This window comes from Nocardioides sp. (assembly GCF_047607365.1).
Taxonomy (GTDB): domain Bacteria; phylum Actinomycetota; class Actinomycetes; order Propionibacteriales; family Nocardioidaceae; genus Nocardioides.
The window spans coordinates 1-47,581 of record NZ_JASGDD010000028.1 but is presented as its reverse complement, the minus strand read 5'-3'; the positions used below and the strand labels follow the sequence as shown (position 1 = coordinate 47,581).

At 69.9% G+C, this 47,581-nt stretch carries 47 protein-coding genes and 1 tRNA gene; 39 read left to right on the top strand and 9 right to left on the bottom strand.

The window, feature by feature from the left end:
• The 15 genes from QM572_RS02595 to QM572_RS02525 all read left to right on the top strand — a co-directional run.
• On the top strand, positions 1 to 751 hold a 751-nt coding region (locus QM572_RS02595; RefSeq protein WP_415089719.1), incomplete at its 5' end, for a hypothetical protein.
• A gap of 42 nt (positions 752 to 793) precedes the next feature.
• On the top strand, positions 794 to 985 hold the full coding sequence (locus QM572_RS02590; RefSeq protein WP_415089717.1) for a ferredoxin: 192 nt from the start codon (positions 794 to 796) through the stop codon (positions 983 to 985).
• Positions 986 to 991: 6 nt separating this feature from the next.
• Positions 992 to 2,260 carry an NAD(P)/FAD-dependent oxidoreductase gene (locus tag QM572_RS02585; RefSeq protein WP_415089715.1) on the top strand — a complete coding sequence of 423 codons (1,269 nt, stop codon included), beginning with the start codon at positions 992 to 994 and terminating at the stop codon, positions 2,258 to 2,260.
• Positions 2,260 to 2,991 (top strand): hypothetical protein, encoded by a 732-nt coding sequence (locus tag QM572_RS02580; protein WP_415089713.1) that lies wholly within the window; start codon positions 2,260 to 2,262, stop codon positions 2,989 to 2,991. The genes QM572_RS02585 and QM572_RS02580 overlap by 1 nt, the downstream gene beginning before the upstream one ends.
• Before the next feature lie 10 nt (positions 2,992 to 3,001).
• Positions 3,002 to 3,658, top strand: a complete 657-nt coding sequence (locus tag QM572_RS02575; RefSeq protein WP_415089711.1) for a cytochrome c oxidase subunit 3 — start codon at positions 3,002 to 3,004, stop codon at positions 3,656 to 3,658.
• Positions 3,655 to 3,942, top strand: a complete 288-nt coding sequence (locus QM572_RS02570; protein WP_415089709.1) for a cytochrome C oxidase subunit IV family protein — start codon at positions 3,655 to 3,657, stop codon at positions 3,940 to 3,942. The genes QM572_RS02575 and QM572_RS02570 overlap by 4 nt, the downstream gene beginning before the upstream one ends.
• 117 nt (positions 3,943 to 4,059) lie before the next feature.
• Positions 4,060 to 4,725, top strand: a complete 666-nt coding sequence (locus QM572_RS02565; protein WP_415089706.1) for a PaaI family thioesterase — start codon at positions 4,060 to 4,062, stop codon at positions 4,723 to 4,725.
• A 70-nt stretch (positions 4,726 to 4,795) separates the two neighbouring features.
• Entirely contained in the window at positions 4,796 to 5,902 is a 1,107-nt protein-coding gene (locus QM572_RS02560; protein ID WP_415089704.1) for a phosphotransferase family protein, read from the top strand.
• A complete protein-coding gene (locus QM572_RS02555; protein ID WP_415089702.1) occupies positions 5,899 to 7,428 on the top strand; it encodes an AMP-binding protein in 1,530 nt (509 codons plus the stop codon). Before QM572_RS02560 ends, QM572_RS02555 begins: the two co-directional genes overlap by 4 nt.
• 121 nt (positions 7,429 to 7,549) lie before the next feature.
• Positions 7,550 to 8,761 carry an ABC transporter substrate-binding protein gene (locus QM572_RS02550; RefSeq protein ID WP_415089700.1) on the top strand — a complete coding sequence of 404 codons (1,212 nt, stop codon included), beginning with the start codon at positions 7,550 to 7,552 and terminating at the stop codon, positions 8,759 to 8,761.
• A gap of 10 nt (positions 8,762 to 8,771) precedes the next feature.
• Positions 8,772 to 9,644 carry a branched-chain amino acid ABC transporter permease gene (locus tag QM572_RS02545; RefSeq protein ID WP_415089698.1) on the top strand — a complete coding sequence of 291 codons (873 nt, stop codon included), beginning with the start codon at positions 8,772 to 8,774 and terminating at the stop codon, positions 9,642 to 9,644.
• A 13-nt stretch (positions 9,645 to 9,657) separates the two neighbouring features.
• Positions 9,658 to 10,686 carry a branched-chain amino acid ABC transporter permease gene (locus QM572_RS02540; RefSeq protein ID WP_415089696.1) on the top strand — a complete coding sequence of 343 codons (1,029 nt, stop codon included), beginning with the start codon at positions 9,658 to 9,660 and terminating at the stop codon, positions 10,684 to 10,686.
• Positions 10,683 to 11,471 (top strand): ABC transporter ATP-binding protein, encoded by a 789-nt coding sequence (locus QM572_RS02535; protein WP_415089693.1) that lies wholly within the window; start codon positions 10,683 to 10,685, stop codon positions 11,469 to 11,471. Before QM572_RS02540 ends, QM572_RS02535 begins: the two co-directional genes overlap by 4 nt.
• On the top strand, positions 11,471 to 12,175 hold the full coding sequence (locus QM572_RS02530) for an ABC transporter ATP-binding protein (protein ID WP_415089691.1): 705 nt from the start codon (positions 11,471 to 11,473) through the stop codon (positions 12,173 to 12,175). Before QM572_RS02535 ends, QM572_RS02530 begins: the two co-directional genes overlap by 1 nt.
• A 119-nt stretch (positions 12,176 to 12,294) precedes the next feature.
• The gene (locus QM572_RS02525; protein WP_415089689.1) at positions 12,295 to 13,089 is read left to right on the top strand and encodes an IclR family transcriptional regulator; all 795 of its coding nucleotides are present in this window, start codon (positions 12,295 to 12,297) and stop codon (positions 13,087 to 13,089) included.
• 24 nt (positions 13,090 to 13,113) lie between these two features.
• Here QM572_RS02525 and QM572_RS02520 read toward each other — a convergent pair whose 3' ends face one another.
• On the bottom strand, positions 13,114 to 14,130 hold the full coding sequence (locus tag QM572_RS02520; RefSeq protein WP_415089687.1) for a hypothetical protein: 1,017 nt from the start codon (positions 14,128 to 14,130) through the stop codon (positions 13,114 to 13,116).
• Between the two features lie 395 nt (positions 14,131 to 14,525).
• Here QM572_RS02520 and QM572_RS02515 point away from each other — a divergent pair, with 395 nt between their 5' ends.
• Positions 14,526 to 16,094: a class I adenylate-forming enzyme family protein gene (locus QM572_RS02515; protein ID WP_415089684.1), complete on the top strand. Its 1,569-nt coding sequence runs from the start codon at positions 14,526 to 14,528 to the stop codon at positions 16,092 to 16,094.
• 57 nt (positions 16,095 to 16,151) lie between these two features.
• Here QM572_RS02515 and QM572_RS02510 read toward each other — a convergent pair whose 3' ends face one another.
• Together QM572_RS02510 and QM572_RS02505 are read right to left on the bottom strand one after the other, a co-directional pair.
• Complete coding sequence (locus QM572_RS02510; RefSeq protein WP_415089682.1) at positions 16,152 to 16,793, bottom strand: TetR/AcrR family transcriptional regulator; 642 nt, start codon at positions 16,791 to 16,793, stop codon at positions 16,152 to 16,154.
• A 57-nt stretch (positions 16,794 to 16,850) separates the two neighbouring features.
• Positions 16,851 to 18,002: an acyl-CoA dehydrogenase family protein gene (locus QM572_RS02505; protein WP_415089680.1), complete on the bottom strand. Its 1,152-nt coding sequence runs from the start codon at positions 18,000 to 18,002 to the stop codon at positions 16,851 to 16,853.
• 59 nt (positions 18,003 to 18,061) lie between these two features.
• Between QM572_RS02505 and QM572_RS02500 the strand changes: the two genes are divergently transcribed.
• The 17 genes from QM572_RS02500 (at position 18,062) to QM572_RS02420 (ending at position 32,896) form a co-directional block, all read left to right on the top strand.
• Positions 18,062 to 18,907: an HpcH/HpaI aldolase/citrate lyase family protein gene (locus tag QM572_RS02500; protein ID WP_415089678.1), complete on the top strand. Its 846-nt coding sequence runs from the start codon at positions 18,062 to 18,064 to the stop codon at positions 18,905 to 18,907.
• Positions 18,907 to 19,866 (top strand): MaoC family dehydratase, encoded by a 960-nt coding sequence (locus QM572_RS02495; protein WP_415089676.1) that lies wholly within the window; start codon positions 18,907 to 18,909, stop codon positions 19,864 to 19,866. Before QM572_RS02500 ends, QM572_RS02495 begins: the two co-directional genes overlap by 1 nt.
• 118 nt (positions 19,867 to 19,984) lie before the next feature.
• Positions 19,985 to 20,764 carry an MlaE family ABC transporter permease gene (locus QM572_RS02490; RefSeq protein WP_415089674.1) on the top strand — a complete coding sequence of 260 codons (780 nt, stop codon included), beginning with the start codon at positions 19,985 to 19,987 and terminating at the stop codon, positions 20,762 to 20,764.
• Between the two features lie 7 nt (positions 20,765 to 20,771).
• Positions 20,772 to 21,620, top strand: coding sequence for an MlaE family ABC transporter permease (locus tag QM572_RS02485; RefSeq protein WP_415089672.1), 849 nt, complete (start codon positions 20,772 to 20,774; stop codon positions 21,618 to 21,620).
• A gap of 22 nt (positions 21,621 to 21,642) precedes the next feature.
• Positions 21,643 to 22,704 (top strand): MCE family protein, encoded by a 1,062-nt coding sequence (locus tag QM572_RS02480; RefSeq protein WP_415089670.1) that lies wholly within the window; start codon positions 21,643 to 21,645, stop codon positions 22,702 to 22,704.
• Complete coding sequence (locus tag QM572_RS02475) at positions 22,701 to 23,717, top strand: MCE family protein (protein WP_415089668.1); 1,017 nt, start codon at positions 22,701 to 22,703, stop codon at positions 23,715 to 23,717. The genes QM572_RS02480 and QM572_RS02475 overlap by 4 nt, the downstream gene beginning before the upstream one ends.
• Positions 23,717 to 24,757 carry an MCE family protein gene (locus tag QM572_RS02470; protein WP_415089666.1) on the top strand — a complete coding sequence of 347 codons (1,041 nt, stop codon included), beginning with the start codon at positions 23,717 to 23,719 and terminating at the stop codon, positions 24,755 to 24,757. The genes QM572_RS02475 and QM572_RS02470 overlap by 1 nt, the downstream gene beginning before the upstream one ends.
• Entirely contained in the window at positions 24,757 to 25,926 is a 1,170-nt protein-coding gene (locus QM572_RS02465; protein WP_415089663.1) for an MCE family protein, read from the top strand. The genes QM572_RS02470 and QM572_RS02465 overlap by 1 nt, the downstream gene beginning before the upstream one ends.
• Positions 25,923 to 27,224, top strand: a complete 1,302-nt coding sequence (locus QM572_RS02460; protein ID WP_415089660.1) for an MCE family protein — start codon at positions 25,923 to 25,925, stop codon at positions 27,222 to 27,224. The genes QM572_RS02465 and QM572_RS02460 overlap by 4 nt, the downstream gene beginning before the upstream one ends.
• Positions 27,221 to 28,390 carry an MCE family protein gene (locus QM572_RS02455; RefSeq protein ID WP_415089658.1) on the top strand — a complete coding sequence of 390 codons (1,170 nt, stop codon included), beginning with the start codon at positions 27,221 to 27,223 and terminating at the stop codon, positions 28,388 to 28,390. Before QM572_RS02460 ends, QM572_RS02455 begins: the two co-directional genes overlap by 4 nt.
• 31 nt (positions 28,391 to 28,421) lie before the next feature.
• Complete coding sequence (locus QM572_RS02450) at positions 28,422 to 29,189, top strand: hypothetical protein (RefSeq protein ID WP_415089656.1); 768 nt, start codon at positions 28,422 to 28,424, stop codon at positions 29,187 to 29,189.
• The gene (locus tag QM572_RS02445) at positions 29,186 to 29,761 is read left to right on the top strand and encodes a cytochrome c oxidase subunit 3 (protein WP_415089654.1); all 576 of its coding nucleotides are present in this window, start codon (positions 29,186 to 29,188) and stop codon (positions 29,759 to 29,761) included. Before QM572_RS02450 ends, QM572_RS02445 begins: the two co-directional genes overlap by 4 nt.
• Before the next feature lie 4 nt (positions 29,762 to 29,765).
• The gene (locus tag QM572_RS02440) at positions 29,766 to 30,044 is read left to right on the top strand and encodes a cytochrome C oxidase subunit IV family protein (protein ID WP_415089652.1); all 279 of its coding nucleotides are present in this window, start codon (positions 29,766 to 29,768) and stop codon (positions 30,042 to 30,044) included.
• The gene (locus QM572_RS02435) at positions 30,041 to 30,556 is read left to right on the top strand and encodes a hypothetical protein (protein WP_415089650.1); all 516 of its coding nucleotides are present in this window, start codon (positions 30,041 to 30,043) and stop codon (positions 30,554 to 30,556) included. The genes QM572_RS02440 and QM572_RS02435 overlap by 4 nt, the downstream gene beginning before the upstream one ends.
• Positions 30,526 to 31,044 carry a hypothetical protein gene (locus QM572_RS02430; RefSeq protein WP_415089648.1) on the top strand — a complete coding sequence of 173 codons (519 nt, stop codon included), beginning with the start codon at positions 30,526 to 30,528 and terminating at the stop codon, positions 31,042 to 31,044. The genes QM572_RS02435 and QM572_RS02430 overlap by 31 nt, the downstream gene beginning before the upstream one ends.
• A 55-nt stretch (positions 31,045 to 31,099) precedes the next feature.
• Positions 31,100 to 31,173, top strand: a tRNA-Arg gene (locus QM572_RS02425).
• 973 nt (positions 31,174 to 32,146) lie between these two features.
• Complete coding sequence (locus tag QM572_RS02420; protein ID WP_415089646.1) at positions 32,147 to 32,896, top strand: 2-keto-4-pentenoate hydratase; 750 nt, start codon at positions 32,147 to 32,149, stop codon at positions 32,894 to 32,896.
• Positions 32,897 to 32,971: 75 nt separating this feature from the next.
• Here the strand turns inward: QM572_RS02420 and QM572_RS02415 are convergent, their stop codons facing one another.
• Positions 32,972 to 33,889, bottom strand: coding sequence for an IclR family transcriptional regulator (locus QM572_RS02415; RefSeq protein ID WP_415089644.1), 918 nt, complete (start codon positions 33,887 to 33,889; stop codon positions 32,972 to 32,974).
• Between the two features lie 310 nt (positions 33,890 to 34,199).
• Between QM572_RS02415 and QM572_RS02410 the strand changes: the two genes are divergently transcribed.
• Positions 34,200 to 35,018: an alpha/beta fold hydrolase gene (locus QM572_RS02410; protein ID WP_415089642.1), complete on the top strand. Its 819-nt coding sequence runs from the start codon at positions 34,200 to 34,202 to the stop codon at positions 35,016 to 35,018.
• Between the two features lie 69 nt (positions 35,019 to 35,087).
• On the opposite strand, the gene QM572_RS02405 is transcribed toward QM572_RS02410, so the two are convergent.
• Together QM572_RS02405 and QM572_RS02400 are read right to left on the bottom strand one after the other, a co-directional pair.
• Positions 35,088 to 36,173, bottom strand: coding sequence for a Gfo/Idh/MocA family protein (locus QM572_RS02405; protein WP_415089640.1), 1,086 nt, complete (start codon positions 36,171 to 36,173; stop codon positions 35,088 to 35,090).
• A gap of 123 nt (positions 36,174 to 36,296) precedes the next feature.
• Positions 36,297 to 37,394, bottom strand: a complete 1,098-nt coding sequence (locus QM572_RS02400; protein ID WP_415089638.1) for an ABC transporter substrate-binding protein — start codon at positions 37,392 to 37,394, stop codon at positions 36,297 to 36,299.
• Between QM572_RS02400 and QM572_RS02395 the strand changes: the two genes are divergently transcribed.
• From QM572_RS02395 to QM572_RS02385, 3 genes are all read left to right on the top strand, one after another.
• The gene (locus QM572_RS02395) at positions 37,393 to 37,608 is read left to right on the top strand and encodes a hypothetical protein (protein WP_415089636.1); all 216 of its coding nucleotides are present in this window, start codon (positions 37,393 to 37,395) and stop codon (positions 37,606 to 37,608) included. The two genes, QM572_RS02400 and QM572_RS02395, sit on opposite strands and share 2 nt — an antisense overlap.
• Before the next feature lie 213 nt (positions 37,609 to 37,821).
• Positions 37,822 to 40,572 (top strand): ABC transporter permease subunit, encoded by a 2,751-nt coding sequence (locus QM572_RS02390; protein WP_415089634.1) that lies wholly within the window; start codon positions 37,822 to 37,824, stop codon positions 40,570 to 40,572.
• Positions 40,573 to 40,576: 4 nt separating this feature from the next.
• The gene (locus QM572_RS02385) at positions 40,577 to 41,290 is read left to right on the top strand and encodes an ABC transporter ATP-binding protein (RefSeq protein WP_415089632.1); all 714 of its coding nucleotides are present in this window, start codon (positions 40,577 to 40,579) and stop codon (positions 41,288 to 41,290) included.
• An 82-nt stretch (positions 41,291 to 41,372) separates the two neighbouring features.
• On the opposite strand, the gene QM572_RS02380 is transcribed toward QM572_RS02385, so the two are convergent.
• The 3 genes from QM572_RS02380 to QM572_RS02370 all read right to left on the bottom strand — a co-directional run bounded on the left by QM572_RS02380 (position 41,373) and on the right by QM572_RS02370 (position 44,674).
• Positions 41,373 to 42,800: an MFS transporter gene (locus QM572_RS02380; protein WP_415089630.1), complete on the bottom strand. Its 1,428-nt coding sequence runs from the start codon at positions 42,798 to 42,800 to the stop codon at positions 41,373 to 41,375.
• A 115-nt stretch (positions 42,801 to 42,915) separates the two neighbouring features.
• The gene (locus tag QM572_RS02375; protein WP_415089628.1) at positions 42,916 to 44,355 is read right to left on the bottom strand and encodes an aromatic ring-hydroxylating oxygenase subunit alpha; all 1,440 of its coding nucleotides are present in this window, start codon (positions 44,353 to 44,355) and stop codon (positions 42,916 to 42,918) included.
• A 40-nt stretch (positions 44,356 to 44,395) separates the two neighbouring features.
• Positions 44,396 to 44,674, bottom strand: coding sequence for a ferredoxin (locus QM572_RS02370; protein WP_415089626.1), 279 nt, complete (start codon positions 44,672 to 44,674; stop codon positions 44,396 to 44,398).
• Between the two features lie 199 nt (positions 44,675 to 44,873).
• Here QM572_RS02370 and QM572_RS02365 point away from each other — a divergent pair, with 199 nt between their 5' ends.
• On the top strand, positions 44,874 to 46,538 hold the full coding sequence (locus QM572_RS02365; RefSeq protein ID WP_415089624.1) for an FAD-dependent oxidoreductase: 1,665 nt from the start codon (positions 44,874 to 44,876) through the stop codon (positions 46,536 to 46,538).
• Between the two features lie 8 nt (positions 46,539 to 46,546).
• Complete coding sequence (locus QM572_RS02360) at positions 46,547 to 47,542, top strand: NAD(P)/FAD-dependent oxidoreductase (protein WP_415089622.1); 996 nt, start codon at positions 46,547 to 46,549, stop codon at positions 47,540 to 47,542.
• Positions 47,543 to 47,581 lie beyond the last annotated feature (39 nt).

The window sequence follows — 47,581 nt, the reverse complement described above, 5'->3', positions numbered from 1 at the left end:
GCGCGACCCGGTAACGCCGGTGACCGTGTCGCGGTCGACGGCGATGCCGGTGACCGGCGTCGAGAGCCACAGCGTGCCGCCGTGGCTCTCGACGCCGGTCACCGGCATCGCCGTCGACCGCGACACGGTCACCGGCGTGACCGTGTCGCGCGACGGCGAGGAGGTCACGCTCACCGCCCCGGTGGTGGTCAGCGACGTCGGCCCCTTCGCCACGCTGGACCTCGTCGGGCGGGACAACCTCCCCGCGGACTACGTCGAGCTGATCACCGAGCGGAACCGGCCCTGCTCGATGATCACCGTCAACTTCGCCAGCCGGGAGCGGCTGATCGAGGCGCCCGGCATGCTCAGCTTCGCCAAGTCGCGCCGGCTCGCCTACATCGCCAACTTCACCGACATCTGCCCGGAGATGGCGCCCGAGGGCTGGCACCTCTACGTCGGCACGGCGGTCCCCGAGCCCGCGATCGGCGACTTCGACGAGAAGGCCGAGACCGAGATCCTGCTGGAGGACCTGCGCGAGCAGGTGCCCGGCTTCGACGAGAAGGCGCGGATCCTCTCCACCACGATCACCCGCGACGGATGGCCGCCGCAGCGTGCCGTCGCCGGCTTCGACCTCCCGCACACCACCCCGCTCCTGGGCCTGTGGAACGTCGGCGACGCCGTCAAGGAGTACGCCAACGGCGGTACGACGGCCTGCGCCGAGACCGCCGAGATCGTCGTCGAGGAGATCGCCAGGGCGTACCCCCTGGCCTGAGCCACGTCTGCACCGCTGAACCACACAGAGAGAGGCAACACCATGAAGGTCACCGTCGACTTCGCCAAGTGCACCGGCCTGGGCATCTGCGAGTCCCTCGCGCCCGACTTCTTCGAGGTCAACGACGCCGGCGAGCTCGTCCTCCTCAAGGAGGACATCACCGACGAGGAGCTCCAGGCCGTCGAGGAGGCCGTCGCCGGCTGCCCCACCGAGGCGCTGCGGATCGAGCGCTGATCCCTCATGTCGTCCCCGATGCCGGACGCCTCGGCTCCCTCCGTCGAGCGTCTCGTGGTCGTCGGCGCCTCGCTCGCCGGCCTGCGCGCCGCCGAGGCGGCTCGCAAGACCGGCTTCACCGGCTCGGTCACCCTCGTCGGCGCCGAGTCGCATCTGCCCTATGACCGGCCGCCCCTGTCGAAGGCGTTCCTGGAGCCCGGCGACGAGGACCCGGCGCTGCCGTTCTTCCGCGACGAGTCCTTCTTCCGCGACGAGCTCGGCATCGAGCTCGTCCTCGGCGAGCCGGCCTCGGCCCTCGACACCGAGCGTCGCGTGGTGCGCGTCGGCGAGCGGGAGATCCCGTACGACGGCCTCGTGATCGCGACAGGATCCACCCCGCGGCAGCTCCCCGGGTCGGAGGGGCTCTCGGGGGTCTACTCGCTCCGCACGCTCGACGATGCCCTCGCGGTGCGCTCGGCGTTGGAGAAGGGCGCCCGGACGGTCGTCATCGGCGCGGGCTTCATCGGCTCCGAGGTCGCCTCGGGGGCCAAGAAGCGCGGCGTCGAGGTCACCGTCCTCGAGGCGCTGCCCACGCCGCTGGTCCGCGCGACCGGCGAGGCGATGGGCCAGGCGATCGCCTCGCTGCACGACCGCAACGGCACGACGCTGCGCTGCGGCGTCGGGGTGAGCCGGCTCGAGGGCGAGGGCAAGGTCGAGCGGGTCGTCCTGGACGACGGCTCGACCATCGACGCCGATCTCGTCGTCGTCGGGATCGGCATCGTGCCCGCCACCGCGTGGCTGGCTGGCTCCGGTGTGCCGTGCGAGAACGGGGTCGTCTGCGACGAGACCCTCTGGACCGGCGTCCCCGGCGTCTATGCCGCCGGCGACGTCGCCAGCTGGCTCAACCCGACGATGGGGGAGCGACAGCGGATGGAGAACTGGACCGCGGCCGCCGAGCAGGGAGCCGCGGCGGCGCGCAACGCGATCGACCCCGCGAACGCCAAGCCCTACGGCACCGTGCCCTACTTCTGGTCGGACTGGTACGACTCCCGGATCCAGTTCGTCGGCTCGCCGGACGCCGAGGAGGTCCTGGTCGTCGAGGGCACCCCCGGGGAGAGCGCCCGGTGGGTCGCGCTCTACCGCCGCGGCGATCGGCTCGTCGGCGCCCTCACGCTCAACGGGCAGACCGAGATCATGAAGTACCGCGTCTTCATCTCGAAGAGGACGCCCTGGGCCGAGGCCGTCGAGTTCGGCCGGAAGCGCGCGGCGGCCCGGCTCGAGGGGGCGAGCGCCTGATGTCGCCGGACACCAGGCTCCGGCTGCTCAACCTCTGCTCCCTGGGCGGGTTCGTCGCGCTCGGCAGCACCCTCGCCGGCTGGCTGATCGCGGGGCTGCTCCCCCTGCCGCTCGGACCGTCGGACTCGCAGCCGGAGGTCTTCGACTTCTACACCAGCGACTCGACCCGGCGCATGATCGGCTTCGTCCTCGCCACGGTGGGGATCTGCTTCATCTTCCCGCTCGTCGGGGTCATCTCGATGCACATGATGCGGATGGAGGGACGGCTGCCACTGCTCAGCTTCCTCCAGCTCGGCGCCGGGTCGGTCACGATGTTCATCAACCTGCTGCCGTCGATGCTGTTCGCCGTGCTGTGCTTCCGGCCCGAGACCAGGTCGGCCGAGACGATCAGCCTGCTGAACGACGTGACGTGGCTGATCTTCTTCACACCGATCATGCCGTTCATCTTCCAGAACGTCGCGATCGGCGTGGCGATCCTCTCCGACCGGCGGGAGACCTTCCCGCGCTGGGTCGGCTACGTGAACCTGCTGGTCGCGTTCGCCTTCGTCCCGGACGTGCTGGCCTACTTCTTCCTCTCCGGGCCCTTCGGGTGGAACGGGGTCTTCGTCTTCTGGCTCGCCCTGACGGCGTACTCCGTCTTCCTGGTGGTGATGGGCGTCGTCACGCGTCGCGCGAACGCCGAGCTCGTCGAGGCCTCGACGGCGCAGCCGCCGGTCCCGGCGGCCGCCTGACGCCGGCGCCATGCCCGATCTCGAGCTGCCGGACTTCCTCTGGGCGCCGAGCACCGAGCGGGAGGCGCGCGCCGCCGTCGCCGGTGCGGCCACACCGCCACCGAACCCCGGCCGGGGACGCGTGCCCGGCGAACCGGGGGTCTGGATCTTCCTGCTCGGCGACATGAGCCTCTTCGGCGCCTTCTTCGTCGTGTTCACCTGGGAGAACAGGCAGGACCGTGAGCTCTTCGCGGCGGCGACGCAGGCGCTCCACCAGCCGATCGGCGCGGTCAACACCTTCGTCCTCCTCCTCAGCTCCTACCTCGTCGTCCGCGCGCTCGCGGCCACCCGGGCGGGACGGCCCGCTCCCGCTCGTCGGCTCCTGGCCGGCGCGATCGGATGCGGGCTCGTCTTCGGCGCGCTCAAGGCGGTGGAGTACGCCCTCGAGATCGGCGGCGGGCACACCCCGGCCACGAGCGCCTTCTTCACCTTCTACTTCGTGCTGACCGGCGTGCACCTGCTCCACGTGGTGATCGGGATGTCCCTGCTGGCGCTGTGGTGGCGCCGGCTCGGCACGGCCGACGGGGCAGGAGAGCTGCTGAGCGCCTCCGCCGGCGCCTACTGGCACATGGTGGACCTGCTCTGGGTCCTGATCTTCACCCTGCTCTACCTGGTGTGCGTCGTATGAGCGCCCCCGCCGATGCCGGTGGCGTCCCGCACCGGACCACCATCGTCTGGGTGGGCCTGATGCTCGCCACCGTCGTCACGGTCTGGCTCGGCACCGACCATCCGCTCGCCGACCTCGGCGTGCGCGTGGCCGGCGCCCTGGCCTTCTGGATCGCGCTGGTGAAGGTCTACGTCATCGGGCAGGACTTCATGGAGCTCCGCCACGCCCCGCCCGCGCTGCGGATCGTCTTCGCCGCCTGGCTGCTCGTGGTCGGGACAGCCGTCTCGGTGCTCTACGTGCCGTGAGCGCGGGCCGCGAGAGCGCCGCCGTCGTCGCGCACGCGACCGGGAGCCGGTCGCTCGCGTGCGGGCATGTCGAACAGCGGTTGCCGTGCCGACGGCGGCGACGATCCGATGACCGTGATGTCAGGTGAATCCCACGACTCCGCAGGGCTCGATCCGGCAGCGGCCGCGATCGACGTTGCGGGACGGGCGCGCGAGCTGGTGGCGCTGCTCGTCGTGGCTGACGCGGACGCCGAGGTGCTCGCCGAGGTCGGCCTGCTGCTCGATGCGGCGATCGACCGCCTTCGGTCCCATCGCCGGCCACCCGGCGGGATCTCGCCGCTCGACGTCGGTCGCGCGGGCGGCCGGCTCTTCGGCCCCGTGGTGGGCGTCGGCAACCCGCTGGCGCCGCCGATGGTGCTGGAACGCCATGCCGACCGGGTCGAGGGACGGTGCTCGATGTCCCGGGCGTACGAGGGCCCGCGTGGCTACGTCCATGGCGGCGTCAGCGCGCTGCTGCTCGACGAGGTGAGCGCCAAGGTCCCCGAGCTGACCGGCGTCGAGCGGGTGACGAGCACGCTATCGCTGCGCTTCCGGCGACCGGTGCCGCTCGAGGCCCCGCTGCTGCTGACCGCCCGGAGGCGGCCAGGCGAGCGAGACGTGGTGGATGCCGCCATCGCCGTCGAGTCCGACCCGTCCACTCCGTTGGTCGTGGCCGAGGTGCTCTTCCACCGACTGCGCCCGGAGCAGGTCCGGCGCTTCCGTGCCGGGTCTGGGGCGAACGAGGCGACCGGCGCGACGACCTGAGTGACGCCGGCGGTTCGGGAGTGTCGCACGGCGGTTGAGCAGCGCCCGTCAGGTGCCGAACCTTGGCTGCATGGACAGTTCTGTGGGCACCAGGGCAGGCGCTCTCGTCGACGTCGTGACGACCGAGGCCGAGGCGGCCGGGCTGGCGGTGCCCCCGCTGCTGGTCCGGGCTGCGGTCGAGGGCTTCCTCGACGAGCGCGGCCTCGGGAGCGGCCCGCTGCGTGAGACCCTCGTCGGCGGTGGCCACTCCAACGTCACCTTCCTGCTCGATCGCGATGACTGGCGCGGGGTGCTGCGCCGGTCACCGCGGCCGCCCTACCAGCCCAAGGCGCACGACATGGGCCGCGAGGCGGTCGTGCAGCAGGCGCTCGCCGACAGCGACGTCCCCGTCCCGCGGATCGACGCGGTCGAGACCACCGGCGCGGTGCTCGGCGTGCCGTTCTACGTCATGGACTGGCTCGACGGCGACGTCGTCACCGACGCCGTACCTCCCCTGCTCGCCTCTCCGGCCGGGCACCGCGGGCTGGGCGAGGCCTTCGTCGACACCCTCGCGCTGCTGCACGCCCAGGACTACGCGCAGCTCGGCCTCGGTGGCCTCGGTCGCCCCGACGGCATGGCCGAACGCCAGCTCAGCGTCTTCTCGCGACTCTGGGAGAGTCACCGCACCCGCGACATCCCCGCGGTGGACGCCGCCGAGCGCTGGCTGCGCGAGCACCTGCCACCGCCGAGCGGCCCGGCCGCGCTGGTGCACGGCGACTTCAGGCTCGGCAACCTGATGTGGGCTCGGACGGACCAGGCCCGGGTGCGCGCCCTGCTCGACTGGGAGCTCGCCACCATCGGCGAGCCGCTCTCCGATCTCGGCTACCTGCTCTCCACCTACCCGGAGCGCCCGGAGGAGCGGGGGGCCCTGCTGTCGCTGGCGACCGCCGTCGTCGCCCCGGGATTCCCGAGCCGCGCCGACCTGATCGGGAGGTACGCCGAGGCGACCGGTCGCGACCTCACCGGGTTGCGTTGGTGGCTGGTGCTCGCCTTCTGGCGCACCGCGGTGGGACTCGAGAGCTTCTACCGTCGCGGCCTCGCCGGCACCACCGACGATCCGTTCATTCTCGAGCTCGAGAGCGGCGTGCCGGAACTTGCCGACCAGGCACTGCTGGCGATCGAGGGAGGATGGGCATGAGCCTGTTCGGGCTGGCCGACATCGTGCTCCGGCCACGCACCGCCTGGGGTCGCGACCCGAGCGCGCCCGCCATCGCGTTCGGCGACCGGGTGATCGACTACGGCGAGCTGGCCGACGGCGTGCGACGCGTGGCTGCCGGCTTGAGCAGGCTCGGCCTGCGCCGCGGCGACGTGGTGGCGGTGCTGCTGAAGAACCGGCCGGAGTATCTGGAGGCGGTCTTCGCCGTCGCCCACCTCGGTGGCGTCGTGGTCCCGCTCAACTACCTCCTGCACCCCCATGAGGTCGAGTTCATCGTCGCCGACTCCGGCGCGAGCTGGATCATCACCGAACCAGACCTGCTCGCCGGTGCTGGCGGGTGCCCGCCCCCACCCGTCGGACCGACCAGGATCGTGGTCGGCGACGAGGTCCCGACCGGCGCGACGGCGTACGCCTCACTGCTCGCGAGCGACCCCGTCGGCTGCCCACCGGAATCGGTGAGTGCCGACGAGCGGCTCCTGCTGCAGTACACCTCGGGCACGACCGGCTTCCCGAAGGGAGCCATCCACACCCATGCCACGGTGCTGTTCAACGCGCTGGGTCAGATCGTCGACTTCGGCGTCTCCGCCGCCGACGTCCACTTCGTGGTGCCCTCGCTGAGCTGGGCGGCCGGGCTGCACTGCCTCACGCTGAGCACGTTGTGGCGCGGTGGAACGGTCGTGCTGAAGGAGACCGGCGGATTCGATCCGCACGACTTCTGCGCCACCATCGAGCGCCACCGCGTGACGACCGGGATGTTCGCCCCCTCCGTGCTGCGCATGGTGCTCGGATCCGGCGCGCTGGACGCCCACGACCTCACCTCGCTGCGGCTGGTCCTCTCGGGCGGCGAGCCGGTCAGCGCCGCCGAGATCAAGGAGGTGCAGGCTCGCGTCCCCGGGCTCGAGCTCAACCAGGGCTACGGCGTCTCGGAGTTCCCCTCCACGATGCTCTACCTGAGTGCCGACGACGTGGCCGAGCACGGCGGCGCCGCCGGCCTCAGCTCGATCACCGCCAACGTGCGCGTCGTCGATGACGCAGGCCGGGTCCTGCCCGCCGGCGAGCACGGCGAGATCGCCGTCCGCTCGCCGCAGTCGTCGTCGGGCTACCACAGCCGAACCGGCGGGGAGACGACGGCGGTGGTGGACGGCTGGCTGCGCACCGGCGATCGCGGCTACGTCGACGAGGGCGGCTTCGTCCACGTCGCGGGACGGGTCAAGGAGATGATCGTCAGCGGCGGCCTCAACGTCTATCCGGCCGAGGTCGAGCGGGTCATCGCCACGCATCCGGCGGTCCGGGAGGCCGCGGTCGTCGGGGTGCCCGACGACAGATACGGCGAAGTGGGCCACGCCTTCGTGGTCCTGAACTCGGGCACCGCCACATCGCAGGACGAGTTGACGGCCTTCGTGCGAGCAGAGCTCGCCGGCTTCAAGGTCCCGAAGCACTGGACCTTCCGTGACGAGGACCTGCCGCGGACCGTCACCGGCAAGGTGCGGCGCTTCGAGCTGCGCTGAGCCTGTCCGGCGATTCCGCACAGCGCTTTCAGGCCGAGCCGGGCCTCTGTGACGCTCGGCACACGCGTGCGGAGGCACGCATCGACGCAATGGAGAGAGACAGATGAACGTTCGCAGTGGTGTGTTTCGCAGGGTCGCGGGCTCGGCCGCACTCGTGCTGGCCGCCTCGGCCGCCCTCGCGGCCTGTGGTGGCTCCGAGAGCTCCGGAGAGTCCGACGGCGGTGCGTCGGCATCCACAGATCCGATCGTGATCGGCGCCTATGGCCCGCTCACGGGTCCCGCAGCGTCCCTGAAGGTCCTCTACGACGCCATCGGCGCCTACTACGACGACCTCAACGCCAAGGGCGGCATCGACGGGCACCCGGTCACGTTCGTGACCGAGGACGACCAGCTCAACCCGGCCCAGACCCCGGCAGCGGCACGCACGCTGGTCGAGCGCGACAAGGTCTCGATGATCTGCGGCCCGGCCGGCTCGCCGACCACCGTCGCGGTCAAGCCCTACCTCGAGGCGCACGACATCGGCATCGTGCCCGCCGCCGGCTCCGACGAGCTGATCGGCAAGACGTCGTTCCTCCAGGTGCCGACGTACACCCCGCTCGCGGCAGACCTGGTGAAGTACGCCGTCGAGGACCTCCACGCCACGAAGATCGCCATCGCCTACACCGACGACTCGGTCGGTCAGCCCACGCTCGCCGGTGCCACCGGGGAGCTCGAGGAGCTCGGCTTGGAGCCGGTGGCGACGGTGAGCTTCAACGGCACGGCCCCCGACCAGTCGGCGCTGGTGGCCAAGCTCAAGCAGTCCGGCGCTGACTTCGTGGTCGTCAACAACACCGCCCCGGTCATCTCCCAGGTCTTCAAGGCCGCCGCCAAGATCGGCTACGAGCCGACCTGGGGCGCCGCCTGGCCGGCGCTCACCAAGACCCTCTTCGACCTCAGCGGCGGGGCGCTCGACAGCGGCAACATCGTCTTCTCCTCGCCCTTCCTGCTCGGCGACGCCCCCGAGGCCAAGGACTTCCAGGACGTGCTGACGAAGTACGCCCCCGACGTGGACCAGACCGACACGATCGCCATGCTCGGCTGGACCAGCGCCAGCGTCTGCACCGAGGTGCTCCGCCGCGCGGTCGAGGCCGCCGACGGCGGGGTGCCGACCAGCAAGGAGATCGTGGCAGCGATGCCCGGCACCACGGTCGACAACGGCTACGTCAACGGCCTGTCCTGGAGCGCGGATCAGCACAGCGGCCAGCGACAGGCCCGCATCATCGGCGTCAAGGACGGGCAGTTCGTCGCCCTGACCGACCTGCGCGAGCTGCCCGACGTCGCAGCCGGGAAGTGAGCGGCCGGCGATGTTCCTCCTCGAGTCCAGCCTGATCTCGGGCGTGATCAGCGGCTTCATCTACGCCCTCGCCGGCATCGCGCTGATCGTCATCTATCGAGTCTCCGGCTACGTCAGCTTCGCCCAGGGGGACATTGCCGCGCTCGCGCTCTACGCCGGCTACTGGCTGCACAGCGGCGGGCTGCCCTATCTGCTGGTCGCCCTCGGCGTCGTCGTCGCCGGCGCGGTCATCGGCGGTGTGGTCGGCTCGCTGGTCGTCGTGCCGCTGGAGCGGTTCGGCATCCTGGTCGCCGCCATCTCGACCATCGGCGTGAGCGTGATGATCCAAGGTGGCGAGAACCTGCTGTTCGGCGCCGATGCCCGGTCGTTCCCCTCGGCGGGTCAGGCGACGGCGTTCTCCATCGGGCCGGTCGGGGTCTCGCGTGCGGACGCGCTGTCGCTGGTCGTGTGCGTTGCGGTCGTCGCGGCGCTCTCGGTCGCCTTCCGTCGTACCCGTGCAGGGGTGGCGATGCGCGCGGTGCACGGCAATGCGGACGCGGCGATGGTCCTGGGCCTCGACGCCAAGCGGCTCAAGCGGGTCAGCTGGATGGTCGCCGGCGGGCTGGCCGGTCTCTGCGGCCTCTTCATCGCGCCGATCTATGCGCTGACCCCGACCAGCGTCAACAGCATCCTGGTGTTCGGCTTCGCGGCGTTGGTCATCGGCGGGTTCGACAGTCTCTACGGCGCGGTGATCTCGGGGGTCCTCATCGGCTTCATCACGAACCTGACCGCGGCCTACATCAGTCCCAACCTGGTGACGGCTCTGCTCTTCGTGGCTCTGGTCGTCATCCTGATCCTGAGGCCGCACGGCTTGTTCGGGCGAGCCCCGGTCGTACGGGTCTGACGACGTGATGGAGATGACGGACAAGGCGACTCCGCCACCCGCGCGCGTGCGCCCGAGCCTGCGGGCATCCCTCGAATCGGGCCGCGGCCGACTGCTGCCGGTGCGCGTCGCCGCCGTCGCGGCCGTGGCGCTGCTGGTCCTGCTCGCCGGTGCGGTCGGCGACTCCGCGCTGCGCTACTCGCTGGTGATCGGCACGATCTACGCCGTCGCGGTGCTCGGCAACAACGCCATCAACGGCACGCTGGGGGAGATCAACCTGGCCGCAGGTGCCTCGATGGCGGTCGGCGCCTATGCGATGGCCTGGGGCCTCAACCACGACCTCGGCCTGATCGGCTCGCTGCTCCTGGTCCTGCTCGCCAGTACGGCGATCGGGGTGCTGCTGGCCATCCCCACCGTGCGACTGCAGGGGATCTTCACCGCGCTGGCGACCTTCGCGCTCGCCTATGCGATCCCCGACGTGGCCATCGCGCTCTCCGAGGTGACCGGCGGGGACGCCGGCACGGCGGTGCCGCCGGTGCAGGTCGGCTCGGTCCTCCTCGACGGATCGTCGATGACGATGCTCGTCGTGGTCAGCGCGGTCTTCGTGATCGCCGGCGGGCTGACACTGGCCGGCCTGGCCGGACCGGTCGGCCGGCTCCTGTTCGTGGTCGGTGAGTCGCCTGCAGCGGCCCGTGTCTTCGGCGTTCGGGTCACCATCGTCAAGGTGGCGGTCTGGACCTGGGCGACCGTCCTCGGCGCTGTCGCCGGGGCGATGTACGCGATCACCGTCGGCTACCTGAACCCGACCATCTTCGTGCTGTTCCTCTCCATCTCCCTCTTCGTGGCGGGCCTGGTCGGCGGTGCCCGCAACGTCGCGGGAGCCTGGATCGGCGGCCTGCTGGTGGGCACCCTGCCGCCCAACATCCAGAGCTTCCTGCCCGCCTCCTCCTCGGGCGTGGTCTTCGGAGGGGTGCTCCTGGTCGCGCTCCTGGTCGGATCGGGCGGCCTGGGGGGCCTGCCTGACCGGCTCGTCACCGCGGTCGCGGAGAGGAGAGGCCGATGAGCGAGGAGCTGTTGGTGGGCCGAGGCCTCACCATGCGGTTCGGCGGCGTCGCCGCCGTGGACAAGGTCGACATCTCGCTCGCGCCGGGCGACCACCTCGGTCTGATCGGGCCCAACGGCTCGGGGAAGACGACGCTCCTCAACGTCATCTCGGGGGTCTACCTGGCTCACGAGGGCACCCTCGAGCTGCGCGGTCAGAGCATCGTGCGTCGCGGTGCGGGGCAGCGGGCCCGCAGCGGCATCGTCCGCACCTTCCAGCACCCCCAGCTGGCGCCGTCGCTGACGCTCATGGAGAACGTGCTGCTCGGCGAGCGGCTGGGTCGTCGCCGGCACCGTCGCGGGTCAGGGCCGAGAGCCCGCTTCGGCCAGCGCAGCCGCGAGCTGCTCGACATGTTCGGTTGCGCCGACTTCCAGCACGAGCTCCCCGGAGCCGCCCCGTACGGCGCCGGCAAGCTCGCGGAGGTGGCTCGCGCCGCTGCGGCCGCTCCGTCGCTGCTCCTGCTCGACGAGCCGGCGGCCGGCCTCAGCTCCGAGGAGCGGGGCGAGCTCGTGACGGCGCTCGGCGCCTTCCGTGCCGCCCATCCCGAGACCGCGGTCTGCCTCGTCGAGCACGATGTCCCGCTGGTCTCGGCCGTCTGCGACCGGCTGCTGGTGCTGAACGCCGGCCAACCGCTGAGCGAGGGAGTCCCCGACGTCGTCCTCAGCGACCCGAGGGTCCGCGACGCGTATCTCGGACCACGTCACGAGTCACCGGCGTCGGTCGGCCGACACGAGGAGCAGATCTGATGCTGAGGCTCACGAGCCTGTCGGCGGGCTATACGCCGAGCGCGTCCGTGCTGACCGATATCACCTTCGGCGTCGAAGCCGGTGTAGCGGTCGGGCTGATCGGTCGCAACGGCGCCGGGAAGACGTGCCTGGCCCGCACCGTCCACGGCCTGCTGCGCGCGCACGCGGGGACGGTCGAGCTCGACGGCCGGTCGCTGGACGGGCTCTCGCCGCGCCAGCGGGTGCGTGCCGGCCTTGCCCTGGTGCCGGAGGGCCGGCTCGTCTTCGCCGACCTGACCGTCAGGGAGAACCTCGAGATGGCCGCCTATGGTGCCGGTCGACCGCTCGACGACGCTGCCCTCGAACGCGTCTTCGCCATGTTCCCCACGCTGCACAGGAAGTCAGATCATCACGCCGGGGCGATGAGCGGCGGGGAGCAGCAGTGGCTCGCCCTGGGGCGCGCCTTGGTGCAAGCGCCGCGAGTGATCGTGCTGGACGAGCCCTCCCTGGGCCTTTCGCCGGTCGCGATCGCCGGACTTGCCCAGTCGCTGAGCGAGATCCGCGACAGTGGCGTCGCGATCGTGCTGATGGAGCAGAATCCGCACCTCCTCGAGGTGCTCTGCCAGCGGGTCCTGTTGCTGGACCGTGGGCGGGTCGTCTCCGAGCTCGACATGGCCGGCTCCGGCGCCGGCCTCATCGCGCGGGCCTATCTCGGCAACGGCTGAGCCGGCTGGGCGTCAGGGTCCCAGGTCGGCGGACCCATGGGCTTGAAATTTAATCTATTATCGAATCAGAATATGACGTCGATCACATTCGGTGACTCGTCGGTCGAAAGGGAGCGTCGATGCTGAGCACCGTCGTGCGCACGGGAGAAGTCCTCGAGCTGTTCACTCGCGACCGCCCGGAGTGGGGCGTCAGCGAGATCGCCGCGGCACTGGGCGTGCCGAAGTCCAACGCCTACGAGGTGGTGTCGAGCCTGGCGGCGATCGACCTGCTGCGCCGGACCGGGCGGTCGCGCTACCGGCTGGGCTGGCGGATCCTGATGATGGCCAGCGGTCTCGTCGACGCCGACCTGCTGCGGCGCCACGCTCCGGGCATCCTGAACACGATCTCCCACGAGACGGGGGAGACCACGCACCTGGCGATCTGGGACGGCCACCGACTCGTCTTCATCGCGCGGGTGCTCGCCGACGGCGGGGTCAATCAGTCCCACGCCCAGCCGGGCAGCCCCATCGAGGCGCACTGCACCGCCTCCGGGAAGGTGCTCCTCGCCGACATGCCGTGGACGGAGGTCGCGAAGCGGGTGCTCGGCCGAAGCGGGAAGCTGCAACGTCGGACGGTCAACTCCATCGGCGACCTCGGCAGCCTCGCCGACCAGCTGCGCGATGTCCGAGGTGGCACGGTTGCGCTCAACCGCGAGGAGGCGGATCTCGGGATCGGGGGCTTCGCGGTGCCGGTCTACGGCCCCGACCGCCACGCCATCGCAGCCCTCAGCGTGTCGATGCCGGTCGAGCGGCTCGGTGAGTTCGAGAAGCGGCACTACCGGTTCCTGACCCGGATGGGCGCCACCCTCAGCGCCACCCTGGCCGAGAGCCTGCAAGCCGACTCCGAGGCCACCCGCGAGATGGTCGGCGCCTGACGCGAGGGGCCCCGGCCCCTCGCGTCAGGCCGAGGCCCGGTACCGGTACGACGGACTACGGGTCACGGCGAACTCGAAGACCCCCGTCCCCGCCTCGTCGCCGATACGGAAGGCGGCCGGCCGGTCGGTGAGCGGCATGTCCAGGTTGCGCGGCGTGACGGTGCCGTCGAGCGGAAAGTCGTCGTGCTCCAGGGCATTCGTCCCGTGGTGCTGACCATGCCACCCGCCGTACCCGCCTCCGGACAGGAAGCCGCCGCCGGCCGAGCCGTCGACGTGGAGGGTGAAGGCGTCGCCGGAGGCGGTCCGGATCGCCAGCTCGCCGCTGGTGAGGTCGAGGCCGTCGTCGAAGGAGAGTGTGTGTCGCACGTCCGTGATCGGGTCGGCGCTGCCGTCCGTCCACAGCACGGCGCCGTCGAGGAGGCGGCGCTGATAGGCGCGGTCCTCGTCCATGATGAACGCGACGGAGCGGTCCGCGAACTGCGCCTGCACCCACAGGTGCAGACCCTGGCCGCCGGCGACCACGCGCACGCCGCGGGAGCGGTCGCGCTGGCCGAGCCACGTCGAGGCGTCGACCTCAGTGCCGTCGACGACGATGCGGCCGGAGTAGCTGCCGGACTGGAAGAAGTGACTGAAGTCGGAGCGGCCGCCGCGGCCGTTGTCGACCACGATGTCCTCGGTGCGCCATGGCGAGGTCCGGGCGGTCCAGGTGACGTCGAGCTCGACGCCGAGGGGATTGGCGCCCAGTCGCAGCGACCAGGTGCTGAGCGGCTCGGCCGTCGACCACGCCAGTGGCCCGACGCCGGTGACCGGGCCGGGCGCCGTGGTGGAGAAGCGCAGGTTGGACTGCAGCTTCTCTCGCACCACGATCACGTAGCCGTCGGTGAGTCCGCGACCGGGATAGACCCCGGCGCCCACCATGATCAGGGGAGTGGGCGCCGAGGCCGGATGGAGGTTGAAGTAGAACCGGTCGAAGAAGTCCGGCCCCGCGCCGGCCGGCAGGCCGGTGACCAGCTCGTCCTCGCTGGATGTGAGCAGTCGCATCGGTGCGCCTCTTTTCAGGTCGTGGCAGTACCCCGAACGTAGGGAGCGTGGCGGCCGCCCGGCCAACCTCGTGCGGATATGTCGGCCGGCCCGGTCCGGGTCAGGCGCCGCCGAGCTCGACGTCCGGTGCCGGCTGGAAGTCCGACGCCGTGGCGAAGCCGTCGCCCTTGGGGGAGACGATCTGAGGATCAGTCGGCGAGCGCGCCGTCGGTCGGGGAGGGGAACGGCGTCGGGAAGACCACCGTGCCTGTCAGTGCATCGCCACCGAGGTCGAGGACCTGCGGATGGCCGGCAACCGGCGTCCGAGGATCTCGCACGTGTCTTGTCGGGCCCGATCCGCCGGTGTTCGTCTGGTGGGCGCACCAGCTCGCCGGCAGGGAGGTCACACCGTGGACATGGGCACGATCGTCCGGAAGTCAGGACGGATGTACCGCGACAACGTCGCGGTGTCGTTCGCCGGCCGCCGGCAGACGTACGGCGAGGTGCTGGATCGCGCGGCCCGGCTGGCCAATGGGCTGGCAGCCCTCGGCGTCAGCGTCCAGGACCGAGTCGCCGTGCTGTCGGACAACGTCTTCGAGACCGTCGAGATCGCGGCGGCGTGCGCCTTGGGCAACACCCCGATCGCGACGCTCTACACCTACTACACGATCGACACGAACGTGTACCTGCTGGAGAAGATCGGCGCCACGGCGCTCATCGTCGACCCCCGCCACCTCCCCCTGATCGAGCCGCGGCTGTCGAGCCTGCCCGACCTCAAGGCCGTCCTGGTGCTCGGGGAGAAGGAGCATCCCGGCCTCCTGCGATACGACGACCTGGTCGCTACCGCCGATTCCACCGTTCCGGAGATCGAGGCGCGACCGGACGACGCTCACATCATCAGATTCTCCAGTGGCACCACGGGGCGGCCCAAGGGCATCTACTACAACGTCCGCGACTGGCTCGCCTACAACTCCGAGTGGCGCTGGATGACGCCCCAGCTCAGCGAGCTCGACACCTACCTCGCCGCCACCTCACTGGCCCACCTCAGCGTCGCCTACCTCTGGGGGATGCTGGCGGTCGGCGCCACGCTGGCGCCGATGCCGGTCTTCGATGCGGCCGAGTTCGGGCGCCTGGTCGAGGAGGAGCGCGCGACGTACGCCGCCATGGTCCCCACGATGATCCAGAAGGTCCTCGGTGACCCGTCGGCTGTCACGCGCGACTACTCCTCGCTGCGCTGCATCACCTATGCCGGCGCCCCGATCTCCGAGCAGACCATGCGTGGCGCGATCCGGCTGTTCGGTCCCGTGCTCCATCAGATGTACGCACAGAGCGAGGTCGCGCCCGTCACGATGCTGCTGCCGCACGAGCACGAGCTGAGCGACTCCGACCGTGCGCGACGGCTGCTGCGCTCGGCGGGTCGGCCCTCGCCGAACGTCGTGCTGACCATCGTCGACGACGAGGGCAGGCCGCTCCCGACCGGCCAGGTCGGTGAGGTCGCCGCCCGGTCGCCGGGCGCCATGAGCGGCCTGTGGGGCGACCCGGAGACCTACGCCACGCGGGTGCTGCCCGACGGCAGCGTGCTGACCCGCGACATGGGCTACGTCGACGAGGAGGGCTTCCTGTATCTCGCCGACCGCAAGGACGACATGATCATCTCCGGCGGCTACAACGTCTGGCCGCTCGAGATCGAGGAGGCCCTGGTCTCCCACCCCGGCGTGGCGCAGGCCTGCGTGGTCGGCGTGCCTCACGACGTGTGGGGGGAGACGCCGCTCGCCTTCGTGGTGCGAACCGACGACGTGGCCGGCGAGCAGGTCGACGAGGGCGAGCTGATCGCGTTGACCCGGGACAGGCTGGGGAAGGTGAAGCGGATCGCCGCGGTGCGGTTCGTGACCGAGCTGCCGGTCTCCGGCGCCGGCAAGGTTCAGCGAGCGGTGCTGCGCAAGCCGTTCTGGGAGGGCCGGGAGAGCCTCGTCGGAGGGTCCTGACGGCTGGTCCGCGCTCGGCGGGACCCTGCCCCGCCCAGGGTGAGGGTCCTGGTCGCTTCAGGCCGAGAGGGCGCTGCGGACGAACGCCTGGGCGTTGGCGACGACCTTGTCGACCGACCCTCGCTTCGGGTTCCACCACTCCGCGGTCCAGTTGAGCGAGCCGAAGACGAGCATCTGGGCGATGAACGGGTCGAGGTCCGAGCGCACCGCCCCGTCGGCGATCGCGGTCTTGAAGAGGCGACGCCAGATCTCGCCGTACTTGTTCTCCTCGGCGAGCTGGCGCTTGCGGATCTCCTCGGGCACCTGCCCGGCGTTGCGGATCGACGCGGTCGTGTAGTCGGAGATCTCCAGCTCGTGCCGGAGGTGCGCCTCGACGGCTGCGAGGATCCGGTCCATCGCCGGAAGCCCGTCGGGGAGCGCGTCGAGGACCTTGGTCAGGTGCGCCCGCATGTCGGCGATGCCCACCCACATGACCTCCTCGATGAGGTCCTCGCGCGACGGGAAGTAGTAGTAGATCGCCGGGGCCTGCAGCTCCGCGACCTTGGCGACGTCGCTGAGCCGCATGCCGGAGTAGCCCTTCTGGCTCAGCACCTGCGCCGCCGCGTCGAGGATTCGCGCACGCGTGCGCTCGGACTTGGACTGTGCGGCCCCCGCTGCGACCGACGTCTGCTCCTCCGGGGTCTTCAGGTTGCGCGCCATGGCCCGGATTCTAATGAACCTTCAGACGCATGGCTGTCGGCGCACCGGCTCAGCGGCTCATCGGCCGAGTCCGCCGCGAGCCACCAGCTGCGAGGCGATCACGTTGCGCTGGATCTCGTTGGTGCCCTCGCCCACGATCATGAGGGGGGCGTCGCGGAGGTAGCGCTCGACGTCGTACTCCGTCGAGTAGCCGTAGCCGCCGTGGATGCGGACCGCGTCGAGGGCGATCTCCATCGCCACCTCCGAGGCGTAGAGCTTGGCCATGCCCGCCTCCATGTCGACGCGTACGCCGGCGTCGAAGCGCTCGGCGGCGTGGAGCACCAGCTGACGAGCCGCGGTGAGCTTGGTGGCCATCTCGGCGAGGTAGCTGCCGATCTGCTGGTGCTTCCAGATCGGCTGGCCGAAGCTGGCCCGCTGCTGGGCGTAGGACAGCGCGTCGTCGAAGGCTGCCTGCGCGACGCCGAGCGCGCGCGAGGCGACCTGGATGCGGCCGGTCTCGAGCCCCTTCATCATCTGGCCGAAGCCCCGGCCCGGCTCACCGCCGAGGATCGAGGTGAGTGGGGTCCGGTAGCCCTCGAAGGAGAGCTCGCACGCCTCGACGCCCTTGTAGCCGAGCTTCGGCAGGTCGCGGGAGACCGTGAGGCCGGGGCCGTGCTCGACGAGGACGACGGAGATCCCCTTGTGCTTCGGCTCCGCCGCCGGGTCGGTCTTGCACAGCAGCGCGATCAGCTGGGAGCGGCGCGCGTTGCTGATCCAGGTCTTGGCGCCGTTGACGACGAGCTCGTCGCCGTCCACCCTGGCGTTGGTCGTCATCGCCTGGAGGTCGGAGCCGCCGCCGGGCTCGGTGAGCGCCATGGTGGCCCGGATCTCCCCGGTCGCCATCTTCGGCAGGTAGCGATCCTTCTGCTCCTCGGTGCCGAAGGCGACGAGGAGCTTGGCGACGACGGTGTGGCCGCCCATGGCCCCGGCGAGGCTCATCCAGCCGCGAGCCAGCTCGGTGGTGACCTCGACGTAGCAGGGCATCGAGACCTGGACCTCGCCATAGGGCTCGGGGATCGCCAGGCCGTAGATCCCCAGCTCCTTCATCTGCTCGATCAGCTTCTCGGGGTACTCGTTGCGGTGCTCGAGATCCTGCACCACCGGCCTGACCTCGTGGTCGACCCAGTCGCGGACGGTCGCGACGATCTCCTTCTCCTCGGAGCTGAGCACCGGCGTCCCCTTCGTCGTTCGCGTTGCGGTCTTTCTGACTCTAACATAGATTAAAAAACATGTTCTGCGAGTCCACGGGCCGCCGGTCCGTCCTGTGCGTGCCGGGCGACGACCCCCGCATGATCGAGAAGGCCCTGGCGTCCGGCGCCGACGAGGTCGTGATCGACTTCGAGGACGCGGTCGCCGCGGACCGGAAGGTCCGGGCCCGCGAGTCGCTCGGCGCCGTCGCCTGGCCCGACGACCTGCCCCGTGTCGCCGTCCGGATCAACGCCCCGCGAACGCCGTGGAGCCACGGTGACGTCATCGCGGTCGCGGAGTCCGGAGCCCCGATCGGCACGCTCGTCCTGCCCAAGGCGGAGTCCCGCGCGGACGTGGGCTTCGTCGAGCGCCTTCTCGACGGTCTCGGCGCGAGCGGGGTCGGCATCCAGGCGCTGGTCGAGACGGCTGCCGGGCTCACCGGCCTCGCGGACCTGACCTCCGCGCGGGAGCGGCTCACCTCGCTCATCATCGGGTACGCCGATCTCGCCGCCTCCCTCGGCAGGCCGTCGGCCTCCGACTGGCGCTGGGCCCAGGAGACGCTGCTCGCCCACGGGCGCGCGGCCGGCCTCGAGCTGGTCGACGGACCCTGGCTGGGCGTCCAGGTCGACGACGCCTTCACCGCGGCCGTCACCGCCGCCGCCTCGATCGGCTTCGACGCCAAGTGGGTGATCCACCCGCGGCAGGTCGCCATCGTCAACGCGCTCATGGCGCCGGCTGCCGCCGACGTCGAGCGCGCACGCCAGGTCCTCGCCGCCATCACCGACGCGCAGGCAAGCGGCGTCGGGGCGATCCGGCTCGGGTCGGAGCTGGTCGACGAGGCGATGGCCGTGGCGGCACGCCGGGTGCTGGCGAAGGCGAGCCGCTGATGACCACCGTGCGCGCCGAAGGGCCCTGCTTCGACGAGCTCGAGGTGGGCCAGGTGTTCGACGCGGCGCCCGAGCACACCCTGACCGAGGGCCGGCAGGCGGTGCACCAGTCGATCGTGGGGGACCGGCTCCGACTGCCGCTGAGCGACGCCCTGGCGGTCCGGGTGGCCGGGGCGCCGCTCGCCCATCCGGCCCTCGCCTGGGACGTCGCGATCGGCCAGTCGACCGTGGCGACCCACCACGTCAAGGCCAACCTCTTCTACCGCGACCTGGTCTTCCACCGCCTGCCACGGCTGGGCGACACCCTGCGCACCACGACGACGGTGGTCGGCCTGCGGGAGAACCAGCGCCGTGAGGGCCGTACGCCGACCGGCCTGGCCGCACTGCGGATGCGGACCGTGGACCAGGAGGGCCGGACGGTGCTCGACTTCCACCGCTGCGCGATGCTGCCGCTGCGCGGAGCGGATCCGACCGGGCGTCGCGACGACCTCGACCGGATCGGCGGCTCCACCACCGCGTGGACCCGCGCCCTGGAGGGTCTCGATCTCGGCGCCCTCCCGCGGGGGCGTCCTCTCGCGGCGGGGGAGACGATCGAGGTGGTCGGCGGCGACGTGGTCACCAGCGGGCCGGAGCTGGCCCGGCTGACCCTCAACGTCGCCAGCGTCCACCACGATGCGGTGGCGGCCGGTGGCGGCCGGCTCGTCTACGGCGGGCACACCATCGGCATCGCGCTGTCGCAGGCCGTCCGCGCCCTCCCCGATCTCGTCACCGTCCTCGGTTGGCACGGATGCGACCACGTCGGACCCGTGCGCGAGGGCGACACCCTCCGCAGCACGGTGCGGATCGAGAGGGCCGACCCGGGGCCCGACGGCCGGCAGCTCGTCCACCTGCGGTCGGTCGTCACGTCCGACGAGGGCGGCGGGCCGGTCCTCGACTGGCGGTTCGTGGCGCTCGCCTAGTGCCCGGGTGAAAATGCCGGAACCGGTACGTAACCCAACTTAGGTTTCTCCGTTACTCTCTCTGTGAAGTGACGGAGATCACGTCTGATCTGCGTTTTGAATTCAGAGTAAAAATTGGGTGGGTGAGGGAATGAGCTCGGTCGGCACGTCGGTGGCCAAGCCCATGCGCGCGCTGGGGGAGGTCCTGGCCATGGCGCTCGATGCCTTCGTCATCCTGTGCACCAAGCCGTTCTCGTGGCGCGAGGCCGTGCAGCAGGCGTGGTTCATCATCCGGGTCTCGCTGATCCCCACGCTGCTGGTGATGCTCGGCTTCACCCTGCTGGTCATCTTCGAGATCAACCTGCTGCTGCAGGACATCGGCGCGGCCGACCTGTCCGGGGCGGTCTCCGGTCTCGCGTCGGTCCAGCAGATCGGCCCCTTCGTCACCGTGGTCGTCGTCGCCGGTGCGGGCGGGACGGCGATCTGCGCCGACCTGGGCGCCCGCACGATCCGCGAGGAGATCGCCGCCATGCAGGTGCTCGGGATCGACCCGATCCAGCGGCTCGTGGTGCCCCGGATCGTGGCGGCCGTGGTGGTCTCGCTCTTCCTCAACGTGCTGATCTGCGCAGGCGGCCTCGTGGGCGGCTACTTCTTCAGCGTCTACCTCCAGGGCGTCACGCCGGGGTCGTACATCGCGACGATCCCGCTCTTCACCGGCAACGCCGAGTATGCGATCAGCATGCTCAAGGCCCTGATCTTCGGCCTCATCGCCGCCATCATCGCCTGCTACCGCGGACTGAACGTGGCCGGCGGCTCCAAGGGGGTCGGCGACGCGGTCAACCAGGCCGTCGTGATCACGGTCGCCGTGCTCGTGCCGGTGAGTCTCACCATCAGCCTGATCCAGTTCGCCGTCCTGTGAGGTGTCCATGACCAGTGCCTCTGCTCCGCCGCGCCGCCTCACCGGATGGGCGCGCCGGCCGCTCGCCGCCCTCGACGAGGTCGGCGACCAGGGCCTCTTCTACCTCCGGGTGATGCGGGGCATCCTGCGGGCGCTGCGACGCCACCCCGGCGAGGTGCTGCGCCTGACCGCCGAGCTCGGCGCCGGCACCGGCGCCCTGGCGCTGATCGGCGGCTCGGTGGTCATCGTCGCCTCGATCACCTTCTTCGCCGGAGCGGTCTCCGCGGCCCAGGGCTTCGAGTCCTCCTCCAACATCGGCGTCGGATCGCTGAGCCCCATCCTGGCCGCCTTCTTCACCTCGAGGCTCTCCACGCCGCTGCTGGCGGGGGTCGCGCTCTCGGTGACGCTCGGCGCGGCCACGACCTCCCAGATCGGCGCCATGCGGATCAGCGAGGAGATCGACGCGATCGAGGTGATGGGGATCCCGTCGCTGCCCTATCTCGCTACGACGCGATGCCTGGCCGCCTCGATCGTCATCACGCCGCTCTACATCTTCGCGACGCTGGCCGGCTTCATCGCCGACTACTTCTTCCTGGTCGCGTTCTACGGCGTCGGCGCCGGCAACTTCCGGCACTACTTCTTCCTCTACCTGAGCCCGCTGGACATCATCTTCTCCTACATCCAGGTGGTGGCGATGGCCATCGTCGTGATGCTCATCCACACCTACTTCGGCTACACCGCCTCCGGTGGCCCCGCGGGCGTGGGCGAGGCCGTCGGGCGCTCGGTGCGCTCCTCCCTCAGCGCGGTCATGATCGTCAACCTCCTGATCGGCATGGCGATCTACTCCAACTTCAACACCTTCCACCTGGCAGGCTGAGATGCGCGCTTCTCGTCTGGCGGTGCGCCTTGCCGGAATCGGCCTGATCCTCTCGATCGCCGCCGCCGTCTGCCTCACCGCGGCGTTCTACACCCACGCCTTCTCCTCCGACGCCACCGTCTCGGTCGAGACCTCCCGCTCCGGGCTCATCATGGCGGCCGGCAACAAGGTCAAGATGCGGGGCGTCGAGATCGGCCGGGTCGACTCGGTCGAGCGTGACGGCGACCATGTCCGGCTCCAGCTCGCCATCCGGCGGGATCAGCTCTCCCAGATCCCGGCGAACGTGCTCGCGGACATCCGCGCCACCACCGTCTTCGGAGCGAAGTACGTCGCGCTCAGCTCGCCCGCGCAGCCCGACACCGCCCGGCTGGCCCCGGGCGCCGTGATCGACGCCCGCTCGGTCACCACCGAGGTGCAGACCGTCTTCGGCAGCCTCTACAAGCTGCTCACCGCGGTCGACGTCACCAACCTCAACCAGACCCTCACTGTGCTCGCTCGCAGCCTCGAGGGGCGTGGCGACGAGATCGCCGACGCCGCCCGCAAGGCGGACGACTACCTCACCCGGCTCGAGCCCGAGCTCCCCGAGCTGCGGCGCTCCCTGGTCGAGTTCGCTCGCACCTCGGGGCTCTTGGAGCAGGTCTCCCCGGACCTGCTCGCGATCTTGAAGAACGCGACCGTCACCGCGACCACCGTGGTGACCAAGAAGCAGGCGATCGCCCGAGTCCTCACCGACCTCGCCCTCTTCGGCGACAGCGGCACCGCCCTGATCAAGGACGACGGCAGCGCCCTGACCACCTTCATCACGAGCCTGCGCCTGCCGGCGGGCACCCTGCGGGCCTACAGCAGTGAGCTCCCCTGCTTCATCCAGGGAGCCGAGCAGGTCCACCAGACCATGACCAAGACCTTCGGCGAGGTCGACTCCGGTCTGCGGGCCGAGCTGTCGGTCCGCGGCGGCCTCCAGCCGTACACCTATCCGAAGGACCTCCCCGGGGTCGGGGCGGACGGGTCCGCCGGGTGCCACGGCCTGCCGAGCGTCCCGCTCAGCCAGATCCCGATCACCGACGTGGCGGGGAACCAGGAATGAGGGTCCGCTCCGAGCTGATCAAGCTCTCCCTCTTCGGCGTCGTCGGCCTGATCGTCGCGACGCTGCTCTTCCTCACCCTCGGCCGGACCCAGGTGATCCCGTCCACCTCCTACACCGCGCTGATGGCGAACGTCAGCGGACTGGAGAAGGGTGACGTCGTCCGAATCGCCGGCGTGCGGGTGGGCCAGGTGGACGGCGTACGGCTGACCGGCGGCAATGTGGTGAAGGTCGAGTTCCACGCCGACTCCCAGCGGCGCCTCACCGACCAGACCCAGGTCCATGTGAGATACGAGAACCTCCTCGGCGACCGCTATCTGGACCTCACCCAGCCCGAGGGGGTCGGGCGCCGGCTTCACCCGGGGGAGGTCATCCCCACCACGCGCACGGAGCCCGCGCTCGACCTGGACGTTCTGCTCAACGGGTTCCGCCCGCTCTTCCGCGGTCTCCAGCCGGACCAGGTGAACGGCCTCGCCACCAACCTGATCCGCACCCTCCAGGGCCAGGGCGGCACCGTGCAGTCGCTGTTGTCGCAGGTCGGCAGCCTCACCGGCGACCTGGCCGACGACGACAAGGAGATCGGCGACCTGATCACCAACATGAACGCGCTCCTCGGCACGATCAACGGCCACGACGACCAGCTCAGCCAGACCATCGTCCAGTTCCGCACGCTGGTCTCCAAGCTCAGCAAGGACCGTGACCCGGTCGCGCAGTCCGTCACCCAGATCGACACCCTCACCGGCCGGCTGACCAGCCTCTTCACCCAGATCCGCGGCCCGTTCCACTCGACCGTGATCGCGGTCAACGACCTGGCGAAGATCCTCGACACCAACGAGAAGACGCTGCGAAAGGTGCTGGCACAGCTGCCCGCCGCCTACCGGCTCCTGGACCGGGTGGGCTCGCACGGCAACTTCTTCAACTTCTACCTCTGCTCGGTCCAGGTGGAGATCACTGGGCCGAACGGCAAGCCCATCAAGACCCCGGTGGTCCGCTCCCAGGTGAAGCGGTGCAACTGATGCAGGTGAAGATGTTCCGCGAGCGGAACCCCGTCATGCTCGGCCTGGTCGTCGTGGCCGCCCTGCTGCTTCTGGTGGTGGTGGTCTTCCGGGTCAACGCCCTGGTCAGCATCTTCGGCCGGCACTACCACGCCGAGATCTCCGAGGCCGCGGGGCTGAAGCCGGGCGACGCGGTCCGGCTCTCCGGGATCAAGGTCGGCCGGGTCAACGCGGTGAAGCTCGGCAAGCCGGGCGGCGGCGTCGTGGTCGACTTCAGCGTCACGAACGACGATGCCCACCTCGGATCGGCGACCGAGGCGAGCGTCAGCGTCGAGACCGTCCTCGGCGACAAGGCGCTGGTGCTCGACTCCCAGGGCGCCGGGACGCTCGCCACGGGCTCGACGATCCCGTTGGCGCGCACCCACGCGCCGTACGACGTCAACGACGCCCTCACCGACCTGACCCAGGAGACCGGGGCGATCGACACGGTGACGCTGGCCAAGGCGCTCACCACGCTCTCGGGCACTCTGACGGCGGCGGCCCCCGACGTCGCGGCGGCCTTCGACGGCGTGGCCCGGCTCTCGGCGACGATCAGCTCCCGTGACGCCGACCTGCGCAGCCTGCTGAGCGAGGCCGACCAGTTCACCGGGGTCCTCGCCGCTCGCAGCGGGGACCTGACCACGCTGATCGCCGACGGCAACAAGCTCCTGGCGGTGCTCTCCGCCCGCCGGGACGAGATCCGCTCGCTCCTGGTCAACGTCACCTCCATGATGAAGCAGATCCGCGGGCTGATCTCCGACAACAAGGACGTGCTCCAGCCGACCCTGGACCGGCTCAACCAGGTCGTCGACGTGCTGCGGGACAACAAGGCGAATCTGGACGCGGCGATGAAGGGACTCGCCGTCTACGCCACCGGGCTCGGCGAGGTCGTCTCGAGCGGCCCGTTCTTCACCGCCTATCTCCAGAACCTCCTCCCGGGGAACCTCGTGCCGCCTGCGATCGACCTCAGCGGCCTCGACCTGACCGGTCTCCTCGGCGGCACCTCGAAGGGAGCGAAATGATGACCGCGGCGACCGAGCGCGTGCTCGACCTGGTCCGGAGGATGGGTCGCCGGACCCTCGCCGTCGTGGTGGCGGTCGCCCTCCTGCTCGGGGCGATGATGGTCTGGCATCGCTCGGGGCGGACGACGATCGACGCCTACTTCTCGCGCACCGACGGGATCTACGCCGGCGACGAGGTGCGAGTGCTGGGGATCCCGGTCGGGAGGATCGACTCGATCACCCCGATGGGCTCCTCGAAGGTCCGCGTCCGGATGACCGTCGACCGCGGCGTCCAGATCCCGTCCGGGGCCAAGGCCGCGATCGTGGCGCCCTCCCTGATCAGCAGCCGCTACGTGCAGCTCACGCCGCGCTACGCCGGTGGTGCGACCCTGCACGACGGGGCGACGATTCCGCTGAGTCGCACCGCGGTGCCGGTGGAGTGGGACACCATCAAGGACCAGCTCGACGAGACCGTGGTCGCGCTCGGGCCGAACGGCGCCAACAAGGACGGTGCCGTCAACGACCTGGTGACCAGCACGGCGGACACCCTCAAGGGGAACAGCGCCACGATCAACGGATCGATCCAGAGCCTCGCGGCCGCGATCAGGACCCTGGACGCCGGCGGGGACGACCTCTTCTCCACGATCAGGAACCTCCAGGTCTTCGTCTCGGCACTGCGTGGCTCCGACGACCAGATCACCGCCTTCGCGGCCCGGCTCGACGAGGTCTCCGGGGCGCTCGACGGGGACGGGAAGGCGCTCCGGAGCGCGCTCCACCAGCTCGGCGAGGCGGTCGGCGAGATCGAGACCTTCGTCAAGAAGAACCGGAGCGCGGTCAACACCACCGTGAGCGGCCTGGCCGACGTCACCGCCACGGTGGCGGCCCGGCAGGCCGAGATGGCCCAGTTCCTCCACGTCGCGCCGAACGCGCTGGCCAACCTGAACAAGGCCTATCACCAGCGACAGAACGCGGTCGCGGTCGACCTCATGGCCGCCAACATCCACTCGCCCGGCCAGTTGATCTGCGGTGCCATCGCCGGCGTCGCCGACGGCGCCCTCTCGGCCGGGCAAAGCGCCGGGCAGCTCTGCTCGTCGCTGATCGGGGACCTCCTGGACCAAGTCGGCGACAGCCCGGCGTCGCAGCAGCTCTTCGAAGCGCTCCTCCTGCTCCTCTCCGGAGGCACGTCGTGAGCCGCCGGTTCGCGATCGCGGCGGTGAGGACGCTGACGGTCGTGGTCAGCGGCGGCCTCCTCCTCTCCGGCTGCCGTTTCGAGGGCATCCAGGAGGTCTCCCTGCCCGGTGGCGCGGGCACGGGGAAGGACGCCATCCACATCACCGTCGAGCTCCCCGACGTCGGCACCCTCACCACGAACGCCCAGGTCAAGGTCGGCGACGTGGCGGTCGGCACCGTGACCGGGATGAGGGTCGTCGGCTGGCATGCCGAGGCCGACCTGAGCGTCGGCCCCGACGCCGGCCTGCCGGACAGGATCGACGCCGCGGTCGGCGTGAACAGCCTGCTCGGGTCGGCGTACGTCGAGCTCAGCCCCGCCGCCGACGCGACCCCGGGGAGCCACCTGGCCGATCACGCCACGATCTCCTTGGACCACGGGACGGCGTACCCCGCGACCGAGCAGGTCCTCTCCGCGGCCTCGATCGCGCTCAACGGCGGCGGCCTGGAGCAGCTCGGCACGATCACCACCGAGCTCAACCGGGCGCTCGGGGGCCAGGGAGGCGCGGTGCGGGACCTGCTGCCGCGGCTCGACTCGTTCATCACCACCCTGAACGAGCAGCGGGGGGACATCAAGGCGACGATCCGGTCGCTGAACCGTGCCGCGAAGGCCTACAACGCCGGAAGCGGCACGATCACCGCATCACTGGACGAGCTCGGCCCGGCGCTGGAGACGCTGTCGGCCCAGGAGCCGTCGATCGTGAAGGCGCTGGCCTCGCTGGACGGTCTGGGCAAGGTGGCCATCCCGTTGCTGGACGACGTGCAGGCCGACCTCGTGCAGGACCTGCGCGACCTCGCCCCGACCGTCCGGGCACTCGCCGACTCCGGACCCGACCTGGTGAACGGCCTCGGCTTCCTGCTCACCTTCCCGTTCTCGCCGGACGTCGTCACCAAGGCCTGCGCGGCGGACTACTGCAACCTCTTCCTGACCGTCGACCTCACCAACGGCAGCATCGTCAACGGCCTCACCGACTCGTCGGGGAACGTCTCGATCCCCGCGGTCGGCTTCCTCAACGGGATCAGCCTTCCCCTGGTCGGGAGCCTGTTGAGCTCGCTCCTCGGCGGTGGCTCGTCGAGCACCGGGCTCCCCGGGCTGAACGTCATCCAGGGGCTCGCCGGGGGAGGCGCGACGACCAAGGGCACCAGCGGCTCGTCGGGCTCGTCGGGCTCGTCCTCGTCGAGTGGCTCGAGCTCGTCCGGATCGTCCACCAGCGGTGTGCTCGGTGGCCTCGTCAGCGGCCTTCTCGGGGGGACGAAGTGAGAACCACTGCTCTGGTGCGACGACAGCTCGCGGTCATGTCGGTCGCGGCGGCGATCTGCACCGTCGTCCTCGCCCTGACCTTCATGCGACTCCCCGAGGCGCTGGGCATCCACCGCTATCTCGTCAAGGCCGACTTCCCGGTCGGCGCCGGGCTGTACAAGGGCGCGCAGGTCACCTATCTCGGCACGCCGGTCGGACTGGTCTCCGGGATGGAGCTGAAGGGCGACGGCGTCCAGGTCACGCTCAAGCTGAAGCGAGGGACCGACATCCCCGCCGACGTCGTCGCCCGGGCGCACAGCCGGTCCGCGGTCGGCGAGCAGTACGTCGACCTCGTCCCTCCCGCGGACGCGTCCAGCAGGCTGTTGGCCGCCGGCCAGACCATCCCGCGGGAGCGGACCACCGTGCCGGTCGAGATCGGCCCCCTCCTCGACGACGCCTACACCACGGTGAGCAGCATCGACGGGGCGACGCTGAACCAGGCGCTCGGCGAGACCAGCGCCGTCCTCGACGGCCGCACCAACGACATCCAGACCATCCTGGACTCCGGCTCGCACCTGCTCGACACCGCTGACGCGAACGTCGAGCCGACGGCCACGCTCCTCCACGACGCCCCGGCGCTGCTGTCCACGGTCAACGGCTCGGCGGGCCACATCCGCTCGCTCAGCTCTCACCTGGCGTCGGTGACCGCGCAGCTGGCGGCCAGCGACAAGGAGCTGCGGACGTTTCTGAACCGGGGGCCGGCGGCCGGCGAGGAGGTCACCGGCCTGCTCGACGACCTGAGGACCGGGCTCCCCCCGCTGCTGGGACCGACCAACGTCATCCTGGGCGTGCTGGACACCTACGACGCCCACCTCGCCGGCATCCTCGCGCAGTACCCCCGCTCACTGGCGACGGTGCAGTCGGTGACCAAGACCAGCGGAGACGACTACGAGCTGCGCCTGACGCTCGCCAACGCGGACAGCCCCGCCGAGTGCACGCAGGGGTTCCTCCCGGTCAACCAGTGGAAGGGCCCGTTCGAGCAGGCCCCCGAGACCACCCCGCTGGTCTACTGCCAAGCCGCCCGCAACGACCCGCGGGGCGTGAAGGGAGCCCGCAACGTCCCATGCCCGAACGCGCCGACCGTTCGCACGGGCCTCGCCACCGACTGTCTGGCGCGCAAGAAGTGAACCCCCTCCCCGACAACGAAGGACACCTGTGATGACTGTGACCGAACGGCCCGTGCTGGCCGCCTCCGCCGATGCCACCCTTCGGACGGACTTCATGTTCCTGCGGATCGGGCTCGGAGCGGTCGGTGCGTACTGCCTGCTCGGGCTCGGCGGCTTCGCCGTCTTCGCCGGCTTCTGGCCCCCGCCCGCGGAGAAGCTCGACCCGGCCGGGATCTACGGCTACTTCCTCGACCACGAGGTCAGGCTCCGGATCGGGATGGTGATGATGGCGGCCTGCGGCCCGTTCTACTTCGTCTGGTCCGCCGTCCTCTCCAAGATCATCGGCCGGATCGAGGGGCCCCTCGGCATCCTGTCGACGGTCGAGCTGCTCGGCGGCCTGCTGACCGGGCTGGTCACCTTCGTTCCCCCCGTCATCTGGATCACCGCCGCCTTCCGGATCGAGCACCGCTCGCCGGAGACCGTCTCGACGTTCTACGACTTCGGCTGGATGTTCTTCGACCTCACCTTCGTCTGCTCGGTCCTGCAGAGCGTGGCGCTGGGGATCGCGATCCTGCGGGACAGGCGCGAGGTCCCGCTCTTCCCGGCATGGGTCGCCTGGGTCGCGTTCCTGACCAGTGCCACCTACGTTCCGCTGACCTGTATGCCCTTCTTCCGCAGCGGGCCCTTCGCCTGGAACGGCCTGATCTGCTTCTGGGCCGTCTTCGTGATGTTCTTCGTCCTGATCGTCGTGGTGACGCCGTACGCGTTCAAGGCGGTGGGCCGCATCGAGGCGGAGGTGCGTGCGGGCGCGGACGCGTGAGCGCTCCGGAGAGCACGCCCGCGGTGCCGCGAAGGATGCCCGGCATCGACGGGTTCTGGGTCTTCATCGGGGGCGACCTCGGCATCTTCACCCTGCTCTTCTTCGCGTTCCTCTCGGCGCGTGCCGGTGACGTCGCCGGGTTCGACCACGCCCGCCAGGAGCTCGAGATCGACCGCGGGGCGATCAACACCTTCGTCCTGCTGACCAGCTCCTGGTGCGTCGCCCAGGGACTCGAGCGGGCGCGGCGGAATCGCCCGGAGGCCACCCGCTGGGTCGCCGGGGCGCTCGCGCTCGGCGTGCTCTTCATCGCGGGCAAGGCGTGGGAGTACGCCCTCGCCTTCCGGCACGACCACCTGCCCTCCGAGAGCGACTTCTTCACCTACTACTTCGTCCTGACCGGGATCCATCTCGCCCACGTCACGGTCGGCTGTGTCCTGATGGCCGTCACCTGCCTGCTGTGGCGCCGACGCGGTCCACGGGCGACCCGTGGCGCCGAGTCCATCGCCTGCTACTGGCACCTGGTGGACTTCCTCTGGATCGTGATCTTCCCGTTGATCTACCTGCTGAGGTGACCTGATGGCCGCGCTCCTCCCCCTCCTGCGGCGACCGACGACGGTGTGGATCGTCCTGATGCTCGCCACCGTGGTCACCGCGTTCGTGCTGGCGCGCGACGGCGTCTCCGAGCGCGCGGCGCTGATCGGGACGTTCCTGATCGCCGCCTGGAAGGTCCGACTGGTGATGCTCGACTTCATGGAGCTCCGCGAGGCGCCACGCCTCGGGCGGCTGGTCTTCGAGGCCTGGGCCGTCGCCGTTCCGGTCGCGATCGTCGTCGTGACGCTCGGTCAGTCGTCGTGACGGCTCGGACCGTGTGGCGCCGGCTGCGAGCGCGGATCCCCGGGCGCGGTCGTGTCGCCGCGCTGCTCGCCGGGCTCGTCGTCGTCGCGCTGCTCGCGCTCGCGGTGCTGCAAGGCATGGCGTGGCGAGCCGAGCGGGCAGACCGGGCGGCAGAGCGCGCGGCGACGGCGCAGGCGCGCCGCGCCGCCGTGGCGCTCACCTCGATCAGCGCGAGCAGCTTCGATCGCGACGCCGAGCGGCTCCTCGCCCTGGGGACCGCCGCCTTCAGGGCGCGGTTCGAGGCGACCGAGACGTCGTACCGGCAGGTCTATGCCACCCAGCAGGTGGCCTCGGCCGGGCGGGTCGGGCAGGTCGCGCTCGCCGGCATCGGTCGCCGCACCGCGACGGTCCTCGTGACCGTCTCCGGCAGGGTCGCGACGGGTGAGGAGGAGGTCACCCGGAATCTGAGGCTGCGGGTCGACCTCCGGTGGAAGGGGGACCGGTGGCTGGTCAGCTCCATGGCCTTCGGCTGAGCCGTGGGCGGGTCGCGCTCGCGGTCGTCGTCGTCCTCCTGGTCGGCCTGAACGTCGTGCTGCTCGGGCTCCGTCACCGCGCGGGCGGCGGCGAGCACGCGCGTGCCCAGGTCCTGGCTGCCGCTCGTGCCGCGGTCCCGGCGATGCTGAGCTACGAGTACGACGACTTCGACTCCTATCGCGCCACCGCTCTCGCCCAGACCACCGGACCCTTTCGCCGCAGCTTCGAGCGGACCCTGGATGCCGATGTCGAGCCCGCGGCGACCAAGGACCGGCTCTCCGTCGAGGTGGTCGTCACCTCGGCGGGCGTCGTCCGGGCGAGCCGTGATCGCGCCACCGTGCTCGTCTTCCTCACCCGGGCCCTGACGAAGGAGGGCGAGGAGGGCTCCACGCCTGCCGAAGGATCGCTCGTGCTCGACCTGCGGTCGGTCGCCGGGCACTGGCGGGTGTCCGCCCTGGCCGTCGGCGCGGATTCGCCTGCCGAGTGAGGCCTTGCTAGGCTGCCCGTCGGCAGTTCTCGTCGATTCTCGCGAGGGCCGCTCGGCGCCTGTAGCTCAGCTGGATAGAGCATCTGACTACGGATCAGAAGGTCTGGGGTTCGAATCCCTACAGGCGCGCAGTGTGATCTCTCAGGAGATACCGGACAGGCCGGACCCAGGATCTGGGTCCGGCCTTCCTGGCTCGGTGGGCGGGCCGCAGCCGGAGTCGATCCCGCGGGTCGGGTCCGCTCGCCGTACGACGTGACGGTGGCCGCTGGCGCGACGGCGCGCCCGATTGGCGGCGCTCAGCGCGCCTTCCGAGCGGATACGCGCCCGCGGTCGAGATCGGCGACTGGCACCGCTTCACCGGCACCTCGATCGGCGCGTCCGTGGGCGCGGCCCCTTCGAGTACTCTCGGGGCCTCCCGCTCCCAGGGGATGAGCTCGTCGAACTGACCACCTGGCCGGCAGGCCGCAGCCCCCTGGGAAGATCTCGACAGCAGATCCCGTAGCCGCCGCGCTCCCGCTGGCCGGGACGACATACGCCGTGAACGCTCGTCACGCATCACGATGGCCGAATGATCGCCCATCGTTCGGTTCGCAGGCCATGATCTACTCCTCCGCGTTGCTCGCTCAGTGTCTGGTCGAGATTGCTCGCGAGAACCCGGGGCGGAGCCATGTGCGTATCCTCTGGACCGAGCTGTGGTTCGCTTGGCAGGATCTCGTCGCCGTGACGCGGGGGAGCGTTGCGCCGGACCACGTACCTACCCATTGGTGAGGACGTCCCGATGGGTGAGGACGTCGGTCGGCCCGACGCGGCCGCCGATCCGTCGCCATCGGCGTCGCGGTGTCGCGTCCGTCCGAGGGCAGTTGCTCGCAGGGGATCCTGCGAGGCGCGGCGCGCAGGCAGCATGAGGTGCCGGCGCGGCCCACGCCGACGGTCCACGGCACGGCCCACTCCCCCTCCGGCCCCGGACACGACGGCCGGCAGAGGATGCCTGATCGATGTCGGTGACGGTCGATGCGAGTGACAGCCAAGGACGGACGTGAGTCGAATGAAGAACATCCCCGACGTCGGGACGAGCCCGCTCGGCACGTTCGAGTCTGATCGGATGAGGGAGGCAGCGAACCGGCTGATCGGGGCGGACCGGGAGGGTGCGCCGTGTGCGCCTGTCCGTGATCTTCTTGGGTGGGACGACCTCGAGGGGGCCTACGCCGTCCAGAGGATGGTCTGCGACGAGCGCGTCGCCCGCGGCGCTCGCATCGTCGGCTGGCGGATCGGGGTAGGGCCTGGAGCCGGAGGCCGGCTGTTCGCCGGAGCCCTCTTCGACGACACGGCCTACGTCGGTGGCGACACCGTGCCGAGAGATGTGCTGCGGCAGCCGCGCGTCGGGGTCGAGGTCGCCTTGGTCCTCGGCAGGGACCTCGACCACGGCGAACTCGGTCTCCTCCAGGTGCGGGCTGCGGTGGACTACGCGGTGACCGCCCTGGACATCAGTGGCAGTCGCATCGTCGACTGGGACGTCTCCCTCGTCGACCTGGTCGCCGACAACGCCGCTTCGGGGCCCTTCGTGTTGGGGCCGCTGCGGCGGCCGTTGGGCGAGGCGGGCATCGGCGAGGTGGCGGGCCGTCTGGAGATCGACGGAGCGAAGGTCGGAGGCGCCTTCTCCTTCGCGCCCGTCATCGATCCGCTCGAAGGCCTGCGCTGGCTCGCCCGGCACGTCCGGGGCCTGGGCAGCCCGCTGCGGGCGGGCCAGATCGTGTTGAGCGGCCCCCTCGGGCCGGTCGTGCCGGTCGAGCCGGGGGCGCGGATCGCGGCCTCCGTGACCGGCCTCGGCCGCGTCGTCGCGACGCTGGGTTGATTCCTGCCGGGCGATGCCCGGGCGGTTTGGGGTCCGGCAGGCAGCCTCTCGGGCAGCTCAGGCAGGACTCGGTTCCTATGCCTGCGTCCGGGGCCCCGGGGTAGCTCGGAGGTGCTCGTCGTCGGCCCACGGCGCCAGCGCGCGGCCGTTCGGGCTGGTGCGTGGGGGCGCGCCGGCACTCAGCGCGGACCAGTCCGGTCGCGGAGCCTCGTCGATGAGCGACTCGTCGTCGCGGCGGCGGATCTCGTCATGCTGTGCCGAGATCCGGCGGGCATGTTCCAGCAGGAGCGGAACGAACTTGTCCAGCGGCGCGCCGGCGCCGCCGTCGCAGATGGAGAGTCCTCCGACGATTCGGCCGTCGCGATCGAGGACTGGCGCTCCGATGCATGCGACCGGTGCGAGTTTGCTGTTGAGCGAGACGGCGAGACCACCGCGCATGCGGACGGTGGCGAGCTCCCGATGCATGCGGGCCCAGTCGACCGTCGTCACGTCGCTGTGAGAGTGCAGTCGCTGGAGCGCCTCATCGAGTGCCTCGGGATCCAACTGGGCGAGCATCGCCTTGCCGACGGCGGTCAGGTGCGCGGGTAGCGAGCCTCCGACGCGGGAAGGCACGCTCGAGGTCGAGACGCCGACCTTGTCGAGGTAGCGGACCATGGGTCCCTCGAGAACCGCTAGGTGGACCGTGACCCGCGTCTTCATGACGAGATCGTGCAGGTGCGGCGCCGCCGCCTCGCGCAGGCGGGCGTCCTCGTCGGCACGTGACGGCAGGCGGTTGGCTCGCCAGCCCAGGCGATAGCCGGAGATGTTGTGCTGGATCCAGCCCAGGCTCACCAGTTGCTCGAGGATCCGATGCGCGGTCGAGCGGGGAAGGCCGGTGAGCTCGGAGATGTCCTGCAGGCTCCTGCACCTGTAAGACCTGTCGAACGTGTCGAGGATCGCTGTCATGCGCGTGACCATCGACGGTTCGGGCTTCGCGACTGCGGTGGTTGTCATCGTCATCTCCTGAAATCTGACGCGCCTTCTCGATGGAGTCCACATCGAGTCGGGCCGGCCTGACCATGATGGCATGTGATCTGCGTTACATCTACCTCATTCATACGATCTAACGATGTGAACTCAGAAAACCGGATTCGGAAGAGCTCTCCGGCGCGCTCCCGGTGGGTGGAACGAGCGGCGCCGGAGTTCTGGACGGCGCGGCATCGTGGTCCTGCCCGGCCCGGTGCTGTCGGGTAACCGATCCGGACTGGCGACAGGAAGCAATGCATTGACAGAGCTGACGTACGAGGCGACGAGCCGAACCTTGGTGACCGCCAAGGGACCGCTCCACTACCACGTCGCGGGGGAGGGTGCGCCGCTCCTCCTCCTTCACGGATCGGGTCCCGGCGTCAGCGGGTGGGCCAACTTCCGCGGCAATCTCGCTGCCTTCTCCCGGCACTTCACGACGTACGTGCTCGACATGCCCGGCTACGGAGGCAGCTACTCGCTCACGGGAAACCCGTTCGTCGAGACACCCCCAGCCGTCCTGGACTTCCTGGACGGCCTCGGCCTGGAGTCCGTCCCGGTCGTCGGCAACTCGTTCGGTGGCGCCATGGCTGCCCGGATCGCGGCCGACCATCCAGGGCGCGTCAGCCGCCTCGTGACCATCGGCGGCGTCGGCCTCGCCCTCTTCAGCCCCTCGCCTGCCGAAGGCATCAAGCTCCTCGTCGACTTCGTCGAGAACCCGACCCGGGAGCGTCTGGTGACCTGGATGGAGTCGATGGTCTACGACCCCGCCGTTCTGACCGACGAATTCATCCAGCTGCGATGGGACGCGGCCAGCGACCCGACGGCGCTCGCTGACCTGAGAGGGCTGCACAACCGCCAGGCGCTCGCCGCGATGAGGCACCGCCGCGGCGACGCGGCCGACCACGTCGCGGCGCTGAGCCGGATCGAGGCTCCCACGCTGGTGACGTTCGGGCGCGACGACCGCGTCACCCCCATGGACAGTGCGCTGGTGGCGATGCGCTTGATCGCGAAGTGCGAGCTCCACGTCTTCTACGACTGCGGTCACTGGGCGATGATCGAGCGCAAGGACGAATTCGAGAGCGTCGTGCTCTCGTTCCTCCTGCGCGACGTGCCGTAGGCACGCGAGAACTGCTGCGACGAGGAGGCTGTTCGGAAGGTCGAATCTCGCGCGAAGGCCGCTTCGCGCTCAGGCTCGATCCGGCGTGATCCGGACCCACCGCCCGCCGTCAGCCGCCGACTCCCGGATCGCATCGAGCACGGCCATGTTCGCCCGGCCGTCGGCGAAGGTGGCCGGCGCCGGCCCGCTCGGCGGCCGTCCCCCGATGAGTCCCAGCATCGCCTCGTACATGCGGACGGCAGGGGCGATCTCGGTGCCGCTGGAGATCATCTGCTCGTAGGCGCCTGCACCCACACGCTGCGGAGGGGGCGTCACCGCCGGCAGCACGAGGTCCTCCGGGACCGGGCACTCGCGGCGACCGAGCTCGTCCGCGACCATCACCGACGCGCCCTCGATCCACAGCGACCCCTTCGTCCCGACGATGCGGGTCGCCGTGAACGGGTCGCCGCCGTCGACCGCTGAGCTCTGCAGGATGCCGTCGACCCCGCTGGCGGTGCGGAAGCGGACCGAGAAGGTGTCTTCGACCGTCCAGCCCCGGTCCGAGATCGTCGGCAGGGCGGCACTCACCCCGGTGACGTCGCCGAAGCTGACCCGCACCTGGTCGATGAGATGGGGCGCGTAGGCACCGAGCCAGCCGCCTCCCTGCCCAGGGTCGAGGAACCAGTCCGGCGGCGCAGCTGCCGGCCCGGCGAGGAGGGGCATCTGCAGGAGGAACGTCGCCAGCCGTGGTTCGCCGATGGCGCCGTCGGCCAGGGCACGAGCGATGAGCGCCTGCGAGGTGCCCCACCGGAACTCCGTTCCGAAGAGATGCACGACGCCGGCAGCCTCGGCTGCCTCGTGGAGGATCCTCGCCTCGTCGTAGTCGAGAGTGAACGGCTTCTCGCAGACCACGTGCTTGCCCGCCTCGACGGCCTGGAGCGCCAGGCCGGCATGAGTGTGCGGCGGCGTCGCGATCACCACTGCCTCGACCTCCGGAAGTGCCAGTGCGGCCGGGTAGGAGGTCATCGCCTGGCCGACGCCGACCTGCCTCGCACGATCAGCCGTCCGGTCTGGGTCCCGCCCGACCAGGGCGACGACGTCGGCCCCTGCTCGCCGAAGCGCCTCCACATGCGTGTGCGCCCCGAATCCTGTTCCCACCACGATCGCGCCAACCATCGGTCGGGCTCCTTTCCACCGCGCACGCGCTCCGCGTCTCGACGGGTCCGCGGCAGGACACGCCCGGGGCCAGCGATGAAGGGCCGGCCCGAGCGTGTCCTGCCGATGTCCTGGGTGCCGGGGTCAGCCGACCTTGCTGATGGGGACGAACTTGTCGATCGTGCCGTCCTCGAGGGCGACGAATGTGCCGTCCTTGACGACCGCAGGCGAGAACTGGTCGTTGAAGAGCCGCGGGAAGTCCGGGTTCGGAGCCGGTTTCGTGAAGTCGATGGTCGGCAGCTGGCCACCGCCGTCGTAGCTCGAGAGCGCCGACATCGCGGCGAGGACCGAAGCACGATCGATGGTCGCCACGTCCTTGGTCGCGGCCTGAAGCACGTCGAAGGTCAACCACGAGCCCTGCGCCCAGCCATCGACCAGGTCCGAGGTTCCGTTCGCCTTCATGTCGGCTCGGAACTGGGCCGCCCCGGTGGACTCGGAGTCATCGGCCGGGAGGTAGGCCTGGGACTCGACGAGCACCCCCTCGGCCGCTGCGCCCGCGGCCTTGATGGTGTCGGCGGTCATGGTGCCGGAGTTCGTGATGAAGGGGACGTCGATGCCGAGCTGCTGCTTCGCCTTGAACGCGGCAACGGCCTGGGCCGGCCCGACGGCGAGAACGATGGCGTCGGCGTCCTTGGAGGCCGCAACGACCTGGGAGGACAGGTCGGTCGCGGTCTGCGGGACCTGGACCGTCCGGAGCAGGTCCGGGCAGTCGTAGCTCTTCAGCGCAGCGTTGTCCAGGTCAGGAACACCCGCAGCCGCGGGGTTCTGGATGAGGAGGAGGGACTGCTTCTCATAGCCGAGCATGCATCCCATCACGGGCTCACCCGGGCCGAGCTGGACGCCGCTCGGGGCGATGGCGAAGGTCGTGGCTCCGTTCAGGTCGCTGGCGTACGCCGTCTGCGGAATGCTGGTGAGGCCTGCCTTGGCAAAGGTCGCGCCGGGCGTGCCCTCGGCGACACCGCCGCCTGCCACGGCCACGATGGATGTGTCGTCGGCGGCCTTGTTGGCGCAGGCGTCGACGGCGTTCGGATCGTAGTTGCTGACGCAGTACACCACCTCGACCTTGCTGCCAGCCGTGCCCAGGCCACCGGCGCAGTTGATCGCCTTCACCTTGGAGTCGATGCCGGCACGCGAGCTGGGCTGGGAGACGTTGTAGGCCTTCGCCTCCTCGAGGAGTGCCATGACCTTGACGGTCGAGCCGGTGGGGGTCTTGCAGCCTGTGGCTGCGGCGGCGCTCGCCGCAGTCGTCGAGGACGATCCGGCGGTGCCGTCGTCCGAGCTTCCACACGCCACCAGCAGCGGCGCAAGCACGGTGGTGAGTGCAATCAGCTTCGACGCATTCCGTTTGGTTTCCATGGGGTCTCCTCGGGTGGTAAGGGGTGCGCTCGACCGATAGACGGAACACTCGTCCTCGTGACCGGGGCACAGATGAACCTCAAGCGCTGGCGCACGCTAGTGGGGGTTTCGAGCGCCGGGCATCGACGTGTCCCGCTAAGCGGGAACCGTGAGGGCGGCCGTGTTTCCGGCGGTGTTAAGAACGCCGCATCACCGATTGACCGGCGCTCCGAGCGCCGGCCCGGTCAGAGCCTCGACGGCAGGGGAGCAGGAGATGGCAGAGTTTCTTCAATTTGCGGTGCTGGGCCTCGGAGCGGGGGGCGCCTATGCGATCTCCGGCCTCGGCCTCACCCAGGTGTACCGAGGATCGGGGGTCCTCAACCTGTCCCACGGGGCGATGGCATTGCTGGGCGGCGTGCTCTTCGTGTGGGCCTACGAACGGTGGAACCTGCCGTTCCCGATCGCCGCCCTGATCGGCATCGCCAGTCCCGCGGCGGTGGGAGCGCTCATCGAGCTCCTGGTGATGCGGCCCCTGCGCGAGTCAGCGCCGCTGGTCAAGATCATCGCGACCCTCGGCGTGCTTGCGATCCTGCAGCAGTTCGTGCCCCTGATCTTCGGCCAGGACTTCCAGACGCAGCCGGTCTCCTCGCCGTATCCCGACGGCTCGCTCAGGCTCGGTCACGACATCAGCCTCACGTATGACCGGCTGATCGTCGTCGGTGTGACGCTCGTGCTGGGCCTGGTGCTGCGCCTGGTGATGACGGGCAGCAAGTTCGGTCTGGCGACGACTGCCGGGGCCGAGAGTCCGCTGGTGGCCTCGACCATGGGCGTGAACACCAACATGATCGCACTGCTCAACTGGATGGTCGGTGCTGGTGCCGCGGGCCTCGCCGGAGTCCTCCTGGTGCCGATCCTCGGATCGCTCAGCCCGGACCCCATCGTGCTGCTGGTCATCCCGACCTTGGCTGCCTCGATGATCGGGCGATTCTCCTCCTACGGCCTGACGATCGCCGGGGGCCTGGTCATCGGCATCGGCCAGAGCCTGTTGGTCCGCTACCAGAGCGACATCTTCGGTGAGAAGTTCAACGGCGGCTGGCCCGATGCCCTCCCGTTCATCATCATCATCGTCATCCTCGTGGCCGGTGGGACGCCGTTCCCCAAGCGGGGCGAGGTGGCCACGCGACTGCCGTCCGTCGGGCGGGCGGTCGTGTCCCCGCTCCTCGGGGTCGTGTTCAGCGTCCTGCTGGCTGCCCTGGTCTTCCTGGCTTCGGACCGTCTGGCGACCCAGCTGGCGACGATGGCAGCCTTCGGCATCGTCGCTCTCTCCCTCGTCGTGGTCACCGGCCTCGCGGGGCAGGCCGCCTTGGCCCAGCTCTCCATCGCAGGCATCGCCGCGCTCGTCTCGGCGGCGTTGAGTCACAGTGCCGGCTGGCCGTTCCTCGCGGTTCTCATGGCGGGGGTGCTGGCGGGTTCGGCCGCGGGCGTCGTCTTCGCGCTTCCGGCATTCCGGACGCGTGGTCCGACGCTGGCCATCGCAACACTCGGCGTCGGTGTCGCACTGCAGAACGTGCTGTACAGCAACGGCAACCTGACACTGTCCAACGTCTACGGCGGTACGCCGGTCGAGACTCCGTCGCTCTTCGGCATGAGCCTCGACGCCGTCGCCCATCCACAGCGCTACGCCGCGCTCGCCATGCTGGTGATGGGGCTGGTCGCCGTCGGCGTCTCGAATCTTCGCGCCAGTCCCACGGGGCGGCGTCTCATGGCGCTGCGCACGAGTGAACGCGCTGCCGCGTCCTCGGGGATCGGTCTGAGCCTGTCGAAGACGGCCGCCTTCGTCGTCTCGGCCGCGATCGCCTCCCTCGGTGGCGTCCTGATGGCCTTCCAGCACGCTTCGGTGACCTACGACAGCTTCGACGTCCTCGATTCGCTGAACATGGTGATCTTCGCGCTGATCGGCGGTGTCGGCTACGTGCTCGGCCCGATCTTTGGCGCGCTGATCTCTCCGTCGGGGATCTTCACCTACGTGTTCTTCGGGCACGACAACGTCCAGGGCTGGTTGATCGCGCTGGGTGGCATCGGCCTGATCCTGTCCCTGATCTTCAACCCCGACGGCCAGATGAAGCCGTTCCGGAACCTCTGGACGCGTCTCGGGGGAGGGCGCAAGCCGGCCGAAGTCCGGGTTGGCGCCCCGGTGGCCGAGCGCCCAGAGGCCAAGCTCGAGGTCCGCGGCCTGTCGGTCCGATACGGCGCCGTGACGGCTGTCGATGGTCTCGACCTAACGATCGAGCCCGGGAAGATCGTCGGCCTCATCGGCCCGAACGGTGCGGGAAAGACCACGGCGATCGATGCGATCTCCGGTTTCGCCGGAACCACCGACGGCACGATCGCGCTGGGCGAGACCGACCTCAGCGCGATCTCCCCGCAGGGGCGCTCGATCGGTGGCGTCGGACGGACCTTCCAGACCGTGGAGCCGTTCAACGACCTGACGGTCGCGGAGAACCTCGCCGTTGCGCTGGAGCCGGTGCGCTGGTGGCACTGGATCACCGATCTCTTCTGGATCCGCAAGGTCGCGCTCCCGGCCTCGGTCCGCCAGGCGGCGGAGGAAGTCGGCCTGACCGACCTCGACGCCACCCCCGACGAGCTCTCGCAGGGCCAGCGCCGACTGCTGGGCGTCATTCGGGCCATCTCGGCAGGTCCGGCGGTCCTTCTCCTCGACGAGCCGGCCGCCGGGCTGAACCGGGCCGAGACCGAGCACCTGGGCACCATCCTGCGTCGCATCGCGACCCAGCGCGGCATCGGGATGCTGCTCGTCGAGCACGACCTCGCCATGGTCACCGCCATCTGCGATCACGTCGTGGCGATCGACTTCGGTCGCACGATCTTCGACGGCGCCGTCGATGACGCGATCCACGATCCGACGATTCGCTCGGCCTATCTAGGTGACTCCGACACCGAGGACGTTCCCAGCGACGACCTCGATCAGGACCTTGACGATGCCATCACTGCCACGACGAACGGGTGAATCCATGACACGCGTGTTGACGACGCCGGCCCTGGCGACCACCGGCCTCAAGGCCGGCTATGGACGGACGGAGGTTCTCCACGGGCTCGACCTACGCGTCGGTGAGGGTGAGATCGTGGCTGTCCTCGGTCCGAACGGGGCGGGGAAGTCCACGACGCTCCTCGCCCTGAGCGGGGCGATCCCGTCCACGGGAACCGTGGAGCTCTTCGGCGCGCCGGCGACCGGAAGCGTTCACGAGCGGAGCAAGAAGGGCCTGGCCTTCCTGCCCGACCACCGGGGCATCATCCGGGCGCTCTCCGTCGCACAGAACCTGCGTCTGGCGAACGTCCCGTTGGAGGCTGCCTATGAGGTGAGCCCCGAGTTGGAGGTCCTGAAGGATCGGAAGGCCGGAGACCTGTCAGGAGGCGAACAGCAGATCCTGGCGCTGACTCGTGCGGTCGTTTCGAAGCCACGCCTGATCCTGGTCGACGAGATCTCCTTCGGGCTCGCGCCGATCATCGTCACCCGGATGTTCAAGCTGCTCGCGTCCGTGGCCGAGCAGGGCGTCGGCGTACTGCTGGTCGAGCAGTTCGCCCATCTCGCTCTCGCCTACGCCGACCGCGCCTACGTCCTCCAGCGCGGGACGGTGGCGATGGAGGGCAAGGCATCGGACCTGCTGGCGGACATGGAGTCCGTCGAGCGTTCCTATCTCGGCTCTGCGGGCGCCGCCGTCGACTGAGTCCGGCGTATCCCCGGAAGCCCGCGTCCACGTTGTGCGGACCGGGGTTCCTGGCTCTGGTCCCGACACGCCCGGAGCACGCTCAAAGCGTCTCGACGCGCTGCTTGCGGGTGAGGCTCCGGGGCGGAACGAGGACGCGCGGGATCGCCCACGCGGCGGCGGTCGCGAGGAGCATTCCTGCCGCGAGGATGAGGAATCCCACGACGTAGCCACGCTCGGTCGGATACCCCTCGATGCCTGGATGCGCTGTGACCATCCCGGCCATCACGGCCGACCCGATGGCTCCACCTATGGTGCGAACGTTCGCGTTGATGCCGCTGGCGGTGCCTGTCTGCTCGGGCGGGACGGACACGATGACGACACCCGCGACACTCGGTCCCACCAGACCCGAGCCGATCCCTTGGAGTGCCATGGCCCCGGCAAGGTGCCACGGGGTGTCATGCCACATCGCTATCGAGGCGAACGCGACGGCCATCGAGAACGTGCCCGCCATCACCACGGCGCGACTGCCAAAGGTGCGCACGAGATTGGCCGTCGTGAGCCCGACGAGCACGCTGAAGATCGTCGACGGGAGCAGGATCCGCCCGGCTTCGCCGATCGTCGCGTCGAATCCGTAACCGGCCCGCGAGGGCGTTTCGAGGAACTGAGGGAGGAAGCCAAAGGCCGCGAAGACGCCGGACCCGAAGAACGCGGAGACGACGTTGCTCGTCCAGATTCCGCGTGACCGCATCATCTGCATGTCGATCAGCGGCACCTGGACGTGAAGCTCGACGACGACCCACCCCACCGCAGCTGCGCACGCGATCGCGAGAAGGCAGACGACCCGCGCCGATCCCCATCCCCAGTGGTTGCCCTGGCTGACGGCGAGCAGCAGGGCCGCCAACCACATGGAGAGGAGAACGGCGGGCGCGACGGGAATCCGTCCCGGGCTTCGGACGGGCGATTCGGGGACCACCAGCAGCGCCGCGAAGGCGGCGATGCCCGTGGTGATCATGGGAAGCCAGAAGAGCCAGCGGAATCCCAGGAGATCGACGATGGGCCCGGCCAGCACGATGCCGATGCCGAATCCTGCCGCAGAAAGCGAGGCGGCGATGCTCAGGCCGAGCTGCATCTTCGCCCGGGGGAACTCGTCGCGGATGATCCCGAACGACAGCGGAAGCACACCCCCTCCGGCGCCCTGGGCGACGCGTGCCGCGATGAGCCACGCGATGCTCCCGGCCGATGCCGCCATCAACGAACCGAGGCTGAGTGCGACCAGGGTGAGCACGAGCGCCTTCCGTTTCCCGATCGCATCGCCGAGGCGACCGATCAGGGGCGTGCAGATCGAGGCGGCGAGGAGGTACGCGGTCAGGACCCAGGTGACCGTTGCCTGGTCGGTTCGGAACGCGCTCCGGAACTCGCCGAGGACCGGGATCACCAAGGACTGAAGCAGGGTGAAGGCGAGGACCGACACCGCCAACACGCTGAAGGTCACCCAGTGCCCGGGGGCGTGGGAGACGGTGCGCTGCATGGATGGTCCGCTCTGCCGGAGGTGGAGGTGGAGGTGGTGCCGAACGGCGAATGCCGAGGGGCTCTGGAGACCGGTGTCCCCAGAGCCCCTCCGGCTCAGCTGCGATCGGGTCGACTCATCCCCAGAGGAATCGGTCCGCCACGCGGTGGTGGTTGTAGATCGTCATCTCCTGATACTCGCTCAGCCGGTGCCCGTCGAAGCTGGGGGAGTGCATGCCGACGGTCACCTCCCAGGCGTTGAGCATGTCCTGGCCGAAGACCTCGCCGAAGTCACCGTCGCGATAGTCCTCGAAGTGCTCGTGCTCGAGCTCCCACTTCCTGCCGTAGTCCGCGACCGGGATCTGGTCGAGGGCGAAGATCTCGAAGAGGCACTGGTCCGGGTTGGAGCCGTGGGGACGGGCGCGGTAGCCGAAGGCGGACCCGTTGTTCGGCAGCAGGATCGTGTTCGGGAACACGTTCCACGCCGTGCCGGCATCGGCCCACTGCTGCGGCGAGATCTCGCAGTATTCCCGGCCCGAAGCCTCGACGGTCTCGCGGTAGAGCCTCATGAAGACCTCCCCGACGTTGCTGCCCTCGGGGATCTCTGCCGTCTTCAGCGCCTCGGCGGCCTGCCAGCTGCGCTCGTTCTCCAGGCCCTTCATGTCGTCGTAGATGTACTGCACGCTCATCGCGTAGCCGACGCGCGGGTCCTCGATGCCGTCGGTGCCGCGGGCGTTGGGGTCCTTGCCGGTGTCCGGCTTGACCGTCGACTTCTCGCCGAGGGCCGAGTAGTGCGCGTGCCGCTCGTAGGTGGTGGTCGGAGCCCACGCCCGGTGCTCGAGCTCGGCGATGGAGATGGTGTTGGTGTTGGACTTGTCCATCCGGAAGAGCTGCGGGTGCGTGCCGGCGACGTGATACGCCTCCAGGAAGCCGTCCAGGGCGGTCTTCCAGTTGCACGGAAGGACGGTGCTCTTCCACCAGCGGGCGCGCATGTTCTCGAACTGGAACGGTGCGAAGTAGTCCACGATCGGGTTGAGGTACGCGTGCAGCGGAATCGCCTCGGGGTCCATGTTGATGAACACGAAGCCGCCCCAGGTGTCGACCCGCACCCTGACCAGGCCGAGATCGTCGTCGGAGCGCGGCACGAACTCCTCCCGGTCGAGCACCAGGCGGATCGAGCCGTCCAGGTTCCAGCGCCAGCCGTGGAACGGGCAGATCAGGGAGCCGACCCGCCCCTTGCCGCGGGCGAGCCGCGTGCCGCGGTGTCGGCAGGCGTTGAAGTAGGCCCGGATCGAGTCCTTGGCCTCGCGGACGATGATGATCGAGTGCTTGCCGATCTCATACTCCACGTAGGAGCCGACGCCGGTGAGCTCCTCGACACGGCAAGCCATCAGCCAGGCTTTGCCGAAGACCCGCTCGAGCTCCAGGTCTTGGAAGTCGGGGTCGAGGTAGCGACCCTTCGGGACGAAGGCCCGGTTGAGGCGGTACTTGTCGGGAACCATGTCGGGCGGCACGTCGCCCTCGAACCAGGGCGTCTGGCCCCTCTGCTTCAGCTTGGGCTCAAGCACGATCGACACGTGGAATCACTCCTTCGATGTGGATGGTGTGGGACGGTTTTCAGTCGGCGTCAGGGCCGGCGACTTCGACGTCGTCGGAGGCGCGGACGACATGGATGCAGTTGCCGGGACAACCGTCAGCTGCGTCGATGACGTCGTCGCGCAGATCGCCCGGCACCTCGGCGCGGGCGCCATGGAGAGTCAGGAGCACCTGGTCGCTTCCCTTGACGTAGGCGAGATCGTCGTCGCCGAACTCGAAGACGTCTGGCGCGTACTGCGTGCACAGACCGTCCCCGGTGCACAGCTTCTGCTCGATCCAGACGGTCAGTTCCTCGCTCATGAGCTCTGTCCTCTCGTCCCTTCCGATGCGCTGGCGCGGCGACGAATGGCCGCGGCTGGGTGGCTTGTGAGGAACTCTGCGCTCTCCTGGCGAAGGCGGTCTAACCCCGCTCCCGCTCGGCGGGACGGCGACCTGCAGGTGTGTTCCGGCGGGGATAGCGTCCGGGAAGATTCGTATTTCCGATGCCTGAGGAGTTGCTGTGCCTGGAGTCAACGGACCCGGCTGGGACGAGGTCCATGACGTCGTCGTGGTGGGAAGCGGTGGCGGCGCGCTCACCGCTGCGCTGGTCGCAACCAACGGCGGCGCCGACGTCGTTGTCGTGGAGAAGGATCAGTACGTCGGTGGGACGACTGCCGTCTCCGGCGGAGACATGTGGATCCCGATCAACCGCCATATCGCCGATCGGGACACCCGCGAGGAGGCGATCGCCTACGTCACGCGCCTCGCGGACGGCAGGGCTGCCGATCCCTCGCTGATCGAGGTGTACGTCGACACCGCGCATCAGGCGGTCGAGTACCTCGAGGAGCACACCGGCTACGTGAGCACGCCGCACGTGCTGCTGCACGACTACTACTCGGTGATCGGTGATCGGATCCCCGGCGTCAAGCCCTTCTCCCGCAGTCTCTCGCCGTCGCCGTGGCCGGCTGGTGCCGAGCTCGGTGAGCTCGCGGGCCTGATCAACCGTGGCCCGTGGGTCCCCCCGGCGGAGTTCACGTTCAACGAGCAGGCCGCGGGTGCCGACACCCCCGAAGCCCTCGAGGAGCGGCGCCGCGACGGGGTCCGGGCCAAGGGCGGAGGCCTGATCGGCCCTCTCTTCAAAGCGCTGCTCGACGCGGGCGTCGAGGTCCGGACCAAGACGCCGGCGTCCCGCCTGATCACCGATGCCGACGGTGCGGTCATCGGCGTGGCCGTCGGTGCGGAGGGCGAGGAGCGACGCATCGGAGCTCGCCGTGGCGTCGTGCTCGCCTGCGGCGGGTTCGAGTGGAACAAGGAGATGGTCCAGGCCTACATCGGCTACGACGTCCAGCCGATGACTCCGTGGATGAACACCGGGGACGGTCACCAGATGGCGATGGAGGTCGGCGCCAAGCTCGGCAACATGAACTCGTTCTTCAGCTACGGCGTCATCTACGAGCCCTTCGAGAAGGGCCGCGACGGCAACCCGTTGCCGCAGATGCTGATGGGCCTCGGCGCCGGCTCGATCATCGTGAACCAGCAGGGCGAGCGGTTCATGCACGGCGGCTACACCTACAACGACTTCTCGCACCCCTTCGGTGCCTTCGACCAGCGCACGCCCGGCTTCTTGAACAAGGCGCCGGCCTGGGTCATCTTCGGCTCCGAGCATCTCAAGAGCGGCATCATGGGTGCGAAGCCCGGAATCGCCATGGAGCTCCAGACGCCCGAGGGAGAGGATGCGCCGGACTGGCTGGTGTTCGCGGACTCGGTCAAGGAGTTGGCCACGAAGATCGGCGTGGCTCCCGAGGTACTCGAGGAGACCGTCGGGCGGTACAACGCCAACGCCGAGAACGGTGTCGACCCGGAGTGGGGCGACCCCGCGCAGACGCACACCCTCACCGGACCCGACACGACAAGCCTGCAGCCGGTGGTCGGCCCGCCGTTCGGCGCGATCCAGCAGTGGCCCGGCACGCTCGGGACCAACGGTGGATGTCGTATCGACGCCGATGCGCGCGTGCTGGGCAACCGCGTCCCGATCATCGACGGTCTGTACGCGGCAGGCAACGCCTCCGCCTCGGTCCTCGGTGGGTCCTACCCGGGTGGGGGCGGCTGTATCGGCCCGAGCGTCACCTTCGGCTACCGTGCCGGGCTTCACCTCGCGGGCACGACACCGCGCGACATCGGATAGGACGCAGCGTGAGCGCCACTGAATACTCGGTCGATCTGCTGATCGTCGGAGCCGGCCCCGTCGGCCTCTTCGGTGCCTACTACGCCGGCGTACGGAAGCTCTCGACCCTGGTGATCGACTCCCTCGAGGAGCCCGGCGGACAGATCACGGCGATGTTCCCCGAGAAGGCGATCGTCGACGTCGCGGGCTTCGTCTCCATTCGGGGGCGCGACCTGATCGAGAACCTGTTGAGCCAGGCCGCCCAGCACAAGGTCGACTACCTCCTCTCCGAGCAGGCCTCGGAGCTGGTGCGTAGGGAGGACGGCGGCTTCACGGTCACCACCGCCAAGGGAACGGTGATCCGCACCCGCGCGATCGTCATCACCGGAGGCATCGGCACGTTCACCCCGCGGCCGCTGCCGGCGGGCGGGGAGTTCCTCGGTCGCGGTCTGGTGCACTTCGTCCGGGACCCGTCGACCTGCCTGGGCGAGGATGTGGTGATCGTCGGCGGCGGTGACTCCGCAGTCGACTGGGCGCTGATGCTCGAGCCCATCGCCCGGTCGGTCACGGTGGTGCACCGCCGGGGCGACTTCCGGGCTCACCCGGCGTCGGTGGAGCAGATGAAGGCTTCCTCGGTCCAGATCTTCACGGATGCGCGGGTGACCGCGGTCCGCGGTCGCGCCGTCGTGGAGGAGGTCGACGTCACTACCGAGGAGGGCACCAAGACCCTGCCCGCGACCAAGATCGTGGCCGCGCTCGGATTCACGGCGAACCTGGGCCCGCTGCAGGAGTGGGGACTCGAGATGTCGCGTCGCTCGATCGCGGTCGACTCCTCGGGAGCGACCAACGTCGCGGGGATCTACGCCGCGGGCGATATCGTCGACTATCCGGGCAAGGTCAAGCTGATCGTGGCCGGTTTCGGGGAGGTCGCCACGGCGGTGAACAACATCGCGGCCTACCTCGATCCGACGGTGCCGGCCTTCCCCGGCCATCTCTCGGACTACGCCCCGGCCCCCGTCCAGTAGATCCACGCGACGAAGCGGAGCGGCCACACGATCGTGTGG

Bases quoted from the DNA above. Each gene is read 5' to 3' on its own strand.
- QM572_RS02590 (WP_415089717.1), top strand. From the start codon at position 794: ATGAAGGTCACCGTCGACTTCGCCAAGTGCACCGGCCTGGGCATCTGC.
- QM572_RS02585 (WP_415089715.1), top strand. From the start codon at position 992: ATGTCGTCCCCGATGCCGGACGCCTCGGCTCCCTCCGTCGAGCGTCTC.
- QM572_RS02580 (WP_415089713.1), top strand. From the start codon at position 2,260: ATGTCGCCGGACACCAGGCTCCGGCTGCTCAACCTCTGCTCCCTGGGC.
- QM572_RS02575 (WP_415089711.1), top strand. From the start codon at position 3,002: ATGCCCGATCTCGAGCTGCCGGACTTCCTCTGGGCGCCGAGCACCGAG.
- QM572_RS02570 (WP_415089709.1), top strand. From the start codon at position 3,655: ATGAGCGCCCCCGCCGATGCCGGTGGCGTCCCGCACCGGACCACCATC.
- QM572_RS02565 (WP_415089706.1), top strand. From the start codon at position 4,060: ATGTCAGGTGAATCCCACGACTCCGCAGGGCTCGATCCGGCAGCGGCC.
- QM572_RS02560 (WP_415089704.1), top strand. From the start codon at position 4,796: ATGGACAGTTCTGTGGGCACCAGGGCAGGCGCTCTCGTCGACGTCGTG.
- QM572_RS02555 (WP_415089702.1), top strand. From the start codon at position 5,899: ATGAGCCTGTTCGGGCTGGCCGACATCGTGCTCCGGCCACGCACCGCC.
- QM572_RS02545 (WP_415089698.1), top strand. From the start codon at position 8,772: ATGTTCCTCCTCGAGTCCAGCCTGATCTCGGGCGTGATCAGCGGCTTC.
- QM572_RS02540 (WP_415089696.1), top strand. From the start codon at position 9,658: ATGACGGACAAGGCGACTCCGCCACCCGCGCGCGTGCGCCCGAGCCTG.
- QM572_RS02535 (WP_415089693.1), top strand. From the start codon at position 10,683: ATGAGCGAGGAGCTGTTGGTGGGCCGAGGCCTCACCATGCGGTTCGGC.
- QM572_RS02530 (WP_415089691.1), top strand. From the start codon at position 11,471: ATGCTGAGGCTCACGAGCCTGTCGGCGGGCTATACGCCGAGCGCGTCC.
- QM572_RS02525 (WP_415089689.1), top strand. From the start codon at position 12,295: ATGCTGAGCACCGTCGTGCGCACGGGAGAAGTCCTCGAGCTGTTCACT.
- QM572_RS02520 (WP_415089687.1), bottom strand. From the start codon at position 14,130: ATGCGACTGCTCACATCCAGCGAGGACGAGCTGGTCACCGGCCTGCCG.
- QM572_RS02515 (WP_415089684.1), top strand. From the start codon at position 14,526: ATGGGCACGATCGTCCGGAAGTCAGGACGGATGTACCGCGACAACGTC.
- QM572_RS02510 (WP_415089682.1), bottom strand. From the start codon at position 16,793: ATGGCGCGCAACCTGAAGACCCCGGAGGAGCAGACGTCGGTCGCAGCG.
- QM572_RS02500 (WP_415089678.1), top strand. From the start codon at position 18,062: ATGTTCTGCGAGTCCACGGGCCGCCGGTCCGTCCTGTGCGTGCCGGGC.
- QM572_RS02495 (WP_415089676.1), top strand. From the start codon at position 18,907: ATGACCACCGTGCGCGCCGAAGGGCCCTGCTTCGACGAGCTCGAGGTG.
- QM572_RS02485 (WP_415089672.1), top strand. From the start codon at position 20,772: ATGACCAGTGCCTCTGCTCCGCCGCGCCGCCTCACCGGATGGGCGCGC.
- QM572_RS02475 (WP_415089668.1), top strand. From the start codon at position 22,701: ATGAGGGTCCGCTCCGAGCTGATCAAGCTCTCCCTCTTCGGCGTCGTC.
- QM572_RS02470 (WP_415089666.1), top strand. From the start codon at position 23,717: ATGCAGGTGAAGATGTTCCGCGAGCGGAACCCCGTCATGCTCGGCCTG.
- QM572_RS02465 (WP_415089663.1), top strand. From the start codon at position 24,757: ATGACCGCGGCGACCGAGCGCGTGCTCGACCTGGTCCGGAGGATGGGT.
- QM572_RS02450 (WP_415089656.1), top strand. From the start codon at position 28,422: ATGACTGTGACCGAACGGCCCGTGCTGGCCGCCTCCGCCGATGCCACC.
- QM572_RS02440 (WP_415089652.1), top strand. From the start codon at position 29,766: ATGGCCGCGCTCCTCCCCCTCCTGCGGCGACCGACGACGGTGTGGATC.
- QM572_RS02420 (WP_415089646.1), top strand. From the start codon at position 32,147: ATGAGGGAGGCAGCGAACCGGCTGATCGGGGCGGACCGGGAGGGTGCG.
- QM572_RS02415 (WP_415089644.1), bottom strand. From the start codon at position 33,889: ATGACAACCACCGCAGTCGCGAAGCCCGAACCGTCGATGGTCACGCGC.
- QM572_RS02405 (WP_415089640.1), bottom strand. From the start codon at position 36,173: ATGGTTGGCGCGATCGTGGTGGGAACAGGATTCGGGGCGCACACGCAT.
- QM572_RS02395 (WP_415089636.1), top strand. From the start codon at position 37,393: ATGACCTTGACGGTCGAGCCGGTGGGGGTCTTGCAGCCTGTGGCTGCG.
- QM572_RS02400 (WP_415089638.1), bottom strand. From the start codon at position 37,394: ATGGCACTCCTCGAGGAGGCGAAGGCCTACAACGTCTCCCAGCCCAGC.
- QM572_RS02390 (WP_415089634.1), top strand. From the start codon at position 37,822: ATGGCAGAGTTTCTTCAATTTGCGGTGCTGGGCCTCGGAGCGGGGGGC.
- QM572_RS02385 (WP_415089632.1), top strand. From the start codon at position 40,577: ATGACACGCGTGTTGACGACGCCGGCCCTGGCGACCACCGGCCTCAAG.
- QM572_RS02380 (WP_415089630.1), bottom strand. From the start codon at position 42,800: ATGCAGCGCACCGTCTCCCACGCCCCCGGGCACTGGGTGACCTTCAGC.
- QM572_RS02370 (WP_415089626.1), bottom strand. From the start codon at position 44,674: ATGAGCGAGGAACTGACCGTCTGGATCGAGCAGAAGCTGTGCACCGGG.